Source organism: Pseudomonas sp. H3_E04 (genome assembly GCF_054668915.1).
In genome coordinates this window covers 2455001-2512671 of the sequence record NZ_CP162797.1, presented here as the reverse complement: position 1 = coordinate 2512671, position 57671 = coordinate 2455001, and the positions used below count along the sequence as shown (strand labels likewise).

Annotated in this window: 49 protein-coding genes (2 of these 49 running past the window's edge); 21 read left to right on the top strand and 28 right to left on the bottom strand. The window is 61.3% G+C overall.

What is annotated here, in order from left to right; translation table 11 throughout:
• On the top strand, positions 1-163 hold the end of the coding sequence (gene moaB, locus AB4N53_RS11200; protein ID WP_460120513.1) for a molybdenum cofactor biosynthesis protein B. It extends 377 nt beyond the left edge of the window; only the last 163 of its 540 coding nucleotides appear in the window; its start codon lies off the left edge, out of view; it ends in the stop codon at positions 161-163.
• Positions 147-1373, top strand: a complete 1227-nt coding sequence (locus tag AB4N53_RS11195; protein WP_460120511.1) for a molybdopterin molybdotransferase MoeA — start codon at positions 147-149, stop codon at positions 1371-1373. Before moaB ends, AB4N53_RS11195 begins: the two co-directional genes overlap by 17 nt.
• A 59-nt stretch (positions 1374-1432) precedes the next feature.
• Here the strand turns inward: AB4N53_RS11195 and AB4N53_RS11190 are convergent, their stop codons facing one another.
• A complete protein-coding gene (locus tag AB4N53_RS11190) occupies positions 1433-1741 on the bottom strand; it encodes a hypothetical protein (RefSeq protein WP_460125423.1) in 309 nt (102 codons plus the stop codon).
• A 315-nt stretch (positions 1742-2056) separates the two neighbouring features.
• Between AB4N53_RS11190 and yegS the strand changes: the two genes are divergently transcribed.
• On the top strand, positions 2057-2974 hold the full coding sequence (gene yegS, locus AB4N53_RS11185; RefSeq protein ID WP_460120508.1) for a lipid kinase YegS: 918 nt from the start codon (positions 2057-2059) through the stop codon (positions 2972-2974).
• Here yegS and AB4N53_RS11180 read toward each other — a convergent pair.
• The 3 genes from AB4N53_RS11180 to AB4N53_RS11170 form a co-directional block, all read right to left on the bottom strand.
• The gene (locus AB4N53_RS11180) at positions 2958-3617 is read right to left on the bottom strand and encodes a response regulator (RefSeq protein WP_041478445.1); all 660 of its coding nucleotides are present in this window, start codon (positions 3615-3617) and stop codon (positions 2958-2960) included. The genes yegS and AB4N53_RS11180 overlap by 17 nt on opposite strands.
• The gene (locus AB4N53_RS11175; protein ID WP_460120506.1) at positions 3614-4507 is read right to left on the bottom strand and encodes a sensor histidine kinase; all 894 of its coding nucleotides are present in this window, start codon (positions 4505-4507) and stop codon (positions 3614-3616) included. The genes AB4N53_RS11180 and AB4N53_RS11175 overlap by 4 nt, the downstream gene beginning before the upstream one ends.
• Positions 4508-4970: 463 nt before the next feature.
• Positions 4971-5441 carry a hypothetical protein gene (locus tag AB4N53_RS11170; protein WP_460125420.1) on the bottom strand — a complete coding sequence of 157 codons (471 nt, stop codon included), beginning with the start codon at positions 5439-5441 and terminating at the stop codon, positions 4971-4973.
• Positions 5442-5895: 454 nt separating this feature from the next.
• Between AB4N53_RS11170 and AB4N53_RS11165 the strand changes: the two genes are divergently transcribed.
• Both AB4N53_RS11165 and AB4N53_RS11160 read left to right on the top strand, forming a co-directional pair.
• Complete coding sequence (locus AB4N53_RS11165; RefSeq protein ID WP_016770829.1) at positions 5896-6831, top strand: chemotaxis protein CheV; 936 nt, start codon at positions 5896-5898, stop codon at positions 6829-6831.
• A 192-nt stretch (positions 6832-7023) separates the two neighbouring features.
• Positions 7024-7830 carry an MOSC domain-containing protein gene (locus AB4N53_RS11160; RefSeq protein WP_460120504.1) on the top strand — a complete coding sequence of 269 codons (807 nt, stop codon included), beginning with the start codon at positions 7024-7026 and terminating at the stop codon, positions 7828-7830.
• Positions 7831-7902: 72 nt separating this feature from the next.
• On the opposite strand, the gene ppnP is transcribed toward AB4N53_RS11160, so the two are convergent.
• From ppnP to AB4N53_RS11120, 8 genes are all read right to left on the bottom strand, one after another.
• A complete protein-coding gene (ppnP, locus tag AB4N53_RS11155) occupies positions 7903-8187 on the bottom strand; it encodes a pyrimidine/purine nucleoside phosphorylase (RefSeq protein ID WP_039759849.1) in 285 nt (94 codons plus the stop codon).
• Between the two features lie 71 nt (positions 8188-8258).
• Positions 8259-8801 carry a 3'-5' exonuclease gene (locus AB4N53_RS11150; protein ID WP_460120500.1) on the bottom strand — a complete coding sequence of 181 codons (543 nt, stop codon included), beginning with the start codon at positions 8799-8801 and terminating at the stop codon, positions 8259-8261.
• Between the two features lie 70 nt (positions 8802-8871).
• On the bottom strand, positions 8872-10833 hold the full coding sequence (locus AB4N53_RS11145) for an acetyl/propionyl/methylcrotonyl-CoA carboxylase subunit alpha (protein ID WP_460120498.1): 1962 nt from the start codon (positions 10831-10833) through the stop codon (positions 8872-8874).
• 292 nt (positions 10834-11125) lie between these two features.
• Positions 11126-11923, bottom strand: coding sequence for an enoyl-CoA hydratase/isomerase family protein (locus tag AB4N53_RS11140; protein ID WP_460120496.1), 798 nt, complete (start codon positions 11921-11923; stop codon positions 11126-11128).
• Positions 11920-13077: a citronellyl-CoA dehydrogenase gene (atuD, locus tag AB4N53_RS11135; RefSeq protein ID WP_056788533.1), complete on the bottom strand. Its 1158-nt coding sequence runs from the start codon at positions 13075-13077 to the stop codon at positions 11920-11922. Before atuD ends, AB4N53_RS11140 begins: the two co-directional genes overlap by 4 nt.
• Positions 13078-13107: 30 nt before the next feature.
• On the bottom strand, positions 13108-14724 hold the full coding sequence (gene atuC, locus AB4N53_RS11130) for a geranyl-CoA carboxylase subunit beta (RefSeq protein WP_460120493.1): 1617 nt from the start codon (positions 14722-14724) through the stop codon (positions 13108-13110).
• 3 nt (positions 14725-14727) lie between these two features.
• Complete coding sequence (locus AB4N53_RS11125) at positions 14728-15597, bottom strand: SDR family oxidoreductase (protein ID WP_110601480.1); 870 nt, start codon at positions 15595-15597, stop codon at positions 14728-14730.
• Between the two features lie 12 nt (positions 15598-15609).
• Positions 15610-17394, bottom strand: coding sequence for an acyclic terpene utilization AtuA family protein (locus AB4N53_RS11120; RefSeq protein ID WP_460120490.1), 1785 nt, complete (start codon positions 17392-17394; stop codon positions 15610-15612).
• Between the two features lie 184 nt (positions 17395-17578).
• Here AB4N53_RS11120 and AB4N53_RS11115 point away from each other — a divergent pair, with 184 nt between their 5' ends.
• The 3 genes from AB4N53_RS11115 to AB4N53_RS11105 all read left to right on the top strand — a co-directional run bounded on the left by AB4N53_RS11115 (position 17579) and on the right by AB4N53_RS11105 (position 20192).
• Positions 17579-18202 (top strand): TetR/AcrR family transcriptional regulator, encoded by a 624-nt coding sequence (locus AB4N53_RS11115; protein ID WP_016770820.1) that lies wholly within the window; start codon positions 17579-17581, stop codon positions 18200-18202.
• A 93-nt stretch (positions 18203-18295) separates the two neighbouring features.
• Positions 18296-19093 carry a substrate-binding periplasmic protein gene (locus AB4N53_RS11110; RefSeq protein ID WP_460120488.1) on the top strand — a complete coding sequence of 266 codons (798 nt, stop codon included), beginning with the start codon at positions 18296-18298 and terminating at the stop codon, positions 19091-19093.
• Positions 19094-19178: 85 nt separating this feature from the next.
• Positions 19179-20192, top strand: coding sequence for a GNAT family N-acetyltransferase (locus AB4N53_RS11105; RefSeq protein WP_460120486.1), 1014 nt, complete (start codon positions 19179-19181; stop codon positions 20190-20192).
• 136 nt (positions 20193-20328) lie between these two features.
• Here the strand turns inward: AB4N53_RS11105 and AB4N53_RS11100 are convergent, their stop codons facing one another.
• The gene (locus AB4N53_RS11100) at positions 20329-20883 is read right to left on the bottom strand and encodes an RNA polymerase factor sigma-70 (RefSeq protein WP_008088195.1); all 555 of its coding nucleotides are present in this window, start codon (positions 20881-20883) and stop codon (positions 20329-20331) included.
• 371 nt (positions 20884-21254) lie between these two features.
• On the opposite strand from AB4N53_RS11100, the gene AB4N53_RS11095 reads away from it, so the two are divergent.
• Together AB4N53_RS11095 and AB4N53_RS11090 are read left to right on the top strand one after the other, a co-directional pair.
• The gene (locus tag AB4N53_RS11095; RefSeq protein ID WP_460120484.1) at positions 21255-34253 is read left to right on the top strand and encodes a non-ribosomal peptide synthetase; all 12999 of its coding nucleotides are present in this window, start codon (positions 21255-21257) and stop codon (positions 34251-34253) included.
• Between the two features lie 191 nt (positions 34254-34444).
• The gene (locus tag AB4N53_RS11090) at positions 34445-35260 is read left to right on the top strand and encodes an alpha/beta fold hydrolase (RefSeq protein WP_460120482.1); all 816 of its coding nucleotides are present in this window, start codon (positions 34445-34447) and stop codon (positions 35258-35260) included.
• Between the two features lie 123 nt (positions 35261-35383).
• On the opposite strand, the gene dsbG is transcribed toward AB4N53_RS11090, so the two are convergent.
• The 3 genes from dsbG to dsbD are packed head-to-tail and all read right to left on the bottom strand — an operon-like array spanning position 35384 to position 38744.
• Positions 35384-36154 carry a thiol:disulfide interchange protein DsbG gene (gene dsbG / locus AB4N53_RS11085; protein WP_101155609.1) on the bottom strand — a complete coding sequence of 257 codons (771 nt, stop codon included), beginning with the start codon at positions 36152-36154 and terminating at the stop codon, positions 35384-35386.
• The gene (locus tag AB4N53_RS11080; RefSeq protein ID WP_460120479.1) at positions 36130-37011 is read right to left on the bottom strand and encodes a TlpA family protein disulfide reductase; all 882 of its coding nucleotides are present in this window, start codon (positions 37009-37011) and stop codon (positions 36130-36132) included. The genes dsbG and AB4N53_RS11080 overlap by 25 nt, the downstream gene beginning before the upstream one ends.
• Positions 37011-38744: a protein-disulfide reductase DsbD gene (dsbD, locus tag AB4N53_RS11075; protein ID WP_460120477.1), complete on the bottom strand. Its 1734-nt coding sequence runs from the start codon at positions 38742-38744 to the stop codon at positions 37011-37013. Before dsbD ends, AB4N53_RS11080 begins: the two co-directional genes overlap by 1 nt.
• Before the next feature lie 155 nt (positions 38745-38899).
• Between dsbD and AB4N53_RS11070 the strand changes: the two genes are divergently transcribed.
• From AB4N53_RS11070 to AB4N53_RS11050, 5 genes are all read left to right on the top strand, one after another.
• On the top strand, positions 38900-39580 hold the full coding sequence (locus tag AB4N53_RS11070; protein ID WP_042607836.1) for a response regulator: 681 nt from the start codon (positions 38900-38902) through the stop codon (positions 39578-39580).
• On the top strand, positions 39580-40902 hold the full coding sequence (locus tag AB4N53_RS11065) for an ATP-binding protein (protein ID WP_460120474.1): 1323 nt from the start codon (positions 39580-39582) through the stop codon (positions 40900-40902). Before AB4N53_RS11070 ends, AB4N53_RS11065 begins: the two co-directional genes overlap by 1 nt.
• Positions 40903-41119: 217 nt before the next feature.
• Positions 41120-41605: an N-acetyltransferase family protein gene (locus AB4N53_RS11060; RefSeq protein ID WP_460120472.1), complete on the top strand. Its 486-nt coding sequence runs from the start codon at positions 41120-41122 to the stop codon at positions 41603-41605.
• 142 nt (positions 41606-41747) lie between these two features.
• Positions 41748-43160, top strand: coding sequence for a diaminobutyrate--2-oxoglutarate transaminase (locus tag AB4N53_RS11055; RefSeq protein WP_460120470.1), 1413 nt, complete (start codon positions 41748-41750; stop codon positions 43158-43160).
• A gap of 83 nt (positions 43161-43243) precedes the next feature.
• Complete coding sequence (locus AB4N53_RS11050) at positions 43244-43468, top strand: MbtH family protein (RefSeq protein WP_460120468.1); 225 nt, start codon at positions 43244-43246, stop codon at positions 43466-43468.
• A 176-nt stretch (positions 43469-43644) separates the two neighbouring features.
• Here the strand turns inward: AB4N53_RS11050 and AB4N53_RS11045 are convergent, their stop codons facing one another.
• From AB4N53_RS11045 to soxR, 10 genes are all read right to left on the bottom strand, one after another.
• Positions 43645-44550: a metal ABC transporter substrate-binding protein gene (locus AB4N53_RS11045; protein WP_460120466.1), complete on the bottom strand. Its 906-nt coding sequence runs from the start codon at positions 44548-44550 to the stop codon at positions 43645-43647.
• Entirely contained in the window at positions 44551-45450 is a 900-nt protein-coding gene (locus AB4N53_RS11040; RefSeq protein WP_007917717.1) for a metal ABC transporter permease, read from the bottom strand.
• Positions 45450-46301: a metal ABC transporter ATP-binding protein gene (locus AB4N53_RS11035; protein ID WP_460120464.1), complete on the bottom strand. Its 852-nt coding sequence runs from the start codon at positions 46299-46301 to the stop codon at positions 45450-45452. Before AB4N53_RS11035 ends, AB4N53_RS11040 begins: the two co-directional genes overlap by 1 nt.
• Positions 46298-47227, bottom strand: coding sequence for a metal ABC transporter substrate-binding protein (locus tag AB4N53_RS11030; protein ID WP_460120462.1), 930 nt, complete (start codon positions 47225-47227; stop codon positions 46298-46300). Before AB4N53_RS11030 ends, AB4N53_RS11035 begins: the two co-directional genes overlap by 4 nt.
• 35 nt (positions 47228-47262) lie before the next feature.
• Positions 47263-47838 (bottom strand): DUF6162 family protein, encoded by a 576-nt coding sequence (locus AB4N53_RS11025; protein WP_460120460.1) that lies wholly within the window; start codon positions 47836-47838, stop codon positions 47263-47265.
• Complete coding sequence (locus tag AB4N53_RS11020; protein ID WP_016770802.1) at positions 47835-48173, bottom strand: hypothetical protein; 339 nt, start codon at positions 48171-48173, stop codon at positions 47835-47837. The genes AB4N53_RS11025 and AB4N53_RS11020 overlap by 4 nt, the downstream gene beginning before the upstream one ends.
• The gene (locus AB4N53_RS11015) at positions 48170-48712 is read right to left on the bottom strand and encodes a hypothetical protein (RefSeq protein WP_016770801.1); all 543 of its coding nucleotides are present in this window, start codon (positions 48710-48712) and stop codon (positions 48170-48172) included. The genes AB4N53_RS11020 and AB4N53_RS11015 overlap by 4 nt, the downstream gene beginning before the upstream one ends.
• Complete coding sequence (locus AB4N53_RS11010) at positions 48709-49908, bottom strand: PepSY-associated TM helix domain-containing protein (RefSeq protein WP_460120457.1); 1200 nt, start codon at positions 49906-49908, stop codon at positions 48709-48711. The genes AB4N53_RS11015 and AB4N53_RS11010 overlap by 4 nt, the downstream gene beginning before the upstream one ends.
• Positions 49909-50122: 214 nt before the next feature.
• The gene (locus AB4N53_RS11005; protein WP_460120455.1) at positions 50123-50581 is read right to left on the bottom strand and encodes a VOC family protein; all 459 of its coding nucleotides are present in this window, start codon (positions 50579-50581) and stop codon (positions 50123-50125) included.
• 111 nt (positions 50582-50692) lie between these two features.
• Complete coding sequence (soxR, locus tag AB4N53_RS11000) at positions 50693-51145, bottom strand: redox-sensitive transcriptional activator SoxR (protein WP_016770798.1); 453 nt, start codon at positions 51143-51145, stop codon at positions 50693-50695.
• A 92-nt stretch (positions 51146-51237) separates the two neighbouring features.
• Between soxR and AB4N53_RS10995 the strand changes: the two genes are divergently transcribed.
• The 5 genes from AB4N53_RS10995 (at position 51238) to AB4N53_RS10975 (ending at position 55934) form a co-directional block, all read left to right on the top strand.
• The gene (locus tag AB4N53_RS10995; protein ID WP_460120453.1) at positions 51238-51600 is read left to right on the top strand and encodes an antibiotic biosynthesis monooxygenase; all 363 of its coding nucleotides are present in this window, start codon (positions 51238-51240) and stop codon (positions 51598-51600) included.
• Positions 51601-51701: 101 nt separating this feature from the next.
• Positions 51702-51971, top strand: coding sequence for a hypothetical protein (locus AB4N53_RS10990; RefSeq protein WP_016770723.1), 270 nt, complete (start codon positions 51702-51704; stop codon positions 51969-51971).
• Positions 51972-52071: 100 nt separating this feature from the next.
• On the top strand, positions 52072-52686 hold the full coding sequence (locus AB4N53_RS10985; RefSeq protein ID WP_133339307.1) for a LysE family translocator: 615 nt from the start codon (positions 52072-52074) through the stop codon (positions 52684-52686).
• A 204-nt stretch (positions 52687-52890) separates the two neighbouring features.
• Entirely contained in the window at positions 52891-54057 is a 1167-nt protein-coding gene (locus tag AB4N53_RS10980; protein WP_460120450.1) for an aminotransferase class V-fold PLP-dependent enzyme, read from the top strand.
• Between the two features lie 68 nt (positions 54058-54125).
• Entirely contained in the window at positions 54126-55934 is a 1809-nt protein-coding gene (locus AB4N53_RS10975; protein WP_460120448.1) for an aminopeptidase P family protein, read from the top strand.
• 44 nt (positions 55935-55978) lie between these two features.
• Here AB4N53_RS10975 and AB4N53_RS10970 read toward each other — a convergent pair whose 3' ends face one another.
• Entirely contained in the window at positions 55979-56575 is a 597-nt protein-coding gene (locus AB4N53_RS10970; protein WP_460120446.1) for a 2-hydroxychromene-2-carboxylate isomerase, read from the bottom strand.
• A gap of 40 nt (positions 56576-56615) precedes the next feature.
• Positions 56616-57344: an SDR family oxidoreductase gene (locus tag AB4N53_RS10965; protein ID WP_460120444.1), complete on the bottom strand. Its 729-nt coding sequence runs from the start codon at positions 57342-57344 to the stop codon at positions 56616-56618.
• Positions 57345-57435: 91 nt separating this feature from the next.
• Here AB4N53_RS10965 and AB4N53_RS10960 point away from each other — a divergent pair, with 91 nt between their 5' ends.
• Positions 57436-57671 carry the start of a TetR/AcrR family transcriptional regulator gene (locus AB4N53_RS10960; RefSeq protein WP_460120442.1) on the top strand. 334 nt of this gene lie beyond the right edge of the window, so the window shows 236 of its 570 coding nt (coding positions 1-236); its start codon is at positions 57436-57438; the stop codon falls past the right edge of the window.

The window sequence follows — 57671 nt, the reverse complement described above, 5'->3', positions numbered from 1 at the left end:
AGGTCTGGCCAACGGCACGCTGGTGTGCTGCCTGCCGGGTTCGACCAATGCGGTACGCACCGGCTGGGATGGCATCCTCGCAGAGCAACTCGACGCCCGTCATCGTCCGTGCAACTTCGTCACCCATCTGAAGCAGGCGGCACCTTGTGAATCCCGTGGGTAAGCCGGGCAAGACCGGCAGCTTGCTGCCCGTCGAAACGGCGCTGGAGCGCTTGCTGGCAATGGCTGATGCGTCGCGGATTGTCGAGCACGAGCACTTGCCGCTGGCTCAAGTCGAAGGGCGGGTGCTGGCTGAAGATCTGATTTCGACACTGGATCTGCCGCCATGGCCCAACAGTGCCATGGACGGCTATGCCTTGAACCTGGCTGACTGGAAAGGTGAGCCGTTGCCGGTCAGCCAGAAAGTGTTTGCCGGGCAGTCGCCGCAACCGTTGGAACCCGGCACTTGCGCACGCATCTTCACCGGGGCGCCGCTGCCGCCGGGCGCCGACTGTGTCGAGATGCAGGAAAACGCCGACGTTCAGGCCGATCAAAGCGTGCGTTTCCTCGAGCCTTTGAAAGCTGGACAGAACATTCGTCCGCAAGGCCAGGAAACCACCGTCGGCGAACTGGTTCTGCAGGCAGGCACCCGATTGGGGCCGATCGAGCAGGGCCTGGCTGCATCATTGGGCTGCGCCGGGCTCAACGTCGTGCGCAAGCCACGCGTGGCTGTTTTGTCCACCGGAGACGAGCTGGTTGAACCCGGTCAGGCATTGGGTCCGGGCCAGATCTACAACAGCAACCGAGTGCTTTTGTGCAGTTGGCTGCTGCGTCTGGGTTGTGAAGTCATCGATGGCGGAATCCTTCCGGATGATCTTCCCGCCACGCGGGCCCGGCTGGGCGAGCTACAGAATGTCGATCTGATTCTGTCCACCGGCGGTGTCTCGGTCGGTGAAGCGGATTTCCTTGGCATTGCCTTGCGTGAAGAAGGCGAGTTGGCCTTGTGGAAACTCGCCATCAAGCCGGGGAAACCATTGACATTCGGCCATTTCCGCAACGTGCCGGTGATCGGCCTGCCCGGAAATCCCGCGTCGACGCTGGTGACGTTCGCCTTGCTCGCGCGCCCATATCTGTTGCGACGCCTGGGTGTGCAAGCCGTCGAACCGCTCAAGTTCGCGGTGCCTGCAGGTTTTGTCTGGCCGATGGCCGGCAACCGACGTGAATATCTGCGCGGGCGCCTGGAGCAAGGGCGAGCAATCATTTATCGCAACCAGAGCTCGGGTGTGCTGCGTAGCGCGGCGTGGGCCGACGGATTGGTGGAAGTCCGGGAGGGCCGTACGCTGAGCGAGGGTGATGAAGTGAATTTCATTGCGCTCAGTGAGCTCCTGGGCTGACTGGACTTGCCTGTGCACGCGTCGGCTGGTGTGCGCGGCGCGTGCAACGATTGATCCGGTCAGTTGCTGATCAGTGACACCAACTGGTCGAATCGGCTGTTGGCCACCCAGCCCAGCAGTCCCAGGATGACAGCAGTTGCACCCGCCGAATACGCGAGACGATGTTTTATCGTCCGCACATCATTGAGTACTTCGTCCATGTCGCGGCGGATGTATTTGAAGTGGGTTTCCAGCTCGCTGACGCGGGGTTCCATATCAAACTCTCCACTGGTCTTGGCGCTGTTACAGAATTCTGGTTTTTTGCTGGCACGGCTTTCGGCGAGAGCGGCGACCGGACTCACCGGTGCCTTGGTTTCATTGCTGCGCATGGAAGTACCCGCTGATCGTATCAACTGCATGCCTGCTGGTTTGTCCATTGCTCGATTCATGAAAATAAATCGGGGGGTATCCGTTCATTACCGGCACATCCTTGTGTTATTGGGTTGAAGGTCGATGCTGCCGGCACACGGTGACCCAAGGGGCGGGCGGGGTCAATTAAGCCGATTCCTCTTGTTTCGTAAGAAAAAATACCGCCGTGTAGGACGCCAGTTGTTGGAAGAGGAATTAATTGCCAGCTCCATGGCTTTTTTAAGGCGCACAGTGGTCAAGATGTTTCAATCGATTTCAATTCTTGGAGTGACTTTATGAGTGAACGCCGGGCACTGCTGATCCTGCATGGCAAACAGGCACTCAACGAGGATGTCCGCACCGCCGTCGAAGCCAGGCGCGAGCAAGGCTGGGAGCTGGCCGTCCGAGTGACCTGGGAGGCCGGTGACGCTCAGCGTCTGGTCGAAGAGGCGCTGGCAGCGGGTTACACGAAAATCATTGCCGGCGGCGGCGACGGCACCTTGCGCGATATTGCCGAAGCGCTGGCTCAGCATCCGCAAAAAGCCAGTCTTGTCCTGCTACCGCTGGGCACTGCCAACGATTTCTCCCGCGCCGCCGGTATTTCGCTGGAGCCGGCGCAGGCGCTGGATTTGCTCGACGTCGAGCCTTCGGATATCGATCTGGGCGAAGTGGGCGGACAGATTTTCCTGAACATGGCCACGGGCGGATTCGGCAGCCAGGTCACTGCCAATACGTCGGAAGACCTGAAAAAGGTCTTGGGTGGCGCTGCGTACCTGTTCACCGGCCTGACCCGATTCAGTGAGCTGCATGCCGCTTACGGCGAATTGCAGGGGCCGGATTTCCATTGGCAGGGTGAGCTGCTGGCGCTGGGCATCGGCAACGGTCGACAGGCGGGCGGTGGTCATGTGCTGTGTCCGGATGCGCAAGTCAACGACGGTCTGCTCGACGTCAGCATTCTGCCGGCACCGCAGGAGCTGGTCGGCACGCTGAAGAATCTGCTGAGCGAGGGCTTCGGCCTCGATAACATGTTTGTGCGGGCTCGCTTGCCGTGGGTCGAGATCAAGGTTGCCGAAGGGTTGAGCATCAATCTCGATGGCGAGCCGCTGGAAGGCGACAGTCTGCGTTTTGTCGCCAAACCTGCCGCGTTGCAGGTGCACCTGCCGAAGGGCTCGCCGTTATTGGGCCAGCAAGCGGCGATCAGTCATCCAGGCTGATGATCTGCTCACGTACTGCGAACAGTACCAGACCGGCCACGTCGTAGATTTGCAGGCGCTTCATGATCTGCGCGCGATGGGTTTCCACGGTCTTGACGCTCAGGCCCAGACCGTTGGCGATTTCCCGTGTGGACTTGCCTCGTACGATCAGCCTGAGGATCTCTAACTGGCGCGCCGTCAGATTGTGCGAGTCGGCGATGTCCGGCTGGCTTTTCTGGTTGCGGGTCAGTGCCTGATTGATCACGGTATGAGCAATGGCCGGGCTAAGGTAGCGTTCGTTGTTGCGCAGGGCCTCCAGCGCGTGCTCGAGCTCGGTGGCCGTGGTGTCCTTGAGCAGGTAGCCGTGGGCGCCGGACTCCAGTGCCTGCATGATCAGTGCCGGATCGGTGTGCATCGACAGGATCAGAACCTTGCTCTGCGGGCGCACGCGCTTGAGGCGTTGCAGCGCTTCCAGACCACCGGTTTCTCTCATCGAGATGTCCAGCAATACGATGTCCGGGCTCAGTTGCTCGACCATTTCAAGCAATTGCGAGCCATCACTGGCTTCGCCGATTACCGCGTAACCGGGAATATCCAGTACCAGAGCGCGCACGCCGGCTCTGATCAGCGAGTGGTCATCCACCAGAAGTAAGTTGCAAGTCAACGCATAACCTTATTCGTACTGGCCCGTTCGAGCGACCGAGGCGCCCATGGGAAAAGTGCTTCGATTCTTGTGCCTTTGCCCGGCTCGCTTATAACACTCAATGTGCCGCCCAACTGTTCGATGCGCTCGGCCATTCCGGCCATGCCGCGTTGGCCTTCTCTGGCCGGATCGGCTGCCGGGGTGAAACCGAGACCGTCATCGCTGATCAACAAAGTCAGACCTTGCGGCAGACGCTGTACCTGAATCAACAGGTTTTTCGCCTGTGCGTGCCGCAGGATGTTGGTTACGGCTTCCTGAGCGATGCGAAACGCCGCGACGGCCATTTCCTCGGGAATGCCATTGAGTCGTTGCTGACAGTCGAGGCTCCAGTTCACCGGCGTGTTGGCGAGGGTCTTGAGCAAGTGTGCACGCAGGCTGGCTTCAAGGCCCAGGCTGGTCAATTGGCGCGGATTGAGAATGGCCGAGACGTCACGCACTTTGTTCAGGGTTTCATCCAGCGTGTCGCAAAGTATCGTGCACTGCTCCTGGAGTTCTGCCGGCAGGCGACGTTTGAGCCAGTCACTTTGCAGCTTGGCGGCGGTCAACAATTGTCCGATATCGTCGTGCAATTCACGGCTGAGGCGATGGCGCTCATTTTCCTGCACCTGCAACAGACGGTCAGCCAGCTCTTGCGGCTGAAACTTGATCGACTTGCGCGACAAGCGATATTGCACCCAGACGCAAGCAGTGGCGGCGACGTCGAGAGCCAACAACCCCAGCGGAATGCGCGCGGAGAAAATATAAGCCAACAGGCTGCCCAGGGTCGCCAGAACACATATGACGAGTGTGAAGCGTCGGGCATTTTCCCGCGAGGGTGGCCATGTGGTGAGTGACTTTAGACTGGCGTACATAACGGATGGAGCCAATGGATGTTCGCTGCGGGCAGACCGGCCGGTGGCTGGCGGATCTCTGTGTGGAAATACTGTCAATTATGTTATTGATTCAAACCGCATTCATTACGCAATCATTGACTGGCAATAATATTGTCAAGCAAACGCTGGAATCACTGTGCCATTAACCGGCGGGCCATTAACCGGCGGCATAATACCACTTAACATACCGTTGGTCGCGGTCGCTATATATGTCCATTCAGTCAGGAAATACTGGATCGTGGACGCAAGTTCCATATTGGAAAAAGTTGGAGTTGCTGTATTAGGGTCACTTCGATGTGCCGGGAAGTGACACTGGGTACACACAGGGAAAACCCTGATGGGGGCACTTGCAAATTAACCGTTGGTCGGGCTGATTATTTCACCCGGATTGTCGCTGGTGGGTAAGAACTATTCATTTACGACAATACCGTCGCCTGTGTCATCAAGCCTGGCGCGCCGTGAGAGAGGCTGAGAGCAAACGTTTGCTGCTCATTTTCGGCTCAAATGTGTCCTGGCCCATTTGTGCCGCGAAGGCTTCGAGCAGATCAGTCTGTTCACTTTCATCAAGGCTCAACTGCCCGGTCTTGTGGTCGACCAGCTCAAGCTGCCAGGCCATCAGGGTCAAGCAGTCGCGAAGCGCATCGAGGGCCTGTTCGTGCAGATCGACGTGGTCCTGCTTCAAATTGAGCAGACTGTAGATATGCAGGGAAAACTCGGAGATTGCTTCCAGTGCCAACGCTTCGGCGCGGCCTGCCAACTTCAGCAGAGTGCCGAGCATACAGTCGATGGCATCCTTGTCATTGCTGATCAGTTGCAGATGGCTCAGGCATTCTTCGGACTTGGCGAGAAGCGTTTCGGCCTCGACCAGAAATTCGGGGAAGCGTTGCGCCCAGTCTTTACGGTCGATTGGCATGTTCATCTCCACCACGTCGTGTTGGTTGACGGATGGCCGGGTGTGGCGACGATCGTGAATCGTCGGCAGATCGCGCCCGGCGGTGCAGGTGCACAGACCGAGAGGTTCCAGAGGGTGGGTTGCCACTGAATTGCGATCGCACACAATAGCCTGACTCCGTTCATGCAATGAGAATGGCGTCACAGTAATGGCTATTGGAAATGGCGAATATCAGGTTGGGCCTGATTGATCCTAGGGGAATCCCTTAGGCGCGGGAACCTAACGTGCAAACCGAGGTCGCGCCGCAATGAATCTAGCAGATGAAATCACGATTGCCAGTAAAGCATGATGTCAGTGTGACATCAATGGCCGTTTATGGCATTTTTAGCGGCGCGCTTTACAGCAATCAAGATTAGCTGAATGCAGCCGATAAACCCCCATAGTGAATTCATCAGAACAAGCCCAGGAGTCATTGATGGCCGGCATTCTCGACACGGTAGACCAACGCACGCAACTGGTGGGTGAGAATCGCCTGGAAATCCTCATGTTTCGCCTGGCCGGACGCCAGCTGTTCGCGATCAACGTGTTCAAGGTTCAGGAAGTGCTGCAACTGCCAAAGCTGACCCTGATGCCGCAGCGTCATCCCTTTGTTTGCGGCGTGGTCAATCTGCGCGGCCAGACATTGCCGGTGATCGACCTGTCCCAGGCAATCGGCATGCGCCCACTGGTGCCGGGCCCGAACAGCACGATCATCGTCACCGAATACAACCGTTCGGTGCAGGCCTTCCTCGTTGGCGGTGTCGACCGCATCGTCAACATGAACTGGGAAGCCATTCTGCCGCCGCCGACCAGTGCCGGCCGTCAGCATTATCTGACCGCGATCAGCAAGGTCGACGATCAACTGGTCGAGATCATCGACGTCGAGAAAGTCCTCGCTGAAATTGTCCCGTACAACGCCAAGGTCTCGCGCGAGAAACTCGACGACCCGGTACTGGAGCGCGCCCGTGGCCGCGAAGTGTTGCTGGTGGACGACTCCAACGTAGCGCTTTCGCAATTGCGCGATACCCTCGGCCAGCTCGGGGTGAAAATGCACATTGCCAGTGATGGTCTGAAAGCCTTGAACATGCTCAAGGCCTGGGCCGATACTGGCGTGCACATGACTGACAAACTGCTGATGATCTTCACCGACGCGGAAATGCCGGAAATGGACGGCTATCGCCTGACCACGGAGATCCGCAACGATCCGCGCCTGCGCGGCCTTTACGTCGTGCTGCACACCTCGTTGTCCGGCAGTTTCAACGACTCGATGGTGAAGAAGGTCGGCTGCGACAACTTCCTCTCCAAATTCCAGCCGGACAAACTGGTCGACGTGGTGCGCCAGCGTCTGATGCTCGACGCCGTGCCGGCCTGAAGCACGCACATCTTGCTTCCTGTGGCAGCGAGCCTGCTCGCGAAAGCGCAGGATCGGACACATTGATGGTGAATGTGTCGGCCTGTTCGCGAGCAGGCTCGCTCCCACAGAAGTGTTTTTACATTAATGACGGCTTTGATTCGGTATTGAAGCTCGTATAGGGTGGCGTTTTTCCCTCCAAGGAAGCTGGCCATGCTGCGTCTGAGCGCGCTTTATCGTTACCCGTTGAAATCCGGCAAGGGCGAAATCCTGCAAAGCATCGAGCTGGACAAGCTCGGGCTGGCGGGCGACCGACGCTGGATGCTGGTGGACGAGGCCAGCGGGCGCTTTCTGACCCAGCGTGCCGAAGCGAAGATGAGCCAGTTGTCGGCATTATGGAATGCTGGCGGCGGTCTGACCCTGAGCGCTCCCGAGCAGGGTTCAATCGAAGTCGCGCTACCGGCTGCCGACGCCGAGCTGCGCGGTGTGACGATCTGGCGTGACACGCTGCGGGTGCCGGACGCCGGTGATCTAGCCGCGCGTTTTGTCAGCGACTTCCTCGGCAAGCCGACACGCCTGGTGCAAATGCCGCTCGAGCGGGCGCGCACCACGCAGTCGGGTTTCGGCAAGGATGACGATCAAGTGGCGTTCGCCGACGGTTATCCATTGCTGCTGATCGGCGAAGCCTCGCGGCTGGCGCTCTCGGAAACGGTAGGGCGAGAGCTGGAGATGCTGCGCTTCCGTCCGAATCTGGTCATCGAAGGCAGCGCGCCTTACGCCGAGGACAACTGGAAACGTATTCGCATCGGTGAAATCGAATTCCGTGTGGTCAAGCCGTGTGCGCGTTGCATCATGACCACTGTTGACCCGCAAACCGGTGAGCGCAGTGCTGATCGTGAACCGTTCGCGACGTTGCAGAAACTTCGCAGCACCGCTGACGGCGCGATGTTCGGGCAGAATCTGGTCAACGACGGCAACGGCCGCCTGGAAGTCGGCATGCCGGTGGAAATTCTCGAATAGGTTGTCGCTCAAACGAAAAATGCCCGGGTCTTTTGGACACGGGCATTTTTTTGCGCTGTGAAAACTGCGGGATCAGCCGCGGTATTCGCACAGGTAAGCAGTATCGACGGCGACTTTCAGCTGGAACTTGCTGTTGGCCGGAACGTTGAACTGGCTGCCGGCGGCGAAGGTTTCCCAGTCGCTGCTGTCTGGCAGTTTTACGCTCAGCGCGCCGGAAACCACGTGCATGATCTCGCGCTGGCTGGTACCGAATTCGTATTCGCCCGGGGCCATGACGCCAATGGTCGCCGGACCTTCGGCGGTGCCAAAGGCGATCGACTTGACGGTGCCGTCGAAGTACTCGTTGACTTTAAACATGGGCGGATTCCTCGAAAAGGGCTTAAAAGGGGGCGGCCAGTATGCACAAGGCTTTTCGCGCCGTCACGCGCCTAAAGTGGCAGGACCAGCGGTAATAATCGTGCGGTGTTGCGGGCATCTTCCAGCGCGCGATGTTGTTGGCCGTTGAACTGCATGCCCGCCAGTTGCAGCGCGCCGTTGAGGCCCAGCGGTCGCTCCAGGCGCCGGGCCTTGGCGAAGCGCTGTTTGAGGTTCATGTGCTGCACTTTGCTCAGGCCACTGTTGATGTTCAGGCGCTGCCATTCCTGCAGCAACTGCTGGCGATCATAGCCGCCCCAACTGGCCCAGCCTTCAAGGCGAGCCTGATGCTGCGCCAGCCAGCGCTCAAAGGCTGGCCAGACCTCGCTCAGCGGTTGTGCCGAATCGATGTTGGCTTGAGTGATGTGCGTCAGCTCCCGACAGAATGACGTCAGCAATGGACGGCGGGTCGGTTTGACGAAGCGCTGGAAGTGATCCTGCTCGCGCCCGGCACGGTCGACCAGGGTCGCACCGATCTCGATAATTTCCATTTCCGTGACCGGCCAGCCACCCTCGTCTGTGGTGGCTTCCAGATCTATGACCAGCCAATGGGGCATCGCAGGGTTCCTGATTTCCGCGTTCTGATTTATCAGAGCGTAGTCAAACCCCGCGCTTGTGTCCGGGCGACTACTCGACCTGCAACAGAACCTGACGATTTTTTACCTGATCGCCAACCTTCACTTGCACCCTTTTGAGCACGCCATCAATGCCGGCCTTCAACGGATGCTCCATTTTCATCGCCTCGAGCACCACCAGCAATTGACCCTTGCTGACCGTACTGCCTTCGCTGACCAGCACGTCGACAATGGCGCCGTCCATCGGAGCTTTCAGGGTGCCGGAGGCGACGCTGGTCTGACTGCCGATCGGCGCATGAGTTCGATCCTCCAGGCGCAGGCTGCCCGGTTGGGTGAACAGCCACAGTTGCCCATCGTGCAGACGATAGGCGTGGCGCTGGCGCAGGCCGTCGACCTCCATGGTCACCGATTGGGCGGTGTGCTCGATGATTTCCAACTCCAGCGTGCGATCGCCGACCTGCACGACATATTCACCGGATTTGCGCGCCAGCACCGACAGCGTCCAGTCCTGTTCGTCACTGCCGAGTCGATAGTGCAACGGCACGCTGGCGTTGTTGCGCCAGCCATTCAACGGGGCGCGATGGGGCAGGGCGCTGGCCTGATAGAACAACGCCACGGCAATCGCCAGTTGCGCCGTGGTCGGCACATAAGTGTTGAGGCTGGCATGGCTGGAGAAATGTTGCTGGATGAACGCTGTGCTGAAGTCGCCGCTGATGAACTGCGGATGTTGCAGCAGGCCTTCGAGCAAGCGCTGATTGCTCTGCACGCCAAGCAGCACGGTGTCCTGCACCGCACGCAACAGCTTGCGCCGCGCCTCTTCACGAGTAGCACCGTGGGCGATCAGTTTGCCCAGCATCGGGTCGTAGAACGGGCTGACCGACTGACCTTCAAACAGGCCGTGATCAATCCGCGCGCCGTGCGCCAGCGCTGGCTGCCATGCGGCAACTCGGCCGGTTTGCGGGAGAAAATCCGCTGCGGGATCCTCAGCGTAGAGGCGCACTTCCATGGCATGACCGTCAAGGCGGATTTGCTCCTGGGTCAGTGGCAGCGGCTGGCCTTCGGCGACCAGCAACTGCCAGGCGACGAGGTCTTGCCCAGTGATCATTTCCGTCACCGGATGTTCGACCTGCAGACGGGTGTTCATCTCCAGAAAATAGAACTGCCCGCGCGCGTCGAGCAGAAACTCCACGGTGCCGGCGCCGACATAATCCACCGCGCGCCCAGCCTTGAGCGCCGCCTCACCCATGGCCTGACGCAGCTCGGCGGTCATCACCGGGCACGGTGCTTCTTCGATGACTTTCTGATGGCGGCGCTGGATCGAGCAATCGCGTTCGCCGAGATAGACCAGATTGCCGTGCTGGTCGCCGAACAGCTGTACTTCGACATGGCGTGGCTCGATCAACGCCTGCTCGAGAATCAACTCGTCACTGCCGAAACCGTTCATTGCTTCGGACCGCGCGGTGCGCAGTTGCGCCGCCAGTTCGCTGGCCTCGTGCACCAGGCGCATGCCACGTCCACCGCCACCGGCGCTGGCCTTGATCATCAGCGGATAACCGATGCGCTCGGCTTCGGCCAATAGGGTCGCGTCGTCCTGCGCTGCGCCTTGATAGCCGGCAATGCATGGAACCCCGGCATCAAGCATGGCGATCTTCGAAAGACGTTTGCTGCCCATCAGCTCGATGGCTTCGACACTGGGGCCGATGAAGATCAGCCCGGCTGCGGCGCAAGCGCGGGCGAAATCGGCGTTTTCCGAGAGGAAGCCGTAGCCGGGGTGAATGGCGTCGGCACCGCTGCGGCGGGCGGCGTCGAGAATCGCCTGAATGTTGAGGTAGGACTGTTGCACTGGTGCCGGGCCGATGTGCACGGCTTGGTCGGCCATTTGCACGTGCAGCGCATCGGCGTCGGCGTCGCTGAAAACGGCGACGGTGCGATAACCCAGCGCCTGGGCCGTGCGCTGGATGCGGCAGGCGATTTCACCGCGGTTGGCGATCAGGATTTTCTGAATGGCTGGCATGGTGGGTTTCCTGAAATGATAGCGGTGAATGGGATGGCCTCTTCGCGAGCAGGCTCGCTCCCACATTTGGAACGAATTTCAACCGCGAATTCGGGCGCTCCTGAGTTTTGGGTGGCGAAGGTGCGGGCCTCTTCGCGAGCAGGCTCGCTCCCACATTTGGAACGCATTTCAACCGCGAATTCGGGCGCTCCTGAGTTTTGGGCGGCGAAGGTGCGGGCCTCTTCGCGAGCAGGCTCGCTCCCGCATTTGGAATGCATTTCAACCTGTGGGAGCGAGCCTGCTCGCGAAGCTTTTAGCTGACCCACCGAGGTTTGCGCTTCTGCATAAAAGCCATGGTCCCCTCGATTCCCTCGTCTCCGGTCACCGCCACGCTGAACCACTGCGCGGCCTCATCAAGCAGTTCACTCGATGGCTGCCCGGCGCTCGCCAGTAGCAAGGCTTTGGTCGCGGCATTCGCTTCAGGTGCGCAGCGCAGCACCTGTTGCAAGACCTCATCCAGTCGCTCGGCCAGCGCTTGCGCATCCTGTTCAACGAAATGCACCAGGCCCAATCGCTGCGCCTCAGCGCCATCGAAACGCGCCGCTGTCAGGGCCAGGCGGCGGGTTTCGGTCAGGCCGATCCGTTGCACCACAAACGGTGCGATTTGCGCCGGGATCAGGCCGAGGCTGGTCTCCGGCAAACCGAACTGCGCCTGGTGATCGGCCAAGGCAATATCGCTGACGCAGGCCAGACCGAAGCCGCCGCCGAGCACCGCGCCTTGCAGCACAGTGATCAGCACTTGTGGCGTGTGTTGGGCTTGTTCCAGCAACGCACCGAACGCCCGGTTCAACTCGCGGTAAGCGTCCGCACCCTGCGACCGTGCGGTGGCCATGTCCTTGATGTCGCCGCCGGCGCAGAAATGCCCGCCGGCACCGCTGAGCACCAAGGCCCGCACTGTGCGGTCATCGCGTATCGCCGCCAGCACCGCGCGCAGTTCGGCGACCATTTGCAGGCTCATCGCATTGCGGCTGTCCGGGCGGTTGAGGGTGATGTGCAGCACGCCGCCATGCAGTTCCAGCAACAGCGTCTGGCAATCGGGCAGGCTGCTCATTTCTTTTTCCCCGGCAGGATGCCCATCAGTTTGCAGATGATCCCCAGCATGATTTCGTCGGCGCCGCCGCCAATCGATACCAGACGCACGTCGCGATAGGCGCGGGCCACCGGGTTGTCCCACATGAAGCCCATGCCGCCCCAATATTGCAGGCAGCTGTCGCTGACTTCACGGCCGAGGCGTCCGGCCTTGAGCTTGGCCATCGACGCCAGTCGGGTGACGTCCTGACCTTTGATGTATTGCTCGGTGGCCTGATAGACCAGCGCGCGCAGGCATTCGATTTCGGTCTGCAATTCGGCGAGGCGGAAGTGGATCACTTGGTTATCGATCAGCGCATTACCGAAGGTCTTGCGCTCCTTGCAGTACTCGATGGTGCTGTCGATGCAATATTCCAGGCCCTTGATCATGTTTGCCGCGCCGAACAGGCGTTCCTCCTGGAACTGCAGCATCTGCATCATGAACCCGGCGCCTTCATGGCCGATGCGGTTGCGCTGCGGCACGCGCACGTTGTCGAAGAACACCTGGGCGGTTTCCGAGCTACGCATGCCGAGCTTGTCCAGGTGCGAGCTGAGGCTGATCCCGGGGGTGTTCATCGGCACCATGATCAGCGACTTGTTGATGTGCGGTTTGTCGTCGGAAGTGTTGGCGAGCAGGCAGATGAAGTCGGCGCTCGGCGAGTTGGTGATCCACATCTTGCTGCCGTTGATCACGTAGTCATCGCCGTCCTTGCGCGCTGTGGTTTTCAGCCCGGCGACATCGGAGCCGGCGCCGACTTCGGAAACGCCGATGCAACCGACCTGTTCGCCCGTGATCGCTGGACGGAGGAATTCTTCGCGCAATTCATCGGAGCCGAAGCGGGCGAGGGCGGGTGTACACATGTCGGTCTGCACGCCGATCGACATCGGAATCCCGCCGCAATGAATGGTGCCGAACTCTTCGGCGGCGACGATCGAATAGCTGTAGTCGAGGCCCATGCCGCCGAATTTTTCCGGCTTGGAAATGCCCAGCAGGCCCAGTTCACCGGCCTTGCGGAAAATTTCGTGGATCGGAAAGCGCCCGGCTTTTTCCCATTCTTCGACGTGCGGGTTGATCTCGTGCGTGACGAACTGGCGAACGGTGCGGCGCAGGGCTTCGTGTTCCGGGGTGAAGATCATTGTTGTTGTTCTCCGTAGGATCCGTGGCGGTCAGAAGCGGCTGACGCCGAAGCTGTTGGGTTGCAGCGTGCGCATGTCGGCTTCGTGACAGATATCCAGCAAGTAACCGAGCAAGGTGCGGGTGTCGCGTGGGTCGATCAGGCCGTCGTCCCACAGGTTGGCGCTGCCGTACAGTGCGGTGGATTGGCTGTCGAGTTTCTGCGCGGTCATCTGCTCGAGCATGTCGAGCATTTTCGGATCGGGCTCGATGCCGTCCTTGAGCTGTTTGGCTTCGGTAACGATGCGCAGAACCTTGCCGGCCTGCGCGCCACCCATCACTGCCGTGCGGCTGTTCGGCCAGGCGAAGATGAAGCGCGGATCGAGGCCGCGTCCGCACATGGCGTAGTTGCCGGCGCCGTAGGAACCGCCGACAACGATGGTCAGTTTAGCCACCCGTGCGTTGGCCACCGCTTGGATCAGTTTCGAGCCATGCTTGATCACACCTTGCTGCTCCGATTCGGTGCCGACCATGAACCCCGTGGTGTTGTGGAAAAACAGCAGCGGCGTCTGGCTCTGGTCGCACAGCTGAATGAACTGCGCCGCCTTGCTCGCGCCGTTGGGTGTGATCGGGCCGTTGTTGCCGATGAAGCCGCAGGCGCGGCCCTGGATTTTCAGTTGGCCGCAAATGGTTTGCTGATCGAACTCGGCCTTGAATTCGAGAAAGTCCGACTCATCGGCAATCCGCGCGATGATTTCGCGCACGTCGTAGGGCTTTTTCGCATCGTCCGGGATCAGCCCCAGCAATTCGTCGACCGGATAGAGCGGCTCTTTGAATTGCCGCTCCGGCAGCCAGGGCAGCTGTTCGTTCCACGGCAGCATGCGCATGATGTCGCGCACCTGACGGATGCCGTCAGCGTCGTTTTCAGCGAGATATTCGGCGGTGCCGGCGACCTGCGCATGCATCTCGGCGCCACCCAGCTCTTCATCGGTGGCGACTTCACCGGTCGCGGCTTTGAGCAGCGGCGGGCCGGCGAGAAACAGCTTGGCCTTGCCGCGCACCACCACCACGTAATCCGACAAACCCGGTTGATAGGCACCGCCCGCCGTGGCCGAGCCGTGCACCACGGTGATCTGCGGCAAACCCATGGCCGACATTCGCGCCTGATTGGCGAAACTGCGCGCACCTTCAACAAAAATCTCCGCCGCGTAGTTGAGATTGGCGCCGCCGCTTTCGGCGAGGGTAATCATCGGCAGTTTGTTTTCCCGAGCGATCTGTTGCAGGCGCAGGGATTTTTTCAGGCCGCTCGGCGAGATCGTGCCGCCCTTGATCGCGCTGTTGTTGGCGACCACCATCGCGCGGATTCCGCAGACATAACCGATGCCGGCAATCAGCCCGCCACCGGCCGAACTGCCGTCCTTGTCGTCGTGCAATTTGTAGCCGGCGAGGCTGGCCAGTTCGAGGAACGGCGCGCCGGGGTCGAGCAGCAGGTTCAGGCGCTCGCGGGGCAACAGTTGCCCACGTTTTTCGAATTTGTCTTTGGCTTCGGCGGCCTTGTTCAACAGGTTCTGTTCGAGCTGCTGCACCTGCCCGATGGCAGCGAGCATGGCCGCGCGGTTTCGTGCGAAGGCTTCGCTGTGCGGATCGAGTTGCGACTGGATCTGCGCCATGGCTTACTCCTTGTCCTTGAGCACGTCAGGTAGATAGGCGCGGTGAAAGCCGTTGAACGATTCGCTGTGGCTGGCCTTGTGCAGCGGCCAGGCACGACTGCCGAGGCTGGCGGCGCCGTCGATTTTCACTGTGGTGCCGCTGATGAATGCCGCCGCCGGGCTGAGCAGAAACACGATTGCCGCACTGACTTCCGATTCGGTGCCGATGCGCTTGAGCGGCACGTGCTCGCGCAGGGTCGGGATCACCGCTTTGAATGCGCCCTCGTAAGTGTCCATGCCGCTGGAGGCGATCCATCCGGGCGCCACCGCGTTGACCCGGACCCCGGCGTAACCCCACTCGAACGCGGCGGTCTTGGTGAAGTTGTCCATGCCCGAACGCGCCGCGCCCGAGTGGCCCATGCCGGGCATGCCGCCCCACATGTCGGCGAGCATGTTGACGATGCTGCCGCCGTGTTTGCTCATCGACTGGTTGAACACTTCGCGGGCCATCAGAAAACCGCCGACCAGATTGGTCCGCAGCACGGTTTCAAAACCCTTCTGATTGATCGAGGCCAAGGGCGACGGATACTGGCCGCCGGCATTGTTGACCAGACCGTGGATCGGCCCGTGTTCGGCGATCAGCTCTTTGACCAGTTGCTTGACCGCTTCTTCATCGCGGATATCGCAGGCCTTCCAGTGCGCGCGGCCGCCGTCCTCGGCGATTTCGGCGGCGACTTTTTCCAGCTTTTCCGGCTTGCGCCCGACCAGCAGCACATTGGCGCCGAGCGCCGCCAGTTCATGGGCGGTGCAGCGACCGATGCCGCTGCCTCCACCGGTGACAATCAGGTTCTGGCCGCTGAACAGATCGGCGCGAAAAATCGACGCGTAAGCCATGCACACCATCCTCTAGTCGAGCTGTTCGGCGATGCTCTGTGGCACCGGGATCTGGATTTCCAATAGTTGCTGGGCGAAGGCCTTGCCTTGCGGGTCGATACGCAAACTGGCGACACCGCCACCGCCGAGGGCGTTTTCCAAGAGAAAGTTGAGGCTGTGGGTGCCGGGCAGGTACCAGCGTTCGACACGTCCGAGCACCGGATCGAGGACATGACGCATCCAGTCGACCACCACCGAAGTGGTCAGCGCTTCGGCGATCCACGGCAGGTAATCGGGATGGCGCGGCATCACGCCGATGTTGCTGTGGTTGCCCTTGTCGCCGGAGCGCGCCACCGCCAGTTTCACCAGCGGCACACTGGCATCGGCGCGGCCCTGGGGTTTGGGCGGTTGCTGGGCGAGCGGCAAATCTGCACTGTCGAGCGCGATCAGGTCGGGCAGGGCGCACGGATGACGTTCGCCGGCAATCTCGACTTGCAACGTGCAGGCGCTTTTATCGATGAGGAACGAGAACAGGCGGATGACTGGATACACGGTCGGACGTCCGCCGACGATGCCGGTCAAACCCGGCGCCATACCGGTCGCAGCCTGGGCGATTTCTTTGGAGAACAGCACCAGCGCGCGTTTATCGGGATGGCGCACAGCGATTTTGATTACCACTTCACGGCTGTCGCGGCGCTGGCCGTGGGGGCCGTAGGTGGCTTCGCTGCCGAGCAGCTCGACGTGGGTTTCGCTGTAGGGCGACCAGCCGCGCAAGCTGAACATCTCGGCGGTCTTGTCGATGATTGCCTGACTGACGCGCCGCGCCTTGTCCACTGCGTCGATGCCGGCCATCAGGCAACTGGCGGTGCAGCGAAAACCGTCCGGGTACGTGGCGCTGACCTTGTATTTGTCGGTGGGCGGCAGGCCTTTGGCACCGTGCACGTGCACGACGTTTTTGCCTTGTTGCTGGAGTTTGACCTGGCTGAAATCGCAGATCACGTCGGGTAACAGATAGGCCTGCGGATCGCCGATTTCGTAGAGCATCTGCTCGCCGACAGTCAGCGGCGTGACCAGGCCGCCGGAGCCTTCGGGTTTGCTGACGAGGAACTGGCCATCGGCGCTGACCTCGACGATCGGAAAACCAATGTGCTCGTAATCCGGCACCTCGCGCCAGTCGGTGAAATTACCGCCGGTGCACTGCGCGCCGCATTCGATGATGTGCCCGGCCAGCGCGGCCTGGGCGAGTTTGTCGTAGTCGTGCCACGACCAGCCGAACTCATGAACCAGCGCCGCGCTGACCACGGCGCTGTCGACCACCCGGCCTGTGATGACAATGTCGGCACCCAGGCGCAGAGCGTCGACAATCCCCGGCGCGCCGAGGTAGGCGTTGGTCGACACGCACACCCGCGGCAGTGGCGCGCCGCTGAACATTTCGCGAATGTCGGCGGGGTTTTTGAGCTGTCCTTGCAAGTCGTCGCCGAGCAATACGGCAATCTTCAGCTGGACCCCAGCCTGGTCGCAGGCCGCTTGCAGGGCCGTCGCGCAGGCCTGCGGATTGACCCCGCCAGCATTGCTGATCACGCGGATCTTCTGTTCGGCCAGTTGCGTCAGCAGCGGCGCCAGCACTTCGATGAAATCACTGGCGAACCCGGCCTGCGGGTCTTTCAGGCGCGCGCCGGCCATCAGCGACATGGTGATCTCGGCCAGATAATCGAACACCAGATAGTCGAGCTTGCCGCCCGCCACCAGTTGGGCGGCAGCGGTGGAGGTGTCGCCCCAGAAGGCACTGGCGCAGCCGATTCGCACGGTGGTGGGCATTTTTATCTCCGACTCAGGGACCTGCGACAGAAGTGTCTGGAGGCTACCAAGCAAGCGCTTGGTTTGTAAACAGGCGAAACATTCTTCTGCCCAAGCGCTTGCTTGGTGCCCGCGCGCGGCTTAAATTGCGCGCAACCCTGCGGTTACAGGGGGCAACACACTGATCGACTGTAGGAGAGAACGGGTGGACGAGCAAAAAGCCCTGCGGGTCATGCGCGAACTGGTCGACCAAGGCCAGTTGACCGACCCGGACAGCGCCCGTGGCAAATTGCTGCAAGTGGCGGCTCACCTGTTTCGCAACAAAGGCTACGAGCGCACCACGGTGCGTGATCTGGCCAGCGCTGTGGGCATTCAGTCGGGCAGTATTTTTCATCACTTCAAAAGCAAGGATGAAATCCTGCGCGCAGTGATGGAGGAAACCATCCGCTACAACACCGCGTTGATGCGCGCAGCTCTGGCCGAAGCCGGCGACGTGCGCGAGAAAGTGCTGGCGCTGATTCGTTGCGAGTTGCAGTCGATCATGGGCGGCAGCGGCGAAGCGATGGCGGTGCTGGTGTACGAATGGCGCTCATTGTCAGAAGACGGCCAGGCTAAAGTCCTTGCATTGCGTGACGTTTATGAAGACATCTGGCTGCAGGTTCTGGGCGAGGCCAAGGACGCCGGCTATATTCGCGGCGACGTTTTTATTACCCGACGTTTCCTCACTGGCGCACTGTCCTGGACCACCACCTGGTTCCGTGCCGGCGGCAGTTTGAGCCTCGATCAGCTCGCCGATGAAGCGCTGATTCTGGTCCTCGAAGCGCGTTGAACGGTTGTCGGACCGGCCGACAAACTGGCTAAGTCGGCGAAACCGCCTAGCTTGAATGCATTGATCGCTATTTTTTTCGGGGAGTGGGGTGTTTTGAAGTCTTCGCCAATTCGGACAGCCGCCGGGCTGATGCTCGCTGCGCTGGCTGCGTTATGGGTATTGCCCGCTCAGTCAGCGCAATTGGTCCGGGTCGGCGCCGCGCATTTTCCGCCCTATACGATTCGCCCGGAAAACGGCGCCGACACCGGCCTGTTGCCGCAATTGATCGAGGCGCTGAACCGCTCGCAGGGCGAGTATCAGTTCGTCCTGGTGCCGACGTCGATCCCGCGCCGTTTCGGGGATTTCAAGCAGGGCCGTATCGACATGGCGATCTTCGAGAACCCCGAATGGGGCTGGAAGGAAATTCCTCACGAGGATGTCGACATGGGCCTGGAAGACGCCGAGATTTTTGTCGCCCAGCGCGAGGACGGCCGCCAGCAGAACTACTTTTCCAGCCTGTCAGGCAAGCGCTTGGCGCTGTTCAGCGGTTATCACTACGAATTCGCCAACTTCAACGCCGACCCGAAATTCCTCGCGCACAACTACAACGCCACGCTGACCTATTCCCACGACAGCAACCTGCTGATGGTCCTGCGCGGGCGCGCCGACATTGCCCTGGTGACCCGTTCCTATCTGTTCGATTACCTGCTGCGCAACGAAAAGGTTCGCGATGCGCTTCTGGCATCCCAGCGTACCGATCAGATCTATCACCATTACGCGATTCTGCGGCCAAGCGCTCCTATAACCGGCGAAGCGTTCGGCAACCTGTTGCAGCGTTTGCGCGAAAACGGCGAGTTGTTGAAGATTTTCGAGCCGTACAGGATAGCCGTGGTGCCGGTGCCTCATCACTGAAGCGCAGTTTTCGTCCCGCGCTTAAATTTCACCTCCCGGCTCACGTCACTTCGTTGAACTGTCGACGATTACGTGAGCCCGACCCATGTCCAATCTGAATGACCTGACTGCCCTGGCATTGCCCTCGGGCAGTCGCTTGATCGCTGATGCTACCGAGAGCCGGCTGAGCCTGAGCCTGGAGGGACAACCGTTGATTCGGCTGCGCCTGGACCGCGAGGCCAATGGCCCGATTCAGCTTGATGAACGTTTTGCCCTGCCGCCCGGGCAAGCCTTGTGGGCCGCCTGTTATTGGCTGTTCGCCCGTGACCCGGCGTGCCAGCAGCTGACCTGGCAACTCGATCAGCCGCCGACCGAAGCCTTGCTCAGTGGTTTGCTGATCAACACCGAAGTCGCCGGTGAGTATCGCTGCGAGCGCACGCTGTTCTGGCAACTGCCGCAGCCGTGGCTGGGCGCTCCACTGGCCGGCAGCTACCCGCAGCAAATGGTCATCAGCCAGGGCAAGCGCCATCCGCTGCGACCGGTGAAGCCGCGCGGTGAAGTCTATCGGCGTTTCGATGCGCGACTTGGCGCGTGGATTTCCTTGCGAACGCTGGAAATCGAGGAAGATCTGTCGCGCTTCAATCGCTGGCAGAACAGCCCGCGCGTGGCGAGTTTCTGGCAGGAGGAGGGCAGCCTCGAGCAGCACCGCGAATATCTGAACAAGCTCGATGCAGATCCGCACACGCTGACCCTGATCGGCTGTTTCGATGATCAGCCGTTCGCTTATTTCGAAGCCTACTGGGCGAAGGAAGATCGCATCGCGCCGTTCTACGATGCTGGCGATTACGACCGTGGCATTCACATGCTGGTCGGCGAGGAGAGTCATCGCGGCCCGCACAAGGTGGCGAGCTGGTTATCGGCGCTGGTGCATTACCTGTTTCTCGATGATCCGCGCACCCTGCGCGTGGTTGCCGAGCCGCGTGCAGATAACGCGAAGATGATCGGGCACATGCACAACCAATGCTTTCACTGCGAGAAGGAATTCGATTTTCCGCACAAGCGCGCGGCATTAATGATTCTGGGGCGGGAGCGGTTTTTTGATCGGTGCAAGCTGGCCTGATGCGTTCGGCCTCGGCTTTCGTTTGAATCTGAGGCCGCTTTCGCGAGCAGGCTCGCTCCCACACTGGATTTGTGTCGTTGATCAAACCCTGTGGGAGCGAGCCTGCTCGCGAATGGCTTGACGCAGAATCCGGATCCTAACGACGACCCGCGATCACCGCATCCCGCCGACTGCCCGAAACCTTGCGGCAGTGCACCAAAGCATCACGAATCATGAAGTTGACCAGGGTTGGCGATACGCCCAGTTCCTTGGCGATGTCCTTTTGCGGTACGCCGTGCAAGCGGTACATCTCGAAGGCATAGCGGGTGCGGCTGGGCAGTTCGGTCAGCGCATCGGCGATGTGTTCCAGGGTCGAGAAGTTGATGTGCGAAGTTTCCGGCGAAGCGCCCTGAATCACCACGTTCAAGCCTTCCTCTTCCGGGCCTGAGTATTTCTGTTCGAGCGCCTGCTTGCGGTAGTGATCGATGGCGAGGTTGCGCACGATTTGGAACAGGTAGCTCAGCTGAGCCTTGATCGACGACGTGATCGGCGGCGCCGATTGCAGTCGGAAAAACGCATCCTGAACCACGTCTTCGGCACGAGACCTGCAGCCGGTAATGCGCGCTGCAATCTTGACCAGAATCAGTCGATTGTCGACGAATGCCTGAAGTAGCGGTGAATCGCACCTGCTTGTGGATACTTGTTCCGTCATGGAAATCACCTTGCTGCCAATAGGTTAGTGGGAGGGCCTCGGGGGACGGCGCCGTCCTACACATCGAGCGACAAATTAGGTTGAATGATAATGATTGTCAAATGAGAAAGAGAGGTATTGCTGTAAGGCGATGTGTTTTGCGAACTGCGACACGCCGCCGCATCCCAGCCCCGCTGGATGTCGCGCCTGCCGACTAATTTTTTCCAGACGTCATCCGTTCTCATTGGTGAATGGTTCCGGGTGCAGATCTCCGGCCCCAGCGCATTCCGATGCCTCGCGCGGTCGGCACAGACCCCGCCCCGCACGCCTCTCGACAGGTGTGCCGCAGCTACCCGATTCCACTTGCAAGCCGAATTCAGGCAGGAAACCTCATGACCGACGCGTTCGAACTCCCCAGCACCCTGGTCCATGCCCTCAAGCGTCGCGCGGCCCTGACGCCGGACCGAACAGCCCTGCGTTTTCTCGCCGAAAATGCCGATCAGGCTGTGGTGCTCAGCTATCGCGAACTCGATCAGCGCGCGCGCACCATCGCCGCTGCGCTGCAGGCCGAGGCCGGTTTCGGTGAGCGTGCGGTGCTGCTGTTTCCCAGCGGCGCAGATTACGTCGCGGCGTTTTTCGGCTGCCTGTATGCCGGTGTGATTGCGGTGCCGGCCTATCCGCCGGAATCCGCGCGTCGTCATCATCAGGAGCGTTTGCTGTCGATCATCGCCGACGCCGAGCCCAAGCTTTTGCTGACCAGCGCCGACCTGCGCGACGCCTTGCAGCAAATCGACGGCGCGCCGCCGCTGTTGTGTGTCGACACTCTCGACAGCACGCTGGCCGAACGCTGGGTTGAACCAAGCCTGCCGGCCGAGCACATCGCCTTCCTGCAATACACCTCCGGCTCCACTGCACTGCCAAAGGGCGTGCAGGTCAGCCATGGCAATCTGGTCGCCAACGAACTGCTGATCCGTCACGGTTTCGGCATCGACGTCAATCCGGACGACGTCATCGTCAGCTGGTTGCCGCTGTACCACGACATGGGTTTGATCGGTGGTCTGCTGCAACCGATTTTCAGCGGCGTGCCGTGCATTCTGATGTCGCCGGCGTACTTCCTCGGCCGGCCGTTGCGCTGGCTGGAAGCGATTGCCGAATACGGCGGCACCATCAGCGGCGGGCCGGATTTCGCCTACCGCTTATGCAGTGAACGGGTCAGCGAATCGGCTCTGGAACGTCTCGATCTGAGCCGTTGGCGCGTGGCCTATTCCGGCTCCGAGCCGATTCGTCTCGATACCCTTGAGCGTTTCGCGGAAAAATTCGCCGCCTGCGGTTTCAGCGAAAACAGTTTCATGGCTTCGTACGGTTTGGCCGAGGCGACTCTGTTCGTCGCTGGCACACCGCGCGGCACCGGCATCCCGGCGCTGCGCGTGGACGATCAGGCGCTGGCGCAAAACCGCGCCGAGCCGGGCGACGGCAGCGCGATCATGAGCTGCGGCATCAGCCAGCCGGAACACGCGGTGCTGATCGTCGAACCCAATACCCTCGAACAACTCGCCGACAATGCCGTCGGTGAAGTGTGGGCTGCGGGCCCGAGCATCGCCCACGGTTACTGGCGCAACCCCGAAGCCAGCGCCAAGACCTTCGTTCAGCACGCTGGCCGCACCTGGTTGCGCACCGGCGATCTGGGTTTTATCCGTGACGGCGAACTGTTCGTCACCGGGCGCCTGAAAGACATGCTCATCGTCCGTGGCCACAACCTCTATCCGCAGGACATCGAGCAGACCGTTGAACGTGAGGTGGAAGTGGTGCGCAAGGGCCGCGTGGCGGCGTTCGCGGTCAATCACAACGGCGAAGAGGGCATCGGCATCGCTGCGGAAATCAGCCGCAGCGTGCAGAAAATCCTGGCGCCGGAAGCGCTGATCAAAGCCATTCGCCAAGCCGTGGCCGAGGCGTATCAGGAGGCGCCAGGCGTGGTCGTGCTGCTCAATCCGGGCGCGTTGCCGAAAACCTCCAGCGGCAAACTGCAGCGCTCGGCGTGCCGTAATCGTCTGGCCGAGGGCAGTCTCGACAGTTACGCGCTGTTCCCGTCGACGACCGCCGAAATCCCAACCGCGACCAGCAGCACTTCGGATCTCGAAACGGTGATCGGGCAAATCTGGGCCGAGCAACTCAACGTCAAGCAGGTCAACGCCGACGATCACTTTTTCCTCCTCGGCGGCAACTCGATCGCCGCTACGCAAGTGGTCGCGCGGGTTCGCGAAGCACTCGGCGTCGAGCTGAGCCTGCGCCTGCTGTTCGAAGCGCCCACCCTGTGCGCCTTCGCCGCCGCCGTAGCGCAGCAACAACACAACGGTGGCAGCGCCCACGATGCAATCAGCACATTGTCGCGCAGCGAACCGATGCCGCAGTCGCTGGCGCAAAACCGTCTGTGGATCACTTGGCAACTCGATCCACAGAGCAGCGCCTACAACATTCCAGGCGGCCTGCGCCTGCGTGGCGAACTCGACGAAGACGCCGTGCGCAGCAGCTTCCAGCAACTGATCGAACGCCACGAAGCCCTGCGTACACGTTTCTTCGAGCGCGACGGTGTGGCATTGCAGCAAGTGCTCGCTGCTGCCGAATTCAATTTGCAACTGATCGACATCAGCGACCTGCCCGCGCCCGAGCGTGAAGCCCGCGCCGAGCAGATTCGCGAAGACGAGGCGCGCACTCGGTTCGATCTGGAAAAAGGCCCGTTGCTGTCGGTGACACTGGTGCGCCTGGACGACGAAGAGCATCAATTGCTGGTGACGATGCACCACATCATCGCTGACGGCTGGTCGCTGAATATTCTCCTCGATGAATTCTCGCGCCTCTATGCCGCCGCTACCCAAGGTGCGACGGCGACGCTGGCAGCGCTGCCGGTGCAATACGCCGACTACGGCAACTGGCAGCGGCAATGGCTGGCGCAAGGCGAGGGCGAGCGGCAACTGGCTTACTGGAAAGCGCAACTGGGCGAAGAACATCCGACGCTGGAACTGGCCACCGATCACCCGCGCTCGGCCCGACACAACCACAGCGCCGCGCGCTACAGCGTGCGTTTGAGCGTCCAACTCAGCGAAGCGATTCGGCAGACCGCGCAGGCCCACCAGGCCACGCCGTTCATGTTCCTGCTCGCTGCGTTGCAAAGTTTGCTGCACCGCTACAGCGGCCAGCGCGACATTCGCATCGGCGTGCCGAACGCCAACCGTCCGCGCCTGGAAACCCAAAGCCTGATCGGCTTCTTCATCAATACCCAGGTTTTCCGTGCGCAGGTCGATTCGCGCCTGACTTTTGCCGAGCTGCTGAACCAGACCCGCCAGGCCGCACTCGGCGCCCAGGCTCATCAGGATCTGCCCTTCGAACAACTGCTCGAAGCTTTCCCGCAGGCCCGCGAGCAGGGTTTGTTCCAGGTCATGTTCAACCATCAGCAGCGCGATCTCAGTGCACTCAAGCGCCTGCCGGGTCTGCTCGCCGAAGAACTGCCGTGGCATAGCCGCGAAGCCAAGTTCGATCTGCAGTTGCACAGCGAAGAGGATCGCAACGGGCGCCTGAGCTTGGCGTTCGACTACGCCAACGAACTGTTCGACGCCGCGACCATCGAGCGCCTGGCCGAGCACTTGCACAATCTGCTGAGCGAAGTCTGCGAACGGCCTCAGCAGGCCATTGGCGACCTGCGCTTGCTGACCGTCAACGAGCAGAATCAGCAAAAGGACTGGGGCGTGGCCCCGTGCACCCCGGCGCAACAATGGCTGCCGGAACTGCTCGAGCAACAATTGCGCAACACCCCGCAACGCACCGCGCTGCTGTGGGACGGCGGTAGTCTGGATTTTGCCGAGCTGCATGCGCAAGCCAACCGGCTCGCCCATTACCTGCGCGACAAAGGCGTTGGCCCGGACGTGTGCGTGGCCATCGCCGCCGAGCGTTCGCCGCAACTGCTGATCGGTCTGCTGGCGATCATCAAGGCCGGCGGCGCCTATGTACCGCTTGATCCGGATTATCCGGCCGAACGCCTCGCGTACATGCTCCGCGACAGCGGCGTCGAACTGCTCCTGACCCAGACGCAATTGCTCGAGCGTTTGCCCGCCAGCGATGGAGTCAGCGTGATTGCCATGGATGCGCTGCACCTGGATAAATGGCCGAGCCAGGCACCAGGCCTGCACCTGCACGGCGACAACCTCGCCTACGTGATTTACACCTCGGGTTCCACCGGGCAACCGAAAGGCGTCGGCAACACCCACGCCGCGCTGGCCGAGCGCCTGCAATGGATGCAGGACACTTACCGCCTCGACGAAACCGACGTGCTGATGCAAAAAGCGCCGATCAGTTTCGACGTCTCGGTGTGGGAATGCTTCTGGCCGCTGATCACTGGCGCGCGTCTGCTGCTTGCCGCCCCCGGCGAGCACCGTGACCCGCATCGCATCGCGCAACTGATCCAGAAGCACGGCGTGACCACGCTGCACTTCGTGCCGCCACTGCTGGCGCTGTTCATCGATGAGCCGCTGAGTGCCGAATGCACCAGTTTGCGCCGGGTGTTTTCCGGCGGTGAAGCCTTGCCCGCCGAGCTGCGCAACCGCGTACTGGCGCAACTGCCGGCGGTGCAATTGCACAACCGTTATGGCCCGACTGAAACCGCGATCAACGTCACCCATTGGCACTGCACAACTGCCGATGGCGAGCGCTCGCCGATTGGCCGGCCGCTGGGCAATGTGATCTGCCGCATCCTCGATGCCGATCTCAATCCAGTACCGGCGGGCGTGGCGGGTGAGTTGTGCATCAGCGGCATCGGGCTGGCTCGCGGGTACCTTGGCCGCCCAGCATTGACCGCTGAGCGCTTCGTCGTCGATCCACTGGGCGAGCAGGGCGCCCGTTTGTACCGCACCGGCGACCGCGCGCGCTGGTCCTCGGATGGCGTGATCGAATACCTCGGCCGTCTCGATCAGCAGGTCAAACTGCGCGGCTTCCGCGTCGAGCCGGAGGAAATCCAGGCGCGATTGCTTGCGCAGGAGGGCGTCGCCCAAGCGGTGGTGCTGGTGCGCGAAACCGCTGCCGGTGCGCAACTGATCGGCTACTTCACGGCGACCGATCCGCAGGAAAATGCCGACGAACAAATCGCTCGGCTGAAGAACGCTTTGGTCGCTGAGCTGCCGGAATACATGGTCCCGGCGCAATTGCTGCGCCTTGATGCGATGCCGCTGAGCCCCAGCGGCAAACTTGATCGCCGCGCCTTGCCCGAGCCCCAGTGGCAAGTGCGCGAACACATCGAACCGGTCACGGAGCTGGAGCAACAGATCGCTGGCATCTGGCGCGAAGTGCTCGGCCTGAGCCAGGTCGGCCTGCGCGATGATTTCTTCGCCCTCGGCGGTCACTCGCTGCTGGCGACGCAGATCATTTCACGCACACGCCAGGCCTGTGACGTCGAGCTGCCGCTGCGCACCTTGTTCGAGCACAGCGAACTGGGCGATTACGCCGAACAGATCCGCCTGATCCAGGCCAGCGGTCGGACCAACCAACAGCTGCCGATCAGCAAAGTCGACCGCAGCCAAGCGGTGCCGTTGTCCTATTCGCAGCAGCGCATGTGGTTCCTCTGGCAGATGGAACCGGACAGCCCGGCGTACAACGTCGGCGGCATGGCGCGCTTGCGCGGCGTGCTGCATGTCGAGCATTTCGAGGCGGCGTTGCAGGCGCTGATCCTGCGCCATGAAACCCTGCGTACTACGTTCCCCAGCGTTGACGGCGTTGCCCGCCAACAGGTGCATGCCGAGACCGGCGTGCGCATGGGCTGGAAGGATTTCTCCAGCCTGCCGGCAGAAGTCCGGGAGCTACAAGTCCAGCAACTGGCCGATGCAGAAGCGCACCAGCCGTTTGATCTGGAAACTGGTCCGTTGCTGCGTGCCTGCCTGGTCAAGACTGCCGAACATGAGCATTACTTCGTCCTGACCCTGCACCACATCGTCACCGAAGGCTGGGCGATGGACATCTTTGCCCGTGAGCTCAGCGCGCTGTACGAAGCGTTCGTCGATGAGCGCGAATCACCGCTGGAGCCGCTGCCGGTGCAATACCTCGACTACAGCGTATGGCAGCGTAACTGGCTGGAATCCGGCGAGCGTCAGCGTCAGCTCGATTACTGGACCGCGCAACTCGGCCGTGAGCATCCGCTTCTGGAATTGCCCGGCGACCGTCCGCGTCCGCCGGTACAGAGCCATCAGGGCGAGCTGTTCCGTTTCGATCTGAGCGACGATCTCGCCGCGCGGGTGCGGGCATTCAATGCGCACAACGGCCTGACCCTGTTCATGACCATGACCGCCGCGCTCGCCACGCTGCTCTACCGCTACAGCGGTCAGACCGACCTGCGCATCGGCGCGCCGGTGGCCAACCGCATCCGCCCGGAAAGCGAAGGGCTGATCGGCGCGTTCCTCAACACTCAGGTGCTGCGTTGCCAGCTCGACGGGCAGATGTCGGTCGGGGAATTGTTCGAGCAGGTGCGCCACACCGTGATCGAAGGCCAATCCCATCAGGATCTGCCGTTCGATCATTTGGTCGAAGCCTTGCAGCCGCCACGCAGCGCGGCCTACAACCCGCTGTTCCAGGTGATGTGCAACGTGCAGCGCTGGGAATTCCAGCAGAGCCGCACCCTCGCTGGAATGACCGTCGAGTACCTGGCCAACGATGCGCGGGCGACCAAGTTCGATCTCAATCTGGAAGTCACCGACCTCGATCATCGTCTCGGTTGCTGCCTGACCTACAGCACCGATCTGTTCGACGAACCGACCATCGCGCGTATGGCCAGGCATTGGCGCAACCTGCTTGAAGCGTTGATCGCTGATCCGCAGCAACGCCTCAGCGAACTGCCTTTGCTGGACGACACCGAGCAACAACACCTGCTCGACAGCCTCGGTATCGAGCCCGGCGAGCATCGTCTCGACCAGTGCATTCATCATCTGTTTGCCGAACAGGCACTGGCGCGCCAAGACGCGCCGGCGCTGACCTTCGCCGGGCAGACCCTGAGCTACGCTGAACTCGATGCCCGGGCCAATCGTCTGGCCTGGGCGCTGCGTGAGCGCGGCGTCGGCCCGCAAGTGCGGGTCGGTCTGGCGCTGGAGCGTTCGCTGGAAATGGTCATCGGCCTGCTGGCGATTCTCAAGGCTGGCGGCGCTTATGTGCCGCTGGATCCGGAGTATCCGCTCGACCGTTTGCACTACATGATCGAAGACAGCCGCATCGGCTTGCTGCTCAGCGATCGGGCGATGTTCCAGGCCCTGGGTGACTTGCCGTCAGACGTGGCGCGCTGGTGTCTGGAAGATGACAGCGCGGCATTGGCCGACTACCCGGCCAGCGAGCTGCCGTTTATCAGCCTGCCGCAGCATCAGGCCTACCTGATTTACACCTCGGGCTCGACCGGCAAACCGAAAGGCGTGGTCGTCTCCCACGGTGAAATTGCCATGCACTGCCAGGCCGTGATCGAACGCTTCGGCATGCGCCCGGACGACTGTGAACTGCATTTCTATTCGATCAACTTCGACGCCGCCACCGAGCGTCTGCTGGTGCCGCTGCTCAGCGGTGCGCAGGTGGTGTTGCGGGCGCAGGGCCAGTGGGACGCGGAGGAAATTTGCGGCTTGATTCGTACGCATCGGATCAACGTCCTCGGCTTCACACCGAGCTACGGCAGCCAGTTGGCGCAGTTCCTTGCCACGCAGAATGAAGTCCTCCCGGTGCGGATGATCATCACCGGCGGCGAAGCGCTGACTGGCGAGCATCTACAGCGCATCCGCGCGGCGTTCCAGCCAGCGCAGTTCTTCAACGCCTACGGCCCGACTGAAACCGTGGTCATGCCGCTGGCCAGTCTGGCGCCGCAGGTACTGGAAGAGGGCGCTGGCAGTGTGCCGATCGGCAGTGTGATCGGTGCGCGGGTCGCGTACATTCTTGATGCCGATCTGGCCTTGGTGCCGCAGGGCGCGACCGGTGAATTGTTCGTCGGTGGCGCCGGTCTGGCTCAGGCCTATCACGACCGTCCGGGCATCAGCGCCGAGCGTTTTGTCGCTGACCCGTTTGCCGCTGATGGCGGGCGCATGTACCGCACCGGCGACCTGGTGCGCCAGCGTGCCGATGGTCTGGTCGAGTATCTGGGCCGGATCGACCATCAAGTAAAAATCCGTGGTTTCCGCATCGAACTGGGCGAAATCGAAACGCGCCTGCTCGATCACCCTTCGATCCGCGAAGCAGTGGTGCTGGCGCTGGATGCGCCGAGTGGCAAGCAGTTGGTGGGTTACCTCGTTACGGAGGTCGCCGGACACAGCGAAGCGCAACAGGCTGAACTGCGCGAAGCGCTCAAGTCGCACCTCAAGGCGCAACTGCCGGACTACATGGTGCCGACCCACCTGATGCTGCTGGCAAGCATGCCGCTGACCGCCAACGGCAAACTCGACCGTCGCGCCTTGCCGGCGCCGGACCCGCAGCTCAATCGTCAGGACTATGTCGCGCCGAGCAACGCGCTGGAACAGACCCTGGCGCAGATCTGGTGCGATGTGCTCAACGTCAGGCAGGTCGGCCTCAACGATAACTTCTTCGAACTCGGTGGCGACTCGATTCTGTCGATTCAGGTGGTCAGCCGCGCGCGTCAGCAGGGCATCCACTTCAGCCCGCGCGACCTGTTCCAGCATCAGACCGTGCAGACGCTCGCCGCCGTTGCCAGTCGCACTCAGCAAGTGACTGCCGAGCAGGGCCTGGTGGTCGGTGAATCGCGCCTGACGCCGATTCAGCACTGGTTCTTCGATACGGACATTCCCCAGCGCCAGCACTGGAATCAGGCGCTGTTGCTCGAGCCGACCGTGACCCTTGAATGGCAACGTTTGCAGCACGCATTGCGGGCAGTGATCGAACAGCACGACGCCCTGCGTTTGCGTTTCAGCGAAGTCGATCAAGCGTGGCAAGCAACGCACCAGCCACTGACGAATGAGGAGGTGCTCTGGCAGTTCAGCCTCGATTCGCTGGACCTGTGCGAAGCCCTGTTCGCCGATGCGCAACGCAGTCTGCACCTGCACGACGGCCCATTACTGCGCGCAGTGCTGGTCGATGTTGCGGGTGGTCAGCAACGCCTGTTCATCGCCATCCACCACTTGGTGGTCGACGGTGTTTCCTGGCGCGTGTTGCTGGATGATCTGCAAACCGCCTATCGCCAACTCGAGGCTGCGCAGCCGCTGAAACTGCCGGCGAAAACCAGCGCCTTCAAGGACTGGGCCGCGCGTTTGCAGGCTTATGCCGGCAGCGAATCGCTGCGTGAGGAATTGAGCTGGTGGCAGGCGCAACTGGCCGGGCCGAGCGCTGATCTGCCTTGCGAAAACCCGCAGGGCGGCAGGCAGAATCGCCATGCGCAAACCGTCAGCGTGCGCCTCGACGCCGAGCGCACCCGACAGTTGTTGCAACAGGCACCGAGGGCTTATCGCACCCAGGTCAACGACCTGCTGCTGACCGCGCTAGCCCGTGTACTGTGCCGCTGGAGCGGCCAGCCCTCGGCTCTGATTCAGCTGGAAGGCCACGGTCGCGAAACCCTGTTCGACGAGATTGATCTGACCCGCACCGTCGGTTGGTTCACCAGCGCGTACCCGCTGCGCCTGACCCCGCACAACATCGAAGAGGCTGCCGGGCAGGGTGCTTCGATCAAGGCGATCAAGGAACAACTGCGCGCCGTGCCGCACAAAGGTCTCGGTTATGGCGTGCTGCGTTATCTGGCCGATGACGGCTGCCGGCAGAGCATGGCGGCGCTGCCACAGGCGCCGATCACATTCAATTACCTCGGCCAGTTCGACCAGAGCTTCGGCAGCGATGCGCTGTTGCGTCCTCTCGACGAGCCAGTCGGAGCCGCTCATGATCCGCAGGCGCCATTGCCGAACGAGTTGAGCGTCGACAGTCAGGTCTACGGTGGCGAGTTGCTGCTGCGCTGGACCTTCAGCGCCGAGCGTTACGCGGCGCAGACGATCAATGATCTGGCCGATGCCTATCTCGGCGAACTGCAGAGCCTGATCCATCACTGCCTGCTAGACGACGCTGGTGGTCTGACACCGTCGGATTTCCCGCTGGCGAAACTGACTCAGGCGCAACTCGATGCGTTGCCGGTGCCGGCTGCGCACATCGAAGATGTCTACCCGCTGACGCCGATGCAGGAGGGCATGTTGCTGCACACCTTGCTCGAGCCGGGCACCGGTCTGTACTACATGCAGGATCGTTATCGTATCAACAGCGAGCTCGATCCCGAGCGTTTCGCCCAGGCCTGGCAAGCGGTTGTCGCTCGTCACGAAGCGTTGCGCGCGTCCTTCTGCTGGAACGTTGGCGAAGACATGCTGCAAGTGATTCACACGCCGGGGCGCACGCCGATCGAGTATCTGGACTGGAGCGCTGTTGCCGAAACCGAGCAGGAACCGCAGCTGCAAGCGCTGCTGAAAAGCGAGCGTGAGGCCGGTTTCGATCTGCTCAATCAGGCGCCGTTCCACCTGCGCCTGATCAAGGTCGGCGCGGCGCGCTACTGGTTCATGATGAGCAACCACCACATCCTCATCGATGCGTGGTGCCGTTCGCTGCTGATGAACGATTTCTTCGAAATCTACACCGCCCTCGGTGAAAGTCGTGAAGCGCAGTTGAGTGTGCCGCCGCGCTATCGCGACTACATCGGCTGGCTGCAACGCCAGAGCCTGGCCGAGGCGCGACAGTGGTGGCGGCAAAATCTGCAAGGTTTCGAACGCACCACGCCGATCCCAAGCGACCGGCCGTTCCTGCGCGAACACGCAGGCGAAAGCGGCGGCATGATCGTCGGCGACCGCTACACCCGTCTTAATGCCGAGGACGGAGCACGGCTAAGGGAACTGGCGCAGGCTCATCAACTGACCGTCAACACTTTTGCCCAGGCGGCGTGGGCGTTGGTTTTGCGGCGCCTGAGCGGCGATCGCGACGTGCTCTTCGGCGTGACTGTGGCCGGGCGTCCGGTGGAGATGCCGGAAATGCAGCGCACTGTCGGTCTGTTCATCAACAGCATTGCGCTGCGGGTGAAGATGCCCGAGGACGATCAGCGCAGCAGTGTGCGTCAGTGGCTCAGCGCGTTGCTCGACAGCAACATGCAACTGCGCGAGTACGAATACCTGCCGCTGGTGAACATCCAGGAACAGAGCGAATTACCCAAAGGCCAGCCGCTGTTCGACAGCCTCTTCGTCTTCGAAAACGCTCCGGTGGAAGTCTCGGTGCTCGACCGTGCGCAGAGTTTGAATGCGACCTCGGACTCCGGCCGTACCCACACTAACTTCCCGCTGACAGCGGTGTGCTACCCGGGCGATGACCTTGGCTTGCACCTGTCCTACGACCAGCGTTACTTCGACGAGGCGACGGTCGAGCGCATGCTCGCTGAGTTCAAGCGCCTGCTGCTGGCGCTGGTCGACGGCTTCCATGGCGACATGGCCGACTTGCCGCTGCTGGGCGACGAAGAGCGCGATTTTCTCCTGCACGGTTGCAACCAGAGCGGCCACGACTATCCGCTGGAGCAAAGCTACGTGGCGCTGTTCGAAGCGCAGGTCGCGGCGCATCCGCAGCGTATTGCCGCCAGTTGCCTTGATGAGCAATTGAGCTATGCCGAACTGAACCTCGACGCCAACCGCCTCGGCCATGCACTGGTCGCTGCCGGTGTACGGATGGACCAACCTGTGGCGCTGCTGGCCGAGCGTAATCTCGACCTGCTCGGCATGATCATCGGCAGCTTCAAGGCTGGTGCTGGTTATCTGCCGCTGGATCCGGGCCTGCCCAGCCAGCGCCTGAGCCGCATCATCGAGCTCAGCCGCACGCCGTTGCTGGTGTGCAGCGCAGCCTGCCGTGAACAGGCGCAGAGCTTGCTCGAAGAGTTTGGCTGTTCGAATCGTCCACGCCTGCTGGTGTGGGAAGAGGTCCAGGCGTCGGCCGCAGCGACGCACAATCCTGGCATCCACAGCAGCCCGGACAATCTCGCCTATGTGATCTACACCTCGGGTTCGACCGGGCTGCCTAAAGGCGTGATGGTCGAGCAGCGCGGCATGCTCAACAACCAGTTGAGCAAACGTCCGTACCTCGACTTGAGCGAGGCCGATGTGATTGCCCAGACCGCTTCGCAAAGCTTCGACATTTCTGTCTGGCAATTCCTCGCCGCGCCGTTGTTCGGCGCGCGGGTCGATATCGTGCCGAATGCGCTTGCCCACGATCCGCAAGGTTTGCTGGCGCATGTGCAGGCGCAGGGCATCACTGTGCTCGAGAGTGTGCCATCGCTGATTCAGGGCATGCTCGCCTCCGAGCGTCTGAGCCTCGACGGTCTGCGCTGGATGCTGCCGACCGGGGAAGCGATGCCGCCGGAACTGGCCCATCAATGGCTGCTGCGTTATCCGGACATCGGTCTGGTCAATGCCTACGGCCCGGCGGAATGCTCCGACGACGTGGCGTTCTTCCGTGTCGACATGGCGTCGACGCGCGGCAGCTATTTGCCGATCGGCACGCCAACCGACAACAACGTGCTCTATCTGCTCGATGGCGCGCTGGATCTGGTGCCGCTGGGCGCGGTGGGCGAGTTGTGTGTGGCTGGCACCGGTGTCGGGCGCGGCTACGTCAGCGATCCGCTGCGCACCGCGCCGGTGTTCGTGCCGAACCCGTTCGGTGCGCCGGGCGAGCGCCTGTACCGCACCGGTGATCTGGCGCGGCGCCGCACCGATGGCATGCTGGAATACGTCGGCCGCGTCGATCATCAAGTGAAGATTCGCGGTTACCGCATCGAGCTGGGTGAAATCGAAGCGCGTCTGCACGAACAACCGCAAGTGCGTGACGCGGCGGTTGGCGTGCAGGAAGGCGTCAACGGCAAGCACTTGGTGGGTTATCTGGTCGCGGCCGATGCAGCGTTCAATCCGGGCGAATGCCTGGAACGGCTCAAGCAGCGCCTGCGCGCCGAATTGCCGGAGTACATGGTGCCGCTGCACTGGCTGTGGCTGGAGCAGATGCCACTCAATGCCAACGGCAAACTCGACCGCAAAGCCTTGCCGGCCCTGGAGATCGGTCAGTTGCAGAGCGAGGATTATATGGCGCCGCGCAATCAGCTGGAGCAGACCCTGGCTGATATCTGGGCTGAGGTGCTGCAAGTGGAAAGGGTCGGCGTGCGCGACAACTTCTTCGAACTGGGCGGGCATTCGCTGTTGGCCACGCAAATTGCATCGCGGGTACAGAAAGCCCTGCAACGCAATGTGCCGCTGCGCGCGATGTTCGAGTGCAGCACGGTGGAAGAACTGGCCGAATACATCGATGGACTGGCGGCCAGTGATATGACTGAAGAGAAGGTTGATCGGTTGAATGATCTGATGGCGGAGCTGGAGGGGTTTTAGTTCTTCAGCGCCTGGGTCGGTCTCTTCGCGAGCAGGCTCGCTCCCACAGGGGATCTGTGGTGTTCACAAACCCCTGTGGGAGCGAGCCTGCTCGCGAATGGCGTCTGTACATTGCCGTACATTTCCATCCTTGACGATAAACAACCGGCAGCTCAGTCTGCCGGTTCTGTTTTTTCTCGCGGAGGTGGTCGATGCCCTTTTTCACGGTTGACGGACAAGCGCTGCACTACATTGATCAAGGCACCGGCCCGGCCGTGTTGCTGGCTGGCAGTTATCTCTGGGATCAAGCGATGTGGGCGCCGCAGATCGCCGCGCTGACCTCGCATTATCGCGTCATCGCCCTGGATCTGTGGGGCCATGGCGATTCCGGCAAGTTACCTGAAGGCACCACATCGCTGGACGACATCGCCCGACAGGCGCAGGCCTTGCTCGATCATCTGGACATCGACCGCGTCACTCTGGTCGGGCTGTCGGTTGGCGGCATGTGGGGCGTGCGCCTGGCGCTGTCAGCACCACAACGTCTCAACGGTCTGGTGCTGATGGACACCTACGTTGGCGTCGAGCCGGAACCGACCCGGCAGTATTACTTCTCGCTGTTCAAGCAGATCGAAGACAGCGGCACCATCTCCGAGCAACTGCTCGACATCGTCGTACCGATCTTTTTCCGCCCGGGCATCGACCCGCAGTCGGCGCTGTATCAGGACTTCCGCGCAAAACTGCAGGGCTATTCGCCCGAGCGTCTGCGCGAAAGCATTGTACCGATGGGACGCATCACGTTTGGCCGCGACGATCTGTTGCCACGCCTCGGCGAGTTGAACCCAGCGACGACACTGGTGCTGTGCGGCGATCAGGACAAACCAAGGCCTCCATCGGAAGCACGGGAAATGGCTGAATTGATTGGTTGCCCGTGCGTGCTGGTACCGGAGGCGGGGCATATCTCCAATCTGGAGAATCCCGGGTTTGTGACTGAGGCGCTGCTGGCGTTTCTGGCCGAGCGCAACTACTAGGCCGAGTGAGCTTCATTCGCGAGCAGGCTCGCTCCCACAGTTAATCGCATTCTGGCTGAGGGAATGCAGTCAACTGTGGGAGAGAGCCTGCTCGCGAAAGGGCCGGTCCAAGCAATGAAAAAACTACTTAGGCCCGAGAATCTTCACCAACTTGTCCGGCGAAGGCGCGCCTTGTTGCTGTTGCAACTCGCCTTTGTCGTCCAGGTAGAAAATCGCTGGAGTGGCCTGCAGTTCCAGGTCTTCCATCAACTGCATGTTCGCCGCGAGTTTTGTTTGCACGGCGACCGGGATGTCCTTCAAGGCCTTGAGCGCGCTGCCCTTGCCGGCTTTTTCATGATCTTCCAGGGCCTTGGCCGGGTCTTTCGCCGCCAGCAGCGCGGCTGATTTGCCCGGGCTGTCTTCGCGGATGATGCCGACCATGATGTGGCGCAACTGCACCTTGCCGGCCTTGACCCATGGCCGTGCCTGTTCCCAGAACATGTTGCAGTACGGGCAGTTCGGATCGCTGAACAGGTACACCGTGCGCGGTGCATCCTTGTTGCCGTCCTGAATCCAGTTGCTCGCCTCGAACTTGGCCCAGACTTCCTTGGACATCGGCGCGTAGACCAGTTTCTGCAACGGCTCGCTGCTCAGGTCCTTGCCGTCGGCATCGTACAGATTACCCACCACGACGTGTTTGCCGTCCGGGGTCAGGTACAGCGCCATGCCGCGATTCTGGTATTGCGCGGCGTACCCGCGCAGGCCATCAGGGGCGTCGAACTGGCCGACGATTTTCGCGCCCTTGGCTTCGATCTTTTTGATCGCCGCAGGCAGTTCTTCAGCAGCCTGCACCGACGGCAAGTGCAGCAGGGCAGTGCCCAGGGTCAGCGTCAGCAGGTGGCGGAGGCGGGGCATGGCAGTTTCCTTGCAGAGTTGGCCGGGGCAACGGCCTGATTCGGGCTTGAAGGCGAAGTGTCGAAGGTTTCCAGGGCGCGGGCGAGGCTGGCGTTCGACAGTTCACCGAGGTGACTGGTCAGCAAGCGACCGTCCGGGCTATAGAACAGCGTAGTCGGTAACGCCATGGAACCCACGGCCTGACCGAGACGGCCGCTGCGGTCGAACAGCACGTTGTTCAGGCTCAGGCCCTGGGTTTCCAGGAACGTCGCGACGCTTTGCATGCTTTCGGCCTGATTGACGAACAGAAATGTCAGGTCAGGGCGCTGTTGCTGGGCATTCTCCAGCACCGGCATTTCTCGCCGGCAGGGCGGGCACCAGGTCGCCCACAGGTTGATCACCAGCGGCCCGCCCTGATAGTCACTGAGCTGGATCTTTTCCCCGGCGGCGTTGCGCAGGGAAATATCCGGCAGCCGCGTACCCTGTTCGTAAATGTTCAGCGACAAGGTGGCGAGCAGCCAGAACATCACGCCGCTGACCACGCCGAACCCCAGCGGGCGGCGCAAAGCGGGCCGGCGCCAGCCGCGATACAACGCCGCCAGCAACAGAACGATCACCCCGGGCCAGGCGAGGGAACCGCCGTCACGCAGATCGATGATCTGCCACGGGTCATTGCGATAGTGCGACCAGTACAGCGCGACAAACGCAATGCGCGCCGCAAGCATGCCCAGCAGGAACAGGCTGAACAGCGCCGACTCGGGGTTATCGCCGCCGCGCTTGGCGACCCGCCAGCCGACAAACGTCGCCAGCGCCAAAGCACTGATCAGCAGCAGATGGTTGAGCGCGATGGCGAAAGTGCCGAGGGTGAACGTCAGCATCAGTTCGCGTCTCGGGTGGCGGACCAGCGTTGCAGGAAGGTCTCGGCATCGACCTCGCCGGTGATGCGCTGGCTGCGGCGTTCTTCACCGTCAGCGCCGATCCAGATGAACGTCGGCGGCCCCGGCACCTTATAGCGACTGAGCAGCTCGCGGCTGGCGACGTTGTCGGCGGTCACATCCAGGCGCAGCAGGCGCACGTCTCTCAGGGCCTGCATGACCTTGGCCTCACCGAACACTTTCTTCTCCATGACTTTGCACGACACACACCAGTCGGCGTAGTAATCGAGCAGTACCCACTGGCCTTGAGCCTTGGCCGCATCGAGTTCGCGTTGCAGGGCGGCAGGTTCCTTGATGGTGGTGAAGGCATCGTGGCCACTTGGCGCTGCGCTGGCGACACGGCCGGTGCTGTAGACCTGCAATGGCTGATACGGATCATCGCTGCCGCCCGCCGCACCGATCACCAACACGCTGCCCCACAAACCGAGCAATAGGGACAAGGCGCCAAACATCTGCGCGACGCGGCCAAACCCTGCCGATTGTTTCCAGGCACTGTAAGCGGCGATCAACAGCAGCGCGCCACACAGGCCCAGCCACAACGAAGGATCCAATACCGGACGCAGCATCAGCAATGCAGTGGCAAGAAACAGGAAGCCGAATATGCCCTTGAGCAGATTCATCCACGCGCCGGGTTTCGGCAGGAAGCGGTTGCCGACGGTGACCAGCAGCAACAGCGGCACACCGATGCCGATGCCCAGCGCAAACAGAATCAGACCGCCGTGCAAGGCGTTACCGCTCTGCGCGATGTACAGCAGCGCGCCCGCCAGTGGCGCGGTCATGCACGGCCCGACCAACAGACCGGACAATGCGCCCAGCACACCGGCGCCGATCAGGCTGCCGCCGCTGCGGCTGCGCGACGCATGTTCAAGTCGATCACGCAGGGCCACCGGCAGTTGCAGCTCGAAGAAGCCGAACATCGGTAACGCCAGTATCACGAAGACCGCTGCGAATGCGCCGAGCAGCCAAGGATTCTGCAACCACGCCTGCAGGTTCGCACCGAGCAGTGCAGCAATCACGCCCATCGCCGCATAGACCAGCGCCATGCAGATCACATAGCTGCTGGCCAAGGCAAAACCGCGTCGAGGCGTGGCACCACTGCCGACAATCATGCCGGCCAGAATTGGCAGCATCGGCAGCGAGCACGGAGTGAACGCCAACAGCAGACCCAGGCCGAAGAACACTAACAGGCTCCAGCCCAGCGCCCGTTGTTGCAGGCTGCTGGCCAAGGCCTGATCCGGCGCTTCAGCACCCGTTGTTGCTGCGGCTTTGCCGCCCAGATCGATCACCCGGGTTTGCGGTGGGTAGCACAGGCCGGCATCGGCGCAGCCCTGATAACTGACTTTGATCTGACCGCTGGCCGCCGCCGGGATCTTCACTTCCAGCCCTTGGCGATAGACCGGCTGCTCGCCGAAGAACTCATCGCTGTGGGATTCGCCTTCAGGCAGCACCGGCTGCTGATCGGCGGCCAGTCCATCGAATTTCAAACGTTTCTGATAAAGGTAGTAGCCGTCAGTGATCTGCCAGAACAGCTGGGTTTCGCCTGAATCCAGACGCTCGGAAGTCAACACGAACGCTTGGTCGACCGGCAAGAAGTCCGGTTTCGTATCGAAAGGATTGTTTCCAGCCTGGGCCAGGCCCGAGATCAGTAACGCAAACAAAACAAAAAAATGACGCATGGAGAAGCCTTGTCCCTGTGCAAGTGAGGTGCACAATGGGCAGCGGCGATTAACCGATGATTAACCGCCATGCCCTTGTCGCAGTGGCGTTGGGCGCCATAATGTCAGCTTAATCGGCCAACTGCCTAATCCGCTTTTTTCCTGTGGGATTCACCATGCACGTACTGGTTTGCGAAGACGATGAGCTGATCGCCAGCGGTATCGTTGCCGGGCTCACGGCTCAGGGTCTGACTGTCGAGCACGTCAACACCGCGTCGAAGGCGCGGGCGATGCTCAAGGTCGCGGAATTCGACGTGATGGTGCTCGACCTCGGCCTGCCCGACGAAGATGGCCTCAAGTTGCTGCAACAGCTGCGACAGAGCGGGCTGGAAATCCCCGTGTTGATCCTCACCGCTCGCGATTCAGTGACTGATCGTGTCGACGGTTTGCAGGCCGGCGCCGACGATTATCTGCTCAAGCCATTCGACCTGCGCGAACTGTTCGCCCGCCTGCAAACCCTGCTGCGTCGGGTAGCCGGGCGCAGCGTCAATCTGATCGAGCACGGCGCGCTCACCTACGACCCGAGCAGCCGGGAAACCCGCCTGGCCGGGCAACCGGTGGACTTGTCGCGTCGCGAGCAGTCACTGTTGCAGGCGCTACTGCACAATCGCGGCCGGGTGCTGTCCACCGAGCAACTGAAGGACAGCGTCTACGGCTTCAACGATGAGCTGGAAAGCAACGCGCTGAACGTGCATATCCATCACCTGCGCAGCAAACTCGGCAAGGGCATCGTCGAAACCGTGCGCGGTCTGGGCTATCGCCTCGGGCCTGCCGATGGCGGAGAGCAAGGCAAGTGATGAGTCTGCGCCTGCGCCTGAGTCTGACGCTCGGCGCCGCCTTCGCGCTGATCTGGGCGTTGGCGGCGGCGTGGATGCTCAGCGATCTGCGCAATCAGATGATGTTTTCCCTCGACCAGCGCCTGGTTGCTTCGGCGCGCATGGTTGCCGGCCTGCTCGAGCAATTGCCGACGCTGCCAAGCAAGGGCGAGGGCACCCACTTCAGCGCCGAACAGCTGAATATTCCCGGGGGGATGGCCTGTCAGGTCAGCTCATTGCGCGGGGAAATCCTTGCCCGTAGCCATAACAATCCCGAACAGGCGCTGGAAGCGGAAAAAATGGGCTTTCACGATCAGATGATCGACGGCGCGCCGTGGCGCAGCTTCACCCTGGCCCGGGGCGATGTGCGCATCACTACGGCGGATCGGCAGATCGAGCGCGAAGCCTTGAACATGTCGATTCTGCTCGCCGCATCGGTACCGGTTGGCGTGGCTTTGCTGGGTTGCCTGTGCCTGCTGTGGCTGGGCATCGGTCAGGGCCTGGCGCCACTCAATCGTCTGCGCGAGGCGCTGATGCGACGCAATGCCGACTCTCTTGAACCATTGCAGTTGCAGGCGTTTCCCAGCGAATTGAAGCCGTTGCTGGAAACCCAGAATCAATTGTTCCAGCGCATCGGCAAGACCATCGAGCGTGAACGTCGCCTGACCGGCGACGCCGCACATGAACTGCGCAGTCCGCTGACGGCGATCAAGACCCACCTGCAAGTGGCGCGCATGACCGAAGGCAGTGCCCGCGATCAGTCGCTGGCCCGCGCCGAGGAGGGTGCCGATCGCCTGCACCGCACCCTTGAGCAGTTGCTGTTGCTGGCGCGGGTCGAAGGCAGTCTGTCGTTTGATGACGGCTCGCAATGCAGCGCCGAGCAAGTGGCCCGACTGGCGATTCAGGACGCCACCGGCGGTGAACGGCTGCGGATCAAACTGCACGTGCCGGACGACCTGTCCACCGCGCCGCTGCAAATGCCTGCGGTGCTGGCGATTGCTGCACTGCGCAACCTGCTCGACAACGCCCTGCGCCATACGCCTGACGATTGTGCCGTCGAGGTCAAGCTGGAGAACATCGGCAAGCGCGTGCGCTTTGTGGTGCGCGACCATGGCCCGGGCATCGCGCCTGATGACATACAGCATTTGACTCAGCGCTTCTGGCGCAACGGGCAGAGCACCGGTTGCGGGCTGGGTCTGGCGATTGTTCAGGCAATTGTGCAGCGCTGTGACTGCGCTTTGCATTTCGACAGCCGCCCGGATGGCTTGCAGGTCGAACTGACCATGCCGTTGCAATCTCTCTGATCGCACCTCAGATCCCCTGTGGGAGCGAGCCCTGCTCGCGAATGCGGTAAGTCATTCAACATCGACGTTGACTGGCCTGACGCTTTCGCGAGCAGGCTCGCTCCCACAAATGATCACGTTCTTCCACATCAAATGTAACTTATCGGCGTTCGCTATCCGCCAGGGGTGGGGCTAAGGTCAACGCAGCTTTGACTCAATGGATTGAGGGAACTGCGCCATGGAAGCACCCGTCTGCATACGTCCGGCCACCCTGGCCGACACCGGCATCATCAACCGCATTGTCGAGCGCTCGATCCGTATCGGTTGTGCTCTCGATCACCGCAACCATCCACTTCTCGTCAGCGACTGGCTCAACCGCTCCCCCGCCGATTTCATCAGTAGCCGGCTCGCCGACTCACACTTCTATCTCTGTATCGCTTCGTACGAAGACAAACCGGTCGGTGTCGGCATGGCGCAGGTCAGTGGCGAAATCCTGCTGTGTTACGTCCAGCCGGAGTCCTTTCGCCGGGGCGTCGGCCGGGCGCTGATGCAGGATCTTGAAGGCTGGTTGCGCATTCGTGGTGTGCAGCATGTTCACCTCAACAGCACCCGCACCGCCGAGGCGTTCTATCGGCATCTGGGTTACCAACAGGCAGCGCCACCCGGCCACTCCACCGGCTTGCAAACCGTGCCGCTGCAGAAACCTTTGTCCTCACCGGGCTGACAACTCGATCAAGGGTCTAAATCCGCACCGCGCTGAAGCGTTTCCAGAACAGGAAAACCTGCAAGTGCGCCCCGCGACCGGAACGCGCACCTGTCGGTGTGCTGTTCTGGTCACTATCCATAGCGAATTGAGGGGTCGAGAGATGTCAGTCGCCACCAGTCTTATCGAAGCGTCGTCGGCCCGGGTCGCCTCGGCGCCGGCGGAAACGTTATACGAATTCAACGAATCACCGTTGCTGGCGCGCCAGAGTCGGCAGGAGTCCAACGCGCGCAGCTATCCTCGGCGTATTCCCTTGGCGCTCAAGCGTGCCAAGGGCTTGTATGTCGAGGATGTTGAAGGACGTACATTCATCGACTGCCTGGCCGGGGCCGGCACGCTGGCGCTGGGGCATAACCACCCGGTGGTAATCGAGGCGATCCAGCAGGTGCTGGCCGATGAACTGCCGCTGCACACCCTCGACCTGACTACGCCGGTCAAGGATCAATTCGTCCAGGACCTGTTCGGACTGCTGCCCACGGAACTGGCGGCGCAGGCGAAAATCCAGTTCTGCGGCCCGACCGGCACCGACGCCGTGGAAGCCGCGCTGAAACTGGTGCGCACAGCCACTGGCCGCAGTACCGTGCTGTCCTTTTCCGGCGGTTATCACGGCATGAGCCAGGGCGCGTTGAGCCTGATGGGCAGCCTGGGGCCGAAAAAACCACTGGGTGCCTTGCTCAGCAGTGGCGTGCAATTCATGCCCTTTCCCTACGATTACCGCTGCCCGTTCGGCCTCGGTGGCGCGGCGGGCGTCAACGCCAATCTGAGTTATCTGGAAAACCTGCTCAACGATCCCGAGGCCGGCGTGCAACTGCCGGCGGCGGTGATTGTCGAGGCGGTGCAGGGCGAGGGCGGCGTGATACCGGCGGACATCGAGTGGTTGCGCGGCTTGCGCCGGATCACCGAGAAGGCTGGTGTGGCGCTTATTGTCGATGAGATCCAGAGCGGTTTCGCTCGTACCGGCAAGATGTTTGCCTTTGAACACGCAGGCATCGTTCCGGATGTGGTGGTGTTGTCCAAAGCCATCGGTGGCAGCCTGCCGTTGGCGGTGGTGGTTTACCGCGAATGGCTCGACACCTGGCAACCGGGCGCTCATGCCGGCACGTTCCGTGGCAATCAGATGGCCATGGCCGCCGGTTCGGCGGTGATGCGCTATTTGGTGGAGCACAAGGTTTGCGAGCACGCTGACGCCATGGGTGATCGACTCAGCGAACATCTGCACATCCTGCAACGCGACTTCCCGCAACTGGGCGATATCCGTGGTCGCGGCCTGATGCTCGGCGTCGAACTGGTCGACCCGAATGGTGCGCCCGACGCGCTCGGTCATCCGCCGGCATTCGCGCGTCTGGCGCCACTGGTGCAGCGTGAATGCCTCAAGCGTGGCTTGATTCTGGAGTTGGGCGGGCGCCATGGCGCGGTCGTGCGCTTCCTGCCGCCGCTGGTGATCAGCGCAGCGGAAATCGATCGGGTGGCCGAGATCTTCGGTCGCGCATTGGCCGCTGCCACCGCCGCGCTGTAAATTTTTCCGCGCGGCGAACGTTCTTTATACATACCCCGGCTGCATCCGTTGTGCAGCCGACCTTACAACGATGGAGAACCAGCATGACGTCAGTATTCGACCGCGAGGACATCCTCTTTCAGGTCGTGGTCAACCACGAAGAGCAATACTCGATCTGGCCCGATTACAAAGCCGTGCCGGAAGGCTGGCGCACCGTGGGCAAGAGCGGCCTGAAAAAGGAATGCCTGGCCTATATCGAAGAAGTCTGGACCGACATGCGCCCGTTGAGCCTGCGCCAGAAGATGGATGCGCAAGTCCCGGCGCAATAAGCGACCGGACAAAAATAACCCGCTGGACCAGTGATGGTCAGCGGGTTTTTTCATGTCTGGAGACTGATGTTGTGGGGGCGGGCCTCTTCGCTAGCAGGCTCGCTCCCACAATTGAGATGCGATCCCCTGTGGGAGCGAGCCTGCTCGCGAAGAACGATTACGCGGTCTTACTGAAACTACGCTCCGCTCAACCCCTTGAGCAACAGATCCACATTCCCCTCCAGCTCCGCCAGCGGATCCGCCGCATCGGTACTCAACACCACCAGCCGACTACCAGACTCGGCAATCGCCGCTTTCACCGGCTCTGCGGGCTGGCGATGGTGCAGCACCACTGCCACGTCATTTTCCTTGAGCGTCGCCGTCAGCTTCTTCAACTCATCTGGCGTCCAATCGGCGTCGGGGCGCGCGTCCTGTCCGGCCAGTTCAAGGTTCAGGCTACCAATCAGATAGCCGAAGTGATCGCTAAGGCTCATCACACTCAGATTATCCGCATCGGCCAGCCGCGCTTCGGTGTCGGCGCTGAGTTTCAGCAGGCGCTGTTTCAACGCCGCCAGGTTGGCTTCGATCGCAGGCTTGGCGCTCGGTGCCAGGCGCACCAGGTCCGCCGCCATCACATCGGCCATGCGCCCCATGTTGTTGCTCGCCAGCCATGGCTGACTGTTCAGGCCATCAACCTGCAGGCCTGGCTGCACGGCGATGCCGGGCAGGGCGCCGTCGACCGGACGAGCGGCATCGACTTCGACGATACGAATGTTGCTACGGCGCGCGATCGGGTACAGCGGATCATCGGCCCACAGTGAGCGCAGACCGATCACCGCGTCCGCGTCAGTGGCCAGTTTGCTCAGCGTCGGAGCGCCACGGCCGGTGAAATACGCAGTCTGACGGCTACCCGGAAGGTTGGCCGGCGCCGCGCGTTCGAGTTTGACGTCGGTACCTTTGAGCAATGCTTCGCCCAATCCATAGGTGATCGGTAACGAGGCCAGGACGCGCAGGGGTTTCGCGCTTTCAGCCGCCAGCAGCGGGGTGCAGACCACGCCACACAGGGCCATGGCCAGAGTCAGGTTACGCAGTGAAAAAGCCATTTATCCAAGGTTCCCTTTCAGGCTGGGGACGACGCCGCGCGCAATGGCGGCGAGGGCGAAAGCGATGCCGGCGACCAGAATGATCGCGGCGCCGGACGGAATCGGCAGATCAAAGACGATCGGCGCCAGAATGCCGCACAGCGTGCTGACGGTGGCGATCAGTACCGAGCACCAGAAAAATCCCTTCAGCGACTGGCTGAGCAAGCGCGCCGCCGCAGCCGGAATCACCAACAAGGCACCGACCAGAATTGCGCCGATCACCTTCACTGCCGCAACGGTGATCAACGTCACCAGAATCACGAACAGGTAATCCAGGGTCTTCACCGCTACGCCACGCACCGCCGCCAATTGCGGATTGAAACTGGCGAGCATGATGCGGTTGTACAGCGGCAGGGCCAGGGCCATGACCAGCGAACCGACGATCGCCAGCACCGCCAGATCATTGCCGTTGACGGTCAGTACCGAACCGAACAACACGTTTTCCAGAATGTGCACGTTGATCTTGCCGGCGAGGATCAACAGCAGGCTCGCGCCCAAGGCCAGCGACACCGAGAGAAACACGCCGATCAGCGTATCCGGTGCCAGACCGGTGCGGTTGCGCAGGTAATTGAGCAGGATGCCGAACAGCAGGCAGTAACCGAACAGGCTGCCGTACGGGCCGGTGTAGGGTTCGCCGAGCAGAATGCCGATGGCGACACCGGTCAACGCGGCATGGCCGACTGCTTCGGAAAAGAACGCGAAGCGCTTGACCACCACCAGCGTGCCGAGCCCGCCCAGCACCGGGCCGATCAGCAAGCCGGCGAGCAGCGCATTGACCACAAAACCGTAGGCCAGCGCCTCGGGCAGATAACCGGAAGACGCCCAACCCTGGACCATCAGCCGAAAGGCTTCGTAACTCATCAGACCGCGCTCCGTGGATGGGTAGAAAACAGCGTCAGCAGACGCTCCGGAGTCAGTGCCTGTTGCGGTGTGGCATCGAACAGCACGCGGCGGTTGAGACCGGTAACCCGATCGGCCAGCCGACCCACCGCTTCCAGATCATGCTCGATCCACAGCACGGTGATACCCGCCGCGCGCCAGTCAGTCAGCAGACGTTCGAACACCTGAATCCCGGCCTCATCGAGGGCCGACATCGGCTCGTCGAGCACCAGCAGCTGCGGCGCCGGAATCAAACCTTGCGCGAGCAGCACCCGCTGCCGCTCGCCGCCGGACAGCGCGCCCATGCGCCGCTTGCGCTTGTCCTGCATGCCGACGCGCTCCAGCGCCTCGCCGATGGCGCCGGCGTAGTGTTTGCTCAAACCGAGGAAGGCCGGGCGGCGCTGACACATCGCTGCCATGAAATCGTCGACGGTCATCGGCAAGCCGCGATCGAACTCCAGCGCCTGCGGGACGTATCCAATGGTGCCTGGCTCGCCGGGCCAGTGCAGACTGAGCTGGCCCTGATGCGGCATTTGCCCGAGCAGGGTTTTGATCAGTGAACTCTTGCCACCACCGTTGGGGCCGACCAGTGCATGCACGCTACCGGGCTGCACCTGAAAGCTGACCTTGTCGAGAATCGTCGTGCGCCCCAGCGTCAGGCTCACTTCCGTAAACTCCAGCGATGGCCCGGTTATCCCCTGTGGGAGCGAGCCTGCTCGCGAATGCGGTGTGTCATTCAGCGAAGATGTTGCCTGAGCCGGCGTCTTCGCGAGCAGGCTCGCTCCCACCGGGTTATTGGTGCTGTCAGGGATCAGGGTTTCTTTCGACGTCATGCCCCCGACTCCTGAATCGCCCGAACCACGGTATTGAGGTTGCCGGTCATTTCCTTTTCGTACTTGTCGGCGGTGTATTCGCCGTAGGAAATGTGCGACAGCGGGTACAGCTTCACCCCGGATTCGCGCTGGATGGTGTCGACGTAGCTGGATGGGAAATCCATCTCCGAGAAGATCACTTTGACGTCGAGTTCACGCAACTGGTCGATGGTTTTTTTCAGCTGACTTGGGCTCGGCTCGATGCCGTGGGCCGGTTCGACCACGGCCGTCACTTCCAGACCGAATTCACGCAACAGATAGTCGTAAGCCGCGTGCACCGTGGCCACGCGCAGTTCGGCGTTCGGTGCCTGGGTCAGTTTGGCCAACGCGTCGGCGCGCATCTGCCGTAGGCGTTTGCCATAGGCGCGCGCGTTCTGGGTGTAAGTCTTGGCGTTGTCCGGGTCGATCTTGCCCAGCTCGCGGGCGATGTTGTTGACCTGGGCGATGGAGGCGCTGATCGACAGGAACGTGTGCGGATTGACCACTTTGCCGGCGCCGCGCGCAGCGACACCGGTGGCCGCCAGCAGCGGCACGTTCTCGTTGGCTTCGATGGTTTTTACGTTGGGTGTTTCACTGGCGGCGATCATCCGGTCGGCGAAGTCGTCATGGCCGACGCCATTGAGCACGATCACGTCCAGCCCGCTGATGCGCTTGATGTCTTCAGCTCGAGGCTCGTAGGCGTGCGGGTTGAAGCCGGCGGGAATCAGCGGCACTACTTCGGCCTTGTCGCCGACGATGTTGGCGACGTAGCTGTAATACGGATGCAGAGTGATGCCGATACGCAGGCGTTTGCCTTGCTCGGCGCTGGCCAGTGGGCTCAGCAGGCAGGCGCACAGGCCAAACAGAAACAGGCGTAACAAGGGACGGCGAGGAGATGAAATGGACATGGGCAAGCAGTCTTCTCTCGGATAAAGGCGAGGAATCAATGGCGATGTTCGCGGGTGACCCCGGCATCGAATTGCGCGACGATCTGTTTCCAGCCAGCGGCGGACAGCGCGGCGTCAGACAGATCCTCAGCAGGTGCGGGATCGGCGCTGCGGTTCAGCCAGATGTCCGGTGCGGCGTTGGCGTCAGTGCCGACGCGCATCAGAAACGAACCGGCGACATCAGGCGTCGCACTCCGACCGAAATAGGCACGATCGGCGAGCATTTGCCACGCATGACCGCCACGGCTGACCGAACTGGCATCCTGCGCGAACGGCGCGAAACCTTCGTCGGCCAGCATCTGTGGCGTCGGCAGGGCGTGTTGCTCTTCGCGCAGCAAGCGGATTTCGTCGAGGGTCACCCGCAGGTCGGCATAGATGCCTTGCTCGGCGGCGCTGAGATCGCGGCGGGCGTCGTACTGGTTGCTGGCGACGGGCTCCGGTTCATGGGAAACTCCGCGCCACGCCACCACCGAGCCGGCGACCGCGAGGATCAGCAGGCACAACAGCAGCACGTTGAGGGTTTCATGGCCGGCGCCGGCCGGGCGTACCACTTGAGTTGTCGGGGTACTCATGGGGCTTCGATATCCGCCTGGTCGATTTCCACAACGTGGCCGGGGCCGGCATCGAACAGCACATAGAACTCGCTGCCGGGTTTCTTGAACGTCAGCGTCGAGTCATCACCCAATTTGCCCGGCACCAGAATGGTTTCGTCGTAGCCGATCACGTCGAGCGTCACCCCCGGCGCGCCGCTGCCGTCGGAGAAACCGCCGGTGCATTTGATCTGTTCGGCATCGATGGCTTTGCATTCGCACATCGGGTTGTGCGCCAGGGCGCTGGCGCTGAAACCGGCGCTCAGCAGCAGCGCGGCGCTGGCGAGCAAACGGGTCTGAAGGGGTGAGCGAGTCATGGTTTGGCTCCTTGTTTGTTCAGCCACGCAACCGTGGCGGGGGAGGCTTGGCTCAGGGGAATCGCGGCTTGGTGCATGCTGCCGTCCCAGCCTTCCATGGTGATCCACAGCTCGGCGTCAGGTTTGGTTTTTGCCGGGATCGGCATTTGCGTGCCCATGCGATAAGGCGTACCGAAGAAGATCGTGCCGGCGGCGCGCAGGCTGCGCGGTTTGCCGATGCGCAGGTAAGTGGCCTTGACCTGTTCGACGCAGGTATCACAAACGGCGGCAGTGAAATCCTTCATATAGCCGGCCGGACCGCTAAGGTGCGGCGCCTCGTCACGCAGTTCGGCCAGGCGCAGGCTCCACGGGCCGACCTGAACGGTGCCTATTTCACGTTGGCCCAGGCCGCTGTCGCCGCGAAACAGCGAGGCATCGGCAAAGTATTTCGGCATGAAGCCCAGTGGGATCAACAGCAGCAGGACGTTGATGTGGAAGCGCCACTTGTGCCAGAAACGCGACAGGCGCGACGGCGGTGTGACCGAGATGGCTTTGTTCACAGACTGGCCTCCGAAGTTTCACGGCGCAGCGCCGGTTGTGCCTTGATGCGGTTTTTCTTGTCCTCGCGTTTCAGCGCGTTGGCCGTGGCCAGGGCGGTGCGCTTGGTCCAGATCAGCAGGCCGCTGAGGATCATCATGCTCAGCAACAGACCGAAGAAGAACCAGATCAACTTGATCCAGATCCCACCGAAGTCGCCGGTGTGCAGCGGACGCATGGACTCGGTGACGAATTCCAGCGAGGACCGGTCGGACAGCAGCCGTGAAGAGGCCATTTCGCCGTTGTAAGGGTTGAGGGTCGCGGTCTGGTACATCAGCGGATACCAGCCACGGCCGCTGACGCTCATGTGCGAGTAGGCATTGCCCGGCAGGTTGACGTAGCTGGCTTCCAGCCCCGGAATCTTCTGCTGGGCGATTTCGATGGCGCGGTCCAGGCTGATACGCGGCGGCGGGGTGCCGGCGGCCGAGATCGGCACACTTTCGCGGGACATCGCCGGGATGATCGGTTCGCTGGAAATGGAAATCTGGTTATCGAACAGGATCGCCTTGATCAGGAACCAGATGCCGGTGATGGAAATCACCGCGATGAACCAGATCGACCAGATGCCGCACAGCCGATGGAAGTCGCCCCAGAAGATCCGCGCGCCATGGCGTACACGCAGGGTCGGGCGCAGAAATCCTTTCCAGAAGCGCTTGTAGACCACCAGCCCGGTAATCAGCGACACCAGCATCGGTACGCCGAGCAGTGACACCAGATACCAGCCCCAGCTGTAGCCATTGGTGAACGGCACCAGCCACCAGCCGTGCAGGGCGCGGGTGAACGCCTTGAAATCGAAGGCCGGTGCGGTGCCCTGAATGACGCCGGTGTACGGATTGACATAGACCGTCAGCGAGCGCCCGTCGGGGTAGCTGACTTCGACGTCGAGGGCAAAGTGCGACTCGTCCGGACGATTGATGCTCTGCACCAGGGTTTGCGGCTCGGCTTGTTTGATCGCAGCGAGGATCTGGTCGTAGCTCAGTCGCGGCGCGTCGTCCGACGGCTGACTGGCGCGCATTTGCGGGTTGGCCAGCCAGACAATTTCCTGGCTGACCACCGCCAGCGTGCCGGTGACACAGACGATCAACACAAAGAACCAGATCGGCAACGCCAGCCAGCTATGCACCAGGAACCACAGTTTGGAACGGGATTTCTTCGACATGATTGCGCGTCTTGATTGCGGTGGAAGGGGCCGGGCTACGGGCTTCGCAGCACGGAACTCCCCGGGAGGCCGTTCGTGGCTTTTGCCTACGCGAACGGCCTGCATTCCTATAAGACGGATGAGCGAAGAAAATCCCGAAAGCGGATATGAAAGTAAATGTTTCGCAATTACATCGTCAGCGCTTTTTTAGCTGATCGTTCGAAGCAATAACCCCTTAACCTTGGCTGAACATTTCCATCGCTCGCTGGCGAATCTGCTCTTCGCTCAGATCCTCTTTGTGCGTGGCGAGAAACCACAGATGGCCGAACGGATCTCTCAGCGTGCCGCTGCGATCACCATAAAACTGGTCTTTGACATCGGAGACGCTTTGCGCCCCGGCATCCAGCGCTTGTCGAAAGGACTGGTCGACATCGGTGACATACAGGTGCAAGCCGATCGACACTGCTTGCTGCGGATTGCTCAAGGGTCCTTGATCGCAAGGCGTGCCCAGCATGATTGCGCTGTCGCCGATGCGCAGTTCGGCGTGGCCGATATTGCCGTCGGGCATGGTCAGGCGCATGACTTCGCTGGCGTTGAAGGCTTTTTTATAGAACTCGATGGCCTCGGCGGCCTGTTGGATGCCGAGATACGGGGTAATGCTGTGATACCCCTCGGGAATGGGTTTGACGCTCATGACGTTCTCCCTGTTTTTGTTTTCAACAGATGTGGTTACACCGGCTTACCCGGAGCAATCACTATAGAACCGTCCTTACTGCGCAGATTTTCCGCCGACGAGCAGCAATCATCATTCATCGCGAAAGTGCGGGCCTGGCCCTCGGTCACCGAGCATGTCGCCTTTATTGCGTAATGGACACGCTTCCATGGACAGACAGCCGCAGCCGATGCACCCGGTGAGCTGATCGCGCATCAGCGTCAATTGCCTGATTCGTTCATCGAGCTCGCGCTGCCATTGTTCAGACAGCATTTTCCAGTCCGCCGCCGACGGCGCGCGATCCTGCGGCAGGATCTTCAGCGCTTCGCCGATCTCCGCCAGCGGTATCCCCAACCGTTGCGCGACTTTGATCAACGCCACCCGGCGCAGAACTGCACGCGGATAGCGGCGCTGATTGCCGGCATTGCGTTCACTCTTGATCAAACCTTTGGCTTCATAAAAATGCAGCGCGGTGACCGCGACGCCACTGCGCGCAGCAACTTCGCCGACGGTGAGAGGCTTGTGTACCTGCTCTTTGCTGATCATGCTGAAAATGCTCTTGACCTTGACTTAACTAGAGGTTTTACCCTGCAGCTCTTCGGGTCGCAAGGCTCGCTTCAAGATGAGTGGGGCTTTCCATGAGCAATCGCAGCTTTACCCAATTGATCGAATTCGAAATCGAACCCCGTCAGCAAGCGGCGCTGGTCTTGGCCCTGGCGACGCAGACCGAGGGTCTGGCTCAGCGTTACGACGGATTTCTCAGCGCCAGCGTGCAAGCCAGCGACGACGGCCGCCGAGTGTTGAGCTTTTGGCAGTGGCAAAGTCGCGAAGCGGGCGAGGCGGCATTTCGCAGTTTCGAACGCGGCGAAGAGGATTTCTGGCAGTTGATCCGTACGCATCGGGCGAAAACCGTGACCTTCAATTCATTCCAGGTGCACAGCAGCATTGCCCGCAGCCACGACGATGCGCTGCATTGCCGTCTGCCGGTCAGCCAGTATTAGCGCAAACCTGATAGCCACTATTGAGAGCGTTGATTTCTGCGCGAGCGTGCCCGGGCGTAGCCTTTCTCCATCGACCCCACATTGCTCGCCAGGACGCTCCCATGAACCGTTTACTGACTGTTTCGCTGATGCTCGCTGTTTCCGTACTCGCCGGTTGTGCCGGCCATGTTTCGCCCGAGCTGCGCCCTTACACCGCTGAAGAATCCCGCGAACTGGCACTGGAAGCGCTGAACCGCAGCGGTTTGTCGTTCGACGAATACCACGCGAAAAAAGCCCAATTGCTCGGCCAGCCGCAGAAGACCTTCGGCTTCGATCAACAGGGTGAGATGAGCGCCGAACGTGCCATACAGCTGCACGGTCGTCCAAGCTGAAAGCAAACTGTACTGCTTGAAGTTTCCCTAACTGTCCGTGGGTTTGCCGGGCCGTGTGGGATAGGGTCAACAGCTGAATGACCCTGGATGGACTGCTTTGATGAACCTCTCGCTTGATCTGCTGTTGGGCTTTGCCCTGTTTGCCCTTGTTACCTCGATCACACCGGGGCCGAACAACACCATGTTGTTGGCGTCCGGAGTGAACTTCGGTTTCAACCGCACCATTCCCCACATGCTCGGCATCAGCTGCGGCTTCTTTCTGTTGGTGGTAGCGGTGGGCTTCGGCCTTGGCGCGGTGTTTCAGGCCTATCCGATTCTCTACACAGTGCTGCGCTATGTCGGCGCGGCGTATTTGCTGTATCTGGCGTGGAAGATCGCCCACTCCGGCCCGGTCGGTGACAGTGCCGTCGGCGAGGCGAAACCGATCAGCTATCTGGGCGCTGCAGCGTTCCAGTGGGTCAATCCCAAGGCGTGGATCATGGCCATCGGTGCCATCAGCACGTACACGCCCATGCAGGGTTATTTCTATAACGTCGTGATCATCGCGGCGGTGTTCGCCATCATCAACCTGCCCAGCGTCGGCCTGTGGGCGGCGTGCGGCACGCTGTTGCGCAATGTGCTCAAGGATCCGCGCTGGTTGCGCGTGTTCAATTGGGGCATGGCCGCGCTGTTGGTGATCTCGTTGTATCCGTTACTTCTCGAAAGCTTTCATTGACGCATTGCTTCAATCGCCGGCCCGATGCCTGTTAAGCTCGGTTTCAGGAGCGTTCCTACGCACTTTTAATGAAGCCCTACTTCTTTAACGGCATCCGATCAGGTATTGATGACGCTCTCGAACCCATGCACAGCTCACGAGGCTGTGCATCGTCGTTTGCAGACACGAGCCTCCTGATCCCGGAACACGCTCTGCGAGTCCTTTATGAACACACGTCCGTTGTATTTCGATTACGCCGCCACCACCCCGGTGGACGAGCGGGTCATCCAGGTGATGATCGAATGTCTGGGTTTTCACGGTAACTTCGGCAACCCGGCGTCCAGCTCCCACGCCTTCGGCCAGCAGGCCCGGCAAACGGTCGAGCAGGCGCGCCGGCAAGTTGCCGATCTGGTCGGCGCGCAGCCTGAGCAGATTGTCTGGACCTCCGGTGCCACTGAATCCAACAACCTCGCCCTCAAAGGCGTCGCTCAGGCCCGTGGCGTTCGCGGCGGGCACATCATTACCAGTCAGATCGAACACAAGGCCATTCTCGACACCGCGCGGCAATTGCAGGATTCGGGCATTGCCGTGACCTATCTGGTGCCGGACGCCCAAGGCTTGATCACGCCGCAAGCGGTCAGCGAAGCGATGCGTGATGACACCTTTCTGGTGTCGCTGATGCTGGTCAACAACGAATTGGGCACGGTCAACGATGTCGAGGCGATTGGCGAGGTGGTGCGCAGTCGGCAGGCCCTGTTTCATGTCGACGCCGCGCAGGGCGCTGGCAAGGTCGCGATCGATCTGAGCCGCTGGCCGGTGGATCTGATGTCGTTTTCCGCACACAAAGTCTACGGCCCCAAGGGCATCGGCGCCTTGTACGTCGGCCCGCAGGCGCAGCAACGCTTGCAGGCGCAAATCCATGGTGGCGGTCACGAAGGTGGCTTGCGCTCCGGGACCCTGGCGACTCACCAGATTGCCGGGATGGGCGCTGCATTCGCGTTGGCCGCCGACGCATTCGCTGAAGAGAAAAAGTCCATCATCGCTTTGCGCGAACGCTTGCTCGAACAGCTTTTGAAGTTGCCCGGCGTGCGCCTCAATGGCTGTGCCTCGCAACGTATTCCGCACACCCTGAGCCTGACGTTCAGCGAGGGCGAGTTCAACAGCGCTGCGTTGAGCCATTCGATCGCGTTTTCCGCGACGTCGGCGTGTAATTCCGCAAGTAATGCGCCGTCCCACGTGCTGCTCGCGCTCGGGCACGATGCGCGGCTGGCGGGGCGCACCATTCGCTTGAGCCTCGGGCGATTTACCACCGTCGAGGATGTCGACAAGGCCGTTGACCTGATCACAACCGCCTGCGCCAGTGCCCCGGCATTCTGGGTGACAGGGCTTTAAACAGCCGACGCTTTCCATGGCCGCCAAGGCTACGAACAATAACGATGACGCGATTAGCAGGAGACATGATGAGTTCCCACACCTTGACCGAAGGATCGGTACCTCAGCGCCTGGCGCATACCCGTGAACTGATGCGCCGCGAAGGCATCCATGCGCTGCTGGTGCCGTCCGCCGACCCGCATCTTTCGGAATACCTGCCAGGTTACTGGCAGGGCCGGCAATGGTTGTCGGGTTTCCATGGCTCGGTCGGTACGCTGATCGTCACCGCTGATTTCGCCGGTGTATGGGCCGACAGTCGTTACTGGGAACAGGCGACGAAAGAGCTCAACGGCAGCGGCATCGAACTGGTCAAGCTGCAACCGGGGCAACCGAGCCCGCTGGACTGGCTCGCCGAGCAAACACCTGAAGGCGGCGTCGTTGCGGTCGATGGTGCGGTGATGGCAGTGGCGTCGGCGCGCACACTGGGTAGCAAACTCGAAGCACGCGGCGCTCGCCTGCGCACCGATATCGACCTGTTGCAGGAAGTCTGGCGTGATCGTCCAAGCCTGCCGAACGCGCCGATCTATCCGCATCTGCCGCCGCAAGCGACCGTCAGCCGTGGCGAGAAACTCGCGAAATTGCGCGAAACCTTGCAAGAGCGCGGTGCCGACTGGCACTTCATCGCCACCCTGGATGACATCGCCTGGCTGTTCAACCTGCGTGGCGGTGATGTCTCGTTCAATCCGGTGTTTGTTTCGTTCGCTTTGATCAATCAGCAACAGGCCACGCTGTTTGTGGCGCTGAGCAAGGTCGATGCCGATCTGCGCGCTGTGCTTGAACAGGATGGCGTAACGCTGCGTGATTACAGCGAAGTGGCCGATGCGTTGCGGTCTGTGCCGAGTGGCGCGAGCCTGCTGGTCGATCCGGCGCGCGTGACCACAGGTTTGCTGGATCACCTGGACAGTGGCGTGAAACTGGTCGAGGGTCTCAACCCGACTACGTTGGCCAAATCGCAGAAAAGCGAAGCCGACGCTCAGCACATCCGCAAAGCGATGGAGCAGGATGGCGCGGCATTGTGCGAATTCTTTGCCTGGCTGGAATCGGCGTGGGGGCGCGAGCGCATCACCGAACTGACCATCGACGAGAAACTTACCGCTGCCCGGGAACGTCGTCCCGATTACGTTTCGCTGAGCTTCAACACCATTGCCGCGTTCAACGCCAATGGCGCGATGCCGCACTATCACGCTACCGAGGAAGAGCATGCGGTGATCGAGGGTGATGGTCTGTTGCTCATCGACTCCGGCGGCCAGTACCTCGGCGGGACCACAGACATCACCCGCATGGTCCCGGTGGGGACGCCGACGCAAGAGCAAAAGCAGGATTGCACGCGCGTGTTGAAAGGCGTGATTGCCTTGTCGAGGGCACGATTCCCGAAAGGCATTCTTTCCCCGCTGCTCGACGCGATCGCCCGTGCGCCGATCTGGGCTGACAACGTCGACTACGGTCACGGCACCGGTCACGGCGTGGGCTATTTCCTCAACGTTCACGAAGGTCCGCAAGTGATCGCTTATCAAGCGGCACCGGCACCGCAAACAGCGATGCAACCGGGGATGATCACTTCGATCGAACCCGGCACTTATCGCCCAGGCCGCTGGGGCGTGCGCATCGAGAACCTGGCGATGAACCGCGAGGCCGGCAGCAGCGAATTCGGCGACTTCCTCAAGTTCGAAACCCTGACGCTGTGCCCGATCGATACTCGCTGCCTGATTGCCGACCTGCTGACCCATGAAGAAAAGCAGTGGCTGAACGACTACCATCGCGAGGTGCGTGAGCGTCTGAGCCCATTGCTGGATGGTGCGGCGCTGAGCTGGCTGAACGAGCGCGCTGTGGCCATTTGATCGATTTACCCAAGGCGCCGCTCGCGGTGCCTTGGGGCTCGGCTTCAATCCTGGCGCAACGCCTCTTCTACGAAGTCGAGTCGATCCTGACCGAAGAACAACTGATCGCCGATGAACATGCTGGGGGCACCGAAAACGCCGCGCTTGATGGCGGCTTCGGTGTTTTCCTTGAGTGCGGCTTTGACTGATTCATCGTTGGTCAGCGCCATTGTCTCTTGGGGATCGAAGCCGTTTTCAGTGAGCACGGCGGCTACGGTTTGCGGATCGTTGAGGTTACGGCCTTCTACCCAAAGAGCCTTGAACAGGCAATCGACGAACTCCGCGAAACGCTGCGGCTGGTGCATCTGCATGCCAGTGACGGCACGCATCAATATCAGCGTGTTGATTGGAAAGTGCGGATTGAATCTCAGCTGGACGCCGTAGCGTTTGGCGAAGCGATCGAGGTCCTTAAACATGTAGCGACCCTTGGCCGGAATCATTGCCGGCGAAGCGTTGCCTGTGGCTTTGAACACCCCTCCCAAGAGCATTGGAATGTAGGTCAGTTCGCTTTGGGCATTGGCGCAAATCTTCGGCAGTTGGGTGTATGCCAGATAGGTAGCGGGGCTGCCAAGGTCGAAATAGAATTCCACGGTTTTCGTCATGATCAAGTTGCTCTCTTATTGTTGTAATGGAGGGGAGGGCTTACCAGCGTTCGTTCCATGGGCGCAGGTCCAGCTCGAACGTCCAGGCATCCCGTGGCTGACTGTGCAGATACCAGTAGTTTTCGGCGATGTGCTCTGGATTGAGAATGCCGTCCTGATCCTTGGTCGCGTATTTCTCGGGAAAGCTGTTACGGATGAAATCGGTGTCGATCGCACCATCAACCACGACGTGGGCGACATGAATGTTCATCGGCCCCAACTCTCTCGCCATGCTTTGTGCCAGTGCGCGGATGCCATGCTTGGCTCCAGCGAAAGCGGCAAATCCAGAAGCTCCGCGCAACCCGGCCGTGGCTCCGGTGAACAGAATTGTGCCGCGCTGCCGAGTCACCATGCGCTTGGCCACTTCACGGGCATTGAGAAAGCCGGAGAAGCAGGCCATCTCCCAGATCTTGAAATATTTGCGTGCGGTTTCTTCGAGAATGCTGCAGGGCACGTTGGCGCCGATGTTGAAGACAAAGGCCTCAATCGGGCCGACTCGGGTTTCGATGTCTTCAATCAGCGCTATGACGTCTTCTTCCTTACGCGCATCGCAGGCAAAACCATGAGCCTCACCGCCCTCAGCGATGATTGCATCAACCAGTGGCTGCAATTTGTCGGCGCTGCGCCGGGTCACGCAGGCGATGAAACCTTCACTGGCGAAACGCTTGGCAATCGCTCCGCCCGTGGCATCGCCGGCCCCGACAACCAACACGACCTTCTTGTTATTCATGGGTGAACCCTTTTTGGTTAACGATCGTTTAGTTAACGAACGTTATGCTAGGATTTGCGCAGCGTCAAGGCGAGCTATTTCAGGAGAGGGCATGCGTTATTCGGCCGGACATAAATCGGAAACCCGCGAACGGTTGCTGCAAAGCAGCGCGCTTTCGGCGAAAAAATCGGGGTTTTCCACGGTGGGCGTGGATGGCCTGATGAAAGCCATCGGTTTGAGTGGCGCGGCGTTCTACAGCCACTTTTCATCAAAGGATGCGCTGTTCGCTGCCATCGTCGAGCGAGAGTTGAGTGAAAGCCTTGAGCGCCTTGGTGGCCAGGGCGGTGC

What these genes read in the sequence shown, in the direction of transcription:
- AB4N53_RS11190 (WP_460125423.1), bottom strand. Translation starts at nt 1,741, where the DNA reads ATGCGCAGCAATGAAACCAAGGCACCGGTGAGTCCGGTCGCCGCTCTC.
- yegS (WP_460120508.1), top strand. Translation starts at nt 2,057, where the DNA reads ATGAGTGAACGCCGGGCACTGCTGATCCTGCATGGCAAACAGGCACTC.
- AB4N53_RS11175 (WP_460120506.1), bottom strand. Translation starts at nt 4,507, where the DNA reads ATGTACGCCAGTCTAAAGTCACTCACCACATGGCCACCCTCGCGGGAA.
- AB4N53_RS11170 (WP_460125420.1), bottom strand. Translation starts at nt 5,441, where the DNA reads ATGCCAATCGACCGTAAAGACTGGGCGCAACGCTTCCCCGAATTTCTG.
- AB4N53_RS11165 (WP_016770829.1), top strand. Translation starts at nt 5,896, where the DNA reads ATGGCCGGCATTCTCGACACGGTAGACCAACGCACGCAACTGGTGGGT.
- AB4N53_RS11160 (WP_460120504.1), top strand. Translation starts at nt 7,024, where the DNA reads ATGCTGCGTCTGAGCGCGCTTTATCGTTACCCGTTGAAATCCGGCAAG.
- ppnP (WP_039759849.1), bottom strand. Translation starts at nt 8,187, where the DNA reads ATGTTTAAAGTCAACGAGTACTTCGACGGCACCGTCAAGTCGATCGCC.
- AB4N53_RS11150 (WP_460120500.1), bottom strand. Translation starts at nt 8,801, where the DNA reads ATGCCCCATTGGCTGGTCATAGATCTGGAAGCCACCACAGACGAGGGT.
- AB4N53_RS11145 (WP_460120498.1), bottom strand. Translation starts at nt 10,833, where the DNA reads ATGCCAGCCATTCAGAAAATCCTGATCGCCAACCGCGGTGAAATCGCC.
- AB4N53_RS11140 (WP_460120496.1), bottom strand. Translation starts at nt 11,923, where the DNA reads ATGAGCAGCCTGCCCGATTGCCAGACGCTGTTGCTGGAACTGCATGGC.
- atuD (WP_056788533.1), bottom strand. Translation starts at nt 13,077, where the DNA reads ATGATCTTCACCCCGGAACACGAAGCCCTGCGCCGCACCGTTCGCCAG.
- atuC (WP_460120493.1), bottom strand. Translation starts at nt 14,724, where the DNA reads ATGGCGCAGATCCAGTCGCAACTCGATCCGCACAGCGAAGCCTTCGCA.
- AB4N53_RS11125 (WP_110601480.1), bottom strand. Translation starts at nt 15,597, where the DNA reads ATGGCTTACGCGTCGATTTTTCGCGCCGATCTGTTCAGCGGCCAGAAC.
- AB4N53_RS11120 (WP_460120490.1), bottom strand. Translation starts at nt 17,394, where the DNA reads ATGCCCACCACCGTGCGAATCGGCTGCGCCAGTGCCTTCTGGGGCGAC.
- AB4N53_RS11105 (WP_460120486.1), top strand. Translation starts at nt 19,179, where the DNA reads ATGTCCAATCTGAATGACCTGACTGCCCTGGCATTGCCCTCGGGCAGT.
- AB4N53_RS11100 (WP_008088195.1), bottom strand. Translation starts at nt 20,883, where the DNA reads ATGACGGAACAAGTATCCACAAGCAGGTGCGATTCACCGCTACTTCAG.
- AB4N53_RS11095 (WP_460120484.1), top strand. Translation starts at nt 21,255, where the DNA reads ATGACCGACGCGTTCGAACTCCCCAGCACCCTGGTCCATGCCCTCAAG.
- AB4N53_RS11090 (WP_460120482.1), top strand. Translation starts at nt 34,445, where the DNA reads ATGCCCTTTTTCACGGTTGACGGACAAGCGCTGCACTACATTGATCAA.
- dsbG (WP_101155609.1), bottom strand. Translation starts at nt 36,154, where the DNA reads ATGCCCCGCCTCCGCCACCTGCTGACGCTGACCCTGGGCACTGCCCTG.
- AB4N53_RS11080 (WP_460120479.1), bottom strand. Translation starts at nt 37,011, where the DNA reads ATGCTGACGTTCACCCTCGGCACTTTCGCCATCGCGCTCAACCATCTG.
- dsbD (WP_460120477.1), bottom strand. Translation starts at nt 38,744, where the DNA reads ATGCGTCATTTTTTTGTTTTGTTTGCGTTACTGATCTCGGGCCTGGCC.
- AB4N53_RS11070 (WP_042607836.1), top strand. Translation starts at nt 38,900, where the DNA reads ATGCACGTACTGGTTTGCGAAGACGATGAGCTGATCGCCAGCGGTATC.
- AB4N53_RS11065 (WP_460120474.1), top strand. Translation starts at nt 39,580, where the DNA reads ATGAGTCTGCGCCTGCGCCTGAGTCTGACGCTCGGCGCCGCCTTCGCG.
- AB4N53_RS11060 (WP_460120472.1), top strand. Translation starts at nt 41,120, where the DNA reads ATGGAAGCACCCGTCTGCATACGTCCGGCCACCCTGGCCGACACCGGC.
- AB4N53_RS11055 (WP_460120470.1), top strand. Translation starts at nt 41,748, where the DNA reads ATGTCAGTCGCCACCAGTCTTATCGAAGCGTCGTCGGCCCGGGTCGCC.
- AB4N53_RS11050 (WP_460120468.1), top strand. Translation starts at nt 43,244, where the DNA reads ATGACGTCAGTATTCGACCGCGAGGACATCCTCTTTCAGGTCGTGGTC.
- AB4N53_RS11045 (WP_460120466.1), bottom strand. Translation starts at nt 44,550, where the DNA reads ATGGCTTTTTCACTGCGTAACCTGACTCTGGCCATGGCCCTGTGTGGC.
- AB4N53_RS11040 (WP_007917717.1), bottom strand. Translation starts at nt 45,450, where the DNA reads ATGAGTTACGAAGCCTTTCGGCTGATGGTCCAGGGTTGGGCGTCTTCC.
- AB4N53_RS11035 (WP_460120464.1), bottom strand. Translation starts at nt 46,301, where the DNA reads ATGACGTCGAAAGAAACCCTGATCCCTGACAGCACCAATAACCCGGTG.
- AB4N53_RS11030 (WP_460120462.1), bottom strand. Translation starts at nt 47,227, where the DNA reads ATGTCCATTTCATCTCCTCGCCGTCCCTTGTTACGCCTGTTTCTGTTT.
- AB4N53_RS11025 (WP_460120460.1), bottom strand. Translation starts at nt 47,838, where the DNA reads ATGAGTACCCCGACAACTCAAGTGGTACGCCCGGCCGGCGCCGGCCAT.
- AB4N53_RS11020 (WP_016770802.1), bottom strand. Translation starts at nt 48,173, where the DNA reads ATGACTCGCTCACCCCTTCAGACCCGTTTGCTCGCCAGCGCCGCGCTG.
- AB4N53_RS11010 (WP_460120457.1), bottom strand. Translation starts at nt 49,908, where the DNA reads ATGTCGAAGAAATCCCGTTCCAAACTGTGGTTCCTGGTGCATAGCTGG.
- AB4N53_RS11005 (WP_460120455.1), bottom strand. Translation starts at nt 50,581, where the DNA reads ATGAGCGTCAAACCCATTCCCGAGGGGTATCACAGCATTACCCCGTAT.
- soxR (WP_016770798.1), bottom strand. Translation starts at nt 51,145, where the DNA reads ATGATCAGCAAAGAGCAGGTACACAAGCCTCTCACCGTCGGCGAAGTT.
- AB4N53_RS10995 (WP_460120453.1), top strand. Translation starts at nt 51,238, where the DNA reads ATGAGCAATCGCAGCTTTACCCAATTGATCGAATTCGAAATCGAACCC.
- AB4N53_RS10990 (WP_016770723.1), top strand. Translation starts at nt 51,702, where the DNA reads ATGAACCGTTTACTGACTGTTTCGCTGATGCTCGCTGTTTCCGTACTC.
- AB4N53_RS10985 (WP_133339307.1), top strand. Translation starts at nt 52,072, where the DNA reads ATGAACCTCTCGCTTGATCTGCTGTTGGGCTTTGCCCTGTTTGCCCTT.
- AB4N53_RS10980 (WP_460120450.1), top strand. Translation starts at nt 52,891, where the DNA reads ATGAACACACGTCCGTTGTATTTCGATTACGCCGCCACCACCCCGGTG.
- AB4N53_RS10975 (WP_460120448.1), top strand. Translation starts at nt 54,126, where the DNA reads ATGAGTTCCCACACCTTGACCGAAGGATCGGTACCTCAGCGCCTGGCG.
- AB4N53_RS10970 (WP_460120446.1), bottom strand. Translation starts at nt 56,575, where the DNA reads ATGACGAAAACCGTGGAATTCTATTTCGACCTTGGCAGCCCCGCTACC.
- AB4N53_RS10965 (WP_460120444.1), bottom strand. Translation starts at nt 57,344, where the DNA reads ATGAATAACAAGAAGGTCGTGTTGGTTGTCGGGGCCGGCGATGCCACG.